The organism is Lutimonas halocynthiae (assembly GCF_030409835.1).
Lineage (GTDB): Bacteria > Bacteroidota > Bacteroidia > Flavobacteriales > Flavobacteriaceae > Lutimonas > Lutimonas halocynthiae.
In genome coordinates, this window is record NZ_JAUFQO010000001.1 from 1 (window position 1) to 57,671 (window position 57,671).

The following is a 57,671-nucleotide window of genomic DNA, read 5'->3' on the forward strand; positions in this document are numbered from 1 at the left end:
CTTGCTGTTGTAGCACCTGTATTCCATAAATATGTAGATCCCCCTGATGCAGTTAAAGTAATGTTTTCTCCTTCACATATAGAAACATCTGATCCAGCATTAGCATTTACTGGTTCTTGTGAATCTTTTTTAATAACTTTTGAAATTACTATCTGAGTTGGATTACGTGTAAATTTTCCAATTGTTATGATTGCGTCCTTATAATCTAAAGTTGGATCAGTATTATGTTCTATATCTGAAGGATGATTTAGTTCCATATTTGGAGCGGAAAACCACTCATTATTCGATCTTTCAACTGTCAATCTACCATCATAATTTGTAGCTCCTCGCGAGTTAACAGTAAGGTTATTTTCGAAATTCATTGAATAATCAGAATCAATATTAACATTTCTTAAATTCCAAGAATTTCCAAATGAATGAGACACATTTTTTAACAAATTATTAATAATACTGACATTATCAGAATCGTAAATATACAATGTAAAACCTTTTATATTTGTAAAAATATTATTACTAATGGTCGCATTTCTTATCGCATATCCTCCTCGAGCTCCTGACGCACCAAGACCATAGTTAGAATCCGCTATAATATTTCCATCTAAAATAAAGTTACCAACGTTAAAATGCATTGTAATCGCATCACCGTTTGCTCTTAAACCACTATTTGTCTCATCCGCTATTCTATAGCCAGCCATATAATTATTAGATATAATCATAGGATTATCGGGGTTTAGTGACCCTGCTTTGAAATCTAACGCATTCTCAGCATAACAAAAATTACCATTAGGATCATGATTTCCTGAACCATCGGTATAAACTGTAGAATCTATGTAAAAATTATTCGAATCAATTATGGTGCCTTCAAAATTTACTCCAGTCTGATTATTGTTTCCCGTTTTCACCAACTGCAAACCATCATTTAAATTGTAAGTCTCATTTTGAATAAATTTATTTCCAATGCAATTTGCAATATTTAAATCATCATTAGTAATTCCAAAACCTAACATAGTGTCATTAAAAAGAGAGATATCTGTGCGTTCAATATAAGAATTTTGCACTGTATTATAACTTGCTCCAGGATAAATAATTATCCCACCGCTATTGCAGTTTAACGTATAATACCTATTTATTATATTATGAGATCCATGAATTTCAATTTGATCTACGTATGACTCAGTTCTATCCCAGTAGGCCATTCTATCAATAATCCAGTTATCTCCTGTTACCTTAAACCCGATTTTTGCCAGTTGAGCCTGATTCAATTTACCTGGATGTAGGTCATTTCCATTATATAATTGAATTGTTCTTTTGTTAGATGAAGAACCGTTTGCAGTTAATTTCACATAACCATAACGTGACACCCCAGAATAATCTCCTGGTTCAACAAAAAAATGTTTAAATGATTCATTATTTATGTCTATCCAGTCTCCATTATTTTGAATCAATCTATGTGTTGTGTTCCCACTATCATAAATTGGCAAATTAATTGATTCTTCATATATTGATTGAGAGACAACCAATTGTGACATCATTAAAAAAAGAATTCCAATTACACACCTTTTCATTTTTCATTACTTTAAAATCACATTACATTGTGAAAATTAGTGACTTATTTTGCTAACTTACAGGGAAGATAATTTATTAGAATTTATTCTTTAGATTTAAAAATTAGGTGAAATTGTTATTCCTAAAAAACGTAAAAAATAAAAAGATGTTGTGCTAAAACCTAAATAAATTTATATTGTACTCAGCGAATTTAATTCGAGATTCTAAATAGATTCTAAAGTTTCGACGTAATCTTAAAGAAGAATTAGTGTTCACAGAAAGCATAAGACCACTTAAACATAAAAAAACCCAAATTAATAATTTGGGTTTTATCTTTAAACAAAATAAAAGTGATGAAACATATTAATTCAGAAGTCACTTACTAAATAATGAATTCCAAAAACTTTTCTTCTCATTCTTATAACCATAACTATAAGTTCCATGCTGTTTAACTACAGAATTTAACAAGATTGCCATGTTTGGAAGCCGTTTATTCTTATACATTAATTGTGGAATTTTTAATAATTTTTTATCCAAGAATTCTGCTCGAATGACATATATAAAACTGTCGGCCAACGATCCCAATAGTAAAGTGTCGGTAACAACGCTGACCGGGGCTGTATCAATAAAAATAAAATCATAATTTTCTTTCGAGTATTTTACTATTTTTTCAAATCTACCGTTCAATAATAACTCCGAAGGATTTGGGGGAATCTCTCCAGAAGTAATAATATCAATATGAGTTTCTTCATTTTTAAATATAATATCCTGAGGTTCTACATCTTTATCGACTAAAAAATGTGTCAACCCCTTCGGGCGGCTTAATTTAAGATATTTAGCAATTTTCGGCTTTCGAATATCGGCCTCAATTAATAACACTCTTTTTTCAAGAAGACCCATTGACATGGCTAAATTGATTGCAGTAAATGTCTTCCCTTCTGAACCTATAGTTGAAGTTAAAAATATAACTTTAGGTTCATTTTGCGAATTATTTAGCATGAAGTTGATATTAGTTCTTACTAATCTGAATGCCTCCGCTATCCCATCATTTTGCGCATCGTTCATCACAAGTTTTCTCTTTGAAGAAGTCATTGGGATTTCACCTAAAATTGGTGCCTCTACCATTAACTCAACATCTTCGGTTGAGTGAACTTTATTATCCAACAGAGACTTAAATAATATTATTGAAATCGAAAAGACAGCACCAAGAAAAATGCTAACAACATAAATAAGAATAGGAATAGGAGATACCGGTTTATCACTGCCATAAGCCTTATCAACAACTTTAGCATTTGGAACAGGAATTCCTAATGAAATAGCATTTTCTTCTCTTTTCTCCAATAGATATAAGTACAGAGATTCAATTATTACTTGTTTCCTTTTAATATCTTGAAATTCTCTCTCTTGTTGTGGGGCATTCCCTCTTCTAACATTTAATTTATATTCTTGATTTTTAGCCTGGTCAAGAGAGAAATTTAAAGATGACTTTGAACTTGCCAAACTTTGTCTTATACTCTGTCTTAATTTTAAAAGTTGCTCATCCAGAGCAATTACCGTAGGATTCATTCTGCTAGATCCTTTTAATATCCTATTTCTTTCCAAAAGAAGTTTGTTGTAATCCTGAATTATGTTATTACTTGAATCATCATTGACACCTAAATTTGGTGGGATTAATTGATCAGAGTTGTTATTCAAATAATCCGATATATAATCTAACACTTGTATTTGAGAAGACAGCTCTACAATACGTTTACCAACTTCAGAATTTGATTCAAGAACTAAACTAGATTCATATTCTATATTTGTCAATTTATTCTTGGTCTTAAATTCTTCTACTCCTCGATCAACATCATTCAAATCTTCAGAAATATCCATTATTCTGTCATTAATAAAATTATCTGTATTCTCAGAAATTTTGATTTTAAAATTAACTCCTTCGATTACATAATTCGAAACAAGATAGTTTAAAATCGATTTAGCCTTTTCTTTAACCGGATCTGTCAAACTCAAAACTAATATACTAGACAAATCTTGTTGAGGTTCTATTTTCACTTTGTCCATATAATAATTACAAACATCATCTAACTTTTGAGTTTTCAACAAAATAATAGATCCTGGGGAAATTGTATGATTATTTGCTGGAACTATATTAATTTCACCAAAATCAACTTTAATGTTATTCCCAAAAGAATACTTAGTCATTGATTCATCGCCTTCTGTCTGAAATAAAAACTCCGTTTCAGAAGTATGAATTATTTTATACTCTCTATCTGTATTAAATGATACTGAATCCTTAATAAAATAATTAACTTTTATTGGTAAATCTTTTCCATAAATTTCATACTTACCGATTTTGCCTTGCGAGAAATATGATATATTTAGATTTAGTCCCTCAATTACACTTCTCATTAAAGAATAAGATTTCAAAACACCTATTTCGTTGACTATTGACTTATTAGAATTACTACCTGGGATACCCAAATCTTCAAAAGCAGAAAGAGTAGACGCTAAACCTCCATTATCTTCATCATCAATAAAAATTGTAGTTCTTACTCTAAATTGTGGTTCAGAATACCTCAAATAAATAAATGCTATTAAAACACCCAATAGAACACTAGTAAGGATTAATATCCAATTAGATTTCGCTTTTTGAATTATATTAACCAATTTTATTTCACTATCTGAATCTAATTTCTTATTGATATAAGATCTACTATTATCGAATTCCATTCTCATTTATAATTTTAATTAACTTATACAACAAAGCATTTAATTCCTATTCAATATCAACTAGGACATTTATTAGTTCTTAAGATTTTAAGCATCTGATCGGCTAATCTTGCTCTATCATATTCCAAAGCAAGTTGGTTACCACCCATTTTAAACTTGGTCAAAATATCTGAATCATTTTTCATAAAATCTATCTTATTCATAAAATCTTCTTCATTCTCTGGCTCAAAATATAACCCTGCGTTATGTTTTTCTATTATTTCTCTTGCTTCTCCATCTACACCTAATAAAATCGGTATATTCATCGCGGCATTTTCAAAGATTTTAGAAGGTATAACCGTCTTAAATAACGCATCTTTTTTCAAATTTACTAAGGCCACATCTAAAATAGATAAATATTCTTTCAATTCTTTCTTACTCATCATATCTAAAAATGTTACATTATTTATCTTTAGTTCATTAGCTAACTTTATTAAACTATTTTTTTCTGACCCATCGCCAATAAATAGAAAATGAATATCAGGATCATTAATTTTTGAAGCGCAATTTAAAATAAAATCTAATTTATGGGCCATCCCATGAGTTCCTGTAAAACCGATAATAAATTTATCTTTTAAATTTAATTCTTCTAAAAGACTAGTATTTTTATCGAGTGGCTTAAAAAGATTTCTATTCGCTCCGTTAGTTATTACACTAATTTTATTCTCATCTATACCTTTATTAATTATCTCCTCCTTAAAGGAATGTGTGACTGTGATAATTTGACTAGCCTTATGATAACATTTTAACTCCTGCCTTTCAAAATATTTAATTATTAAGCTATCCTTCATTGCCCCAACAGTTTTTATAGATTCAGGCCACAAATCCCTCACCTCCATAACCCATGGAGTCTTTCTCCAATACCCTAATGCACGCCCTGATAATGCCGTAAAAAATTGTGGTGAAGTTGCAATAATCAAATCTGATTTGATAAAAAATCCAGCGATAAAAGAGCTAAACGCAAACGATATATAATCTATTGTTCTTTTATAAACACCGCTGTTTTTTGTTATATAGGTCCATACCCTTATAACTCTTATTCCATCAATATACTCGATTTTATATAACCCATTTTTATATCCTTCATAAACTTTTCCAACTGGAAAATTTGGAGCACATGTAATGACGGTTACATCGACATCTTTCGACACCCAAGATTTGCAGTGTTCGTATGTCCTTGTAGCAGGGGCATTTAATTCCGGTGGGAAATTATCTGTTAAAAATAATATTTTTAATTTTTTTTTCATCAAGGTATAATTTTTTAAATACTTTAAATGTAAATTATTTATCATTAGGTTTTAATCTCATTCAAAAACAAGTTCTGTTACCAATGAATTAGTAAATGACACTTTGATACAACTTGATTTTGTTAAATCATTAAAACCTAATGAAAAATTATATTCCAACTCTTCGAGCTTATTGCAACCTATAAAATTAATTAAGCATTTAAAATCCTCAAGATAAATAGAATCATTTGATATTTTAATTTTCTTAACCAATGGATGCAGGTGAAAAAAAGCTACCGCCTTTATTTTTGTTCCAGAAAGATAATCTGAAATTTTAATCTTATGCTCTTCAAATATAAACTTCCTTTTATGAGTTACTCCTAAAGATCTATATCCATTGTGATGCGCAATTATTTCATCATCCTCGTCATATAGAATTACAGTTTTTGCTCTTTTCCCAAGCCTAAATCCACCCCAAACTTCAGATTGATTTTGATCATTGACAACTACTGTGTTATGATAGGATGTGCTTCTTTCCAATTGTCTAGTTTCATTTTTTTCATACGTTGAAATTCCTGGATCTACAATTAGTGGTTTATTTTTGTGATAGAGAATAAAATTAAAAATATCTGCATGAGAATGACCCGGTATATATTTTGGTCCCATATTTCCAACATCGACAATAATAGAATAATTTTGATTAACGATCTTTCTATATCCACTGTCGGACAACTCAATTTCGGATAAATTTTTATCACTTAATTTTAAATCTAATCTATTATAATAATTTATTAACTCTTGGGTAGATGGAGCAATTTTTACTGAACTATCATTAAGTAAAGGAATATCACCATTTTCAAATGTAACTTTCCTTATCCAATTAAGCATTAACTTTGCTTTCTCTTTCAAAGGAAAGAATAACTCTTTCCCTTTAAAATTGTTATTCTCAACAAGGTTAATGCAGTCCAAAACTCTTAATAACAAAATCTGGTGATACATGGGGCTTAGTTCATAATGCGCTCCATCATTTAAAATTTGTTCATCTAATTCCGTTAGTATAATTTTTTTGGCTGATCTATAAATATTATCATCTTTAAAATAATAGGCAACGAATAATAAAGAAAATGCGTTTTCTATTAAGTGATTTCCTAAAAGGTGATATTCTAAATTTTTTAGTAATCGATTAACTTGATTTAATATGCTATTATCAATTATTTTATTTCGAATATTATTCTGTGAAACAAAAAAAATCCAGTTGCGTAATCTTAATGAAATGGGATATGATTCTAAACCATCTTTTATATTTTGAGAATTTTTTATGAAGTTTAAAATTAAGTGCTCTCCTTCATCTTTAGAAATATTCTTCTGTTGTAAAAAATCAAAATAATTTAAATTATAAACCCATAATTTCCCATATTCAGGAAAATTCCAATCAATTCCATCGCTAAAATCCTTTTTAATATTTAAGAATTTGAAGACCCCACTATTGTATGAAGTAGAGGATGCTATTGAATCAATCAATTTAACCGTGTTCAACGAAGACTCAAATTCATGCAGAATTTCCACCTCCATGTATAACGATGGTCGTTTCAGCCTATATTTAGCTTGATAAAATAATTGTATCAGTTTTAAATATTTTACTGTGTATAAAAACCTCAATATCAATTTAATTCTGTTCCTCATTAACTAACTTTTGATAAGAGTTTCAATATAATTTTAAAAAGACTTTTAGCGATGGAATTAATTTTCAATTATAGTTTTCATAAAATGGTTGTTGTTTGACAATGAACTAATCAAGAATTATTATGAGTTGAACATCTCTTTACACATTAAATAAAAATTTCTCGACCAATCATTAAGGTCGAATTCTTTGGCTGATAAATATGACTTTGTTTTCATGTCCATAAGATAATTACGATCCTGTTGAAGTCTCTGGATACATTTGACTATTCCATTAACATCTTTGGGTTTTAATAAGAATCCGTTTTCATCATTATCAATTAATTCAGAAATACTAATCCAATCAGAAGTCACAATTGCCAGTCCCGCTATTTTTGCTTCAATAATAACTCCTGGATAACCTTCTCCATTATAAAATGTAGGAAATAATAAAATATCATAATCTTGCATAGTATTTATAACGTTTTCTGGATTTATTATTCCTTTATAATTGATTGTAGTATTGCTGAATAAAGACTCATCCAGCGAATCATAAAAAGGTCCATAAATATCTATTTCGACTTTCTTTAGCATTTTGGAGGCCTGAATAATTTCCAAAATTCCTTTTTCAATTCGAATATGACCAACATAAATTATTCTTAATAAATCATTTTTTTTAGCATTAAATTCTCGCAGGTCAATTTCTCTCGATGTTGGAAACCAACGAAGATTTTGATTTTTCGATTCAAATGTTGAAATCAATGACTTTGTTTGAAAAAGAATAAGTTCGGATTTAAAAAACGTATAATCCAATAAATACTTAAAAATAAAATTTAAATTATTATAATAGCGATCAAAAACGCCGCCAAATTTTCTTGTTATTACTTTTTTATCAAATATTACTGCCAGAACAAAAACAATTGGCGAAAGCACTAATGATCCTTTGTTCCCAACATGTAAAGAAACAACATCACACTTTTTAATAGAAACCAATATGCTCCAGAATAAAAATAAAACTCTAGTTGAAGTTACGTTTGTATTGATCACCTCAAGTTCATCATTTTTATTCAATTCTTGTTTCAAAGACTTCACCAAAGAGGAAAATGAAACAGTCGTTCCTCCATACGGAGGGGGTAGGGGCCCGATTAATAAAATTTTCATTTAATTATAAGTTTTTCGATACCAAATCGAAAGATTCAGCAATTTCCATAAAATATATCCATAATCTCTTCTACCATTAACATGATCCACCATCATTTTTTCTACCTCATCACTATAAATATTTGTAGATTTTATTGTGTCAAACATATAATCTTTCATTGATGTTCTCAACCAATACTGAAAGGGCACACTAAAACCTCGTTTAGGTCCGTAAAGAATATTATCCGGCACTATTCCAGCAAACGCCTTCTTTAGCAAATATTTTTTCTCTTTTCCTTGAATTTTATACTTTGATGGCAAAGACATAACGTACGCAGCAAGATCATTATCTAAAAATGGAACTCTCACTTCTAAGCTATTAGCCATAGTGGCTCGATCAACCTTTTCAAGGTATTGATCCGGAAGCATCGTATTCATATCAGTATATAATAACTCCTGTAATAAATCAAAATGCTTAAAATTATTATGCAATTGTCTGTGGCGAATGAAAGGGTCAATTAAATCTAGATTAGATCTTAAGTCATCCTTAAATATCCTAGTTGTGTTTTCATTAATCATTTCCTGTGAATACAATCTCGCAGTAATTAATTCTTTGTCTGATTGACATACTGCGTACATACTTCTAAGTTTTCTATAATATTTGCTTGATTTTGGAATTCCAAAAGCAAATTTAGTACCAATAAAAGAAAACATTTTATAAAGGTTTTCGTTTTTTATACGATAATACTGATTATATCCAGCAAAAAGTTCGTCGCCTCCATCTCCTTGCAGAATAACTTTATGATTACCTTTTAATTCTCTACCCATTAAATAAAGTGGAATATTTGCAGCATCTGAAAAAGGTTGATCAAAAAAGCTGTTAATATTCTCCAAAACCGAAGGGACATCTCCTCCTTTAATGTGCATTTCATGATGATCGGTATCAAATAATTTTGATACTAATTTAGCATTTGGCAGTTCATTTATCCCCTTATCAAAGTCGAACCCGGCAGAAAAAGTCTTCAACCTTCCATTATAATGACGATTAGCCAAAGATGTTATAGCAGTAGAATCAATACCTCCACTTAGAAAAACACCAATAGGAACATCAGCCATCAACTGACGTTTAACACTTTTTTCAAACAAGGTTCTAACATTTTGTACTATCCCATTTGCAGATTGGCTTTTGAAAGGAAGATCATAATTTAATTTAAAAGGTGCTATTTTTACCTTTTTATTCAATAAATCATAATTCAAAATATGTCCTGGTAACAGTTTTTTAATATCCTTATAAAAAGTTGTAATACCTAAAGTTGTGGAAAAGTGTAAATACTCATGTAGACCTTGGAAACTCATTTCCTTTGAAACCCGATTTGAAGCTAGAATTCCCTTTATTTCTGAAGCAAAGATAAGCTCATCATTTAACAATGAATAATATAATGGTTTGATACCAAATCTATCTCTCACAAGTTTTAAAACCTTTCTTTCCTTATCAAATATCGCCATAGCAAACATTCCATTCAGCTTTTCAAAAAAAGAATCGCCCCATTTCTCAAAACCCTCTAATATAACTTCGGTATCACAATTAGATCTAAAAATTACACCTTGAGAAATTAATTCTTTTCTTAATTCTCTAAAGTTATATACTTCACCATTATATACTATAATTACTTTTCCACTTCGACTCAACATTGGTTGGTTTCCGGCTGAAGATAGATCTAGGATAGACAATCTAACATGTCCTAATGAAAGTTTATTTTCTTTATAAGTATCTTGAAAATCAGGCCCTCTATGATGAATAGAATCAACCATTCTTTCAATTTCAATGTCATTCTCAGATATTGCTCCACAAATTCCACACATATTAAAAATATTACTTTATAATTATAATCTATCTGATCGTCAATTGAGGTCTTAAATATCTATTTCATAATTAATAAAAACTGACGAAATATTCCTTAAACCAAATACATTAGATCTAACATTGACATTATTATCAATTTTAAACTGATACCATGTATCCTTTTATTCCCAATTACTACTTAATGACTCCAACACAACATTCTCTTATTTTCCTCTATTACGATTAACCCTTTTTGCCATAAATAAATCATTATTCTATCCATTATTTCAAGAAATACAAGTATATGTATATCTATTTATTAGGTTCAAAAGCATGAAAAATTTTGATAATATTGGAATTCCAAATTTACACTTTGTATTATATATCGATAATTAAGAATGCATAAGACATCATTCTAGTTTTTAACTAATCCCGTAAAGACCTTATCAATAATATCATTTTCAAAATTCATAGTGTTATAATTGACATCTATGATCTTATAATTCAGTATTGCTTCCGCCATTGAAACTTCATCTTCAACTTCAACTAAAATACCGTTCTTACCATCTTTTATTAATTTGGCTATAGATTCCAAACACTTAGTAGCTATAATCGGTTTATTTAAATATAAGTTTTCCAAAACTACATTAGGCATTCCTTCATTTCTAGAGGACAAAACGAACAAGTCAGAATGAAAATAATATTTGAAGGAGTCTTTCTTGAATCCTAAAAAATATATATAATCATTCAATCCTTCAACATTTATGAGATGTTGAAGGCTATTCTGATAACCTTCAAAATCATTTCCTAAAATATATAACCTAAACCTATCATTTTTCTCAATTACACTTTTAAAACTGTGTATTAACACATCAAATCCTTTTTCATAAACTATTCTACCAGCAGCAATGACATTAACAAAACCTTTTTCATATGGATAATGACTTCCTTCAATTTGCTCCTCAATGAGTTTTTTATCAATGGGGTTCATCAAAACTTTAATTTTATTTGAATTCAAATTGAAAACCGAAATCAAATCAATTTTCATTTCATCAGTTTGGGCGATTATCAAGTCAGCTCTTCTAAATGATAGCTTCAAGAATAACTTGAAAATGTAACTAACATTATTATTCTTATAATAAACACTTGGCAAATTTGGACTTCGTAAAACAACTTTTACATTAGATACACCCATTATTAATGTGAGGTAAATTGCGATATTTGTTCTATATAAAGTTGAGTATAAAACATCAGGGTTTAGTTTCAAAATTATCTTTTTAAAACTCATCAAAGTTGTAATAATAGACTTCGAATTGAGTTCGAAAATCTTAATTTCTTTAGGAATCAATTCTAGTAAATCACCGTTTTTTTTTACTAAAATTAAGAATATTTCAAAATTTTTTGAATTTAGCTGTCTCAAATAGTTCACTGAAACTCTTTCTGCTCCTCCACCATTTAAATTGGGTAAAAAAAATACAATTCTAGGTTTCATTTTTCTACATTTTTTTATGATGATTCTAAATATAAATGTTCTTTAACTATTAGAAAAATCATTAGTAAACTTAGTATTTTAAATTTTCCTGTGTATGAAACAATGCTCTGATCAAAAATAAAATATAATAACAGAAATAATATTAGTATTATTCGAAGTTTACCATCTTTTAGAATTACTATTTGAGAGAAAATATGAGCAAAAATACTATAGTACAATAAGAACCCTATTATTCCCAACGCTGATAAAAGTTCAACAACATTATTATGAGAATAATGACCGTATTGAAATTCATAAGCAGCCATTCCATTTCCAATAACTGGACTTAATCCCCACATTTCTAAAGCACTTTTTATCATATTTACCCTATCACTAGTGCTCTTGGACCCTCCTTCTGTTCCTAATTCACGAACAAACTCTACCAATCTTTTTTCCAAATTGACAAATGTGTATTCTAAATCTAGGCTAGAATTTGATCCAACAAATTCAATCAAAGGAGAAAACTTAAAAAGAACAAACACAAAAACAACTGCTAATAAAGTTTTCGTAATATATTTTGGCTTAAAGACTTGAATAAGGAGAATCAAAATTAACACAAAAACACTCAGTAATCCTGCTTTTGACGCTGTCATAACGACCAATAATATTGTTATCAAAAATAGTAGCATTAGTGCTGTATTTAGGAGTATATATTCTCTTTTATTAACAAAAAAATACACCATCATCATCATACCAAACATCAATATATATACAAAATTATTTGCTTGAAGAACACTTCCTTGAAATCTCCATCCTTCAAATGTTAGACCAAGATCAATTAAACCAACGAACCAAAGAAAATTAACAAAAATCGACATCAATACACCATAAATAATAAATCTATAATTCCTAAATTCCTTATTAATATTATAAATAAAAAAAATATTTAAAAAAATTAGAACTAAGTTTAAGGCTCTACGGGCAGTAAAATAAAAATCTTCGGCCCAAAAAGAAGATGCTATTGCAAAAACAACGAATATTAAATAAATATTAAAAAAAGTATTAAAATAAATCTTTACTTTTCCTGATAAAACTAACAAAACAAAGCTACAGCCAATAATCGCATTAATAAGATATATAAACGATATGTAACGAAAATTATCACATAAAACTATCACCAAACCATAAAGAAAAAACAGAGCGTTCAAATAAAATCCGATAAATCCATGTTTTTTCATATTTCAATAACGACTATCTAGGAAAAAAATACGTGTTCAATCTAATCACTTTCAATAATAAACTAATACCAATTGATAAAAAAATTACAAAGACGAATTTCAAAATTAGTACCCAAAGAACTTCAGATTTAGTAAATAACAGTAAGAATTGAATAATTAAAGGGTGAATACAGTAAATACTGATTGAATTTTTCCCAATAAAACTTAAATAAGATATTGATTTACTTATATACAGCAATAGTATAAATGCTGAAATCATAATTAAGTCTCTTAAAACTAAATCTAATAAATCATCATATCCAGGAATAATTGGCGTTGCAAGATTGAAATTCTTTCCAAATGCATAATAACAAGAAATAAATAAAATTGCTGAAACAAATATTATAAGAGGAATTTTAAATTGAACGTTCTTAACAATAATTTTTATCAATATCCCTAATCCAAATAAATAAAATGTTACGTAAAAACTTAGCGGGAAAAACCTTAGAATATCATAGTTAGGCCCTGAATAATGCCCAATGACTAAATGCCCAATTAACATTATAAATAAAAAAACATATCTCATTTTCTCTGATAACGAATTATAAGTCATAATCGTCAATAAAAGAAAAAATAACGCCGGGAAAAACCAGTAAGCTGATATTCCAATACTTTCCCTTAAGAAAAAACTAGTCCCAATAAACCATGAATTGAAGGTTTGACCAACTCCAATATTCATATTATAAACAATTGAATATGAAACTAAAGAAATAATATAAAATATCGAATAAGGGATATAGATCCTTCTAAATATTTTAAAAATATTTTCTAAACTTAACTTATCCTTATTAAACAGAAAGGGAAGGAATAAAAAGGAAGAAACATGAAAACTATATAGAACACTTTGAAAATTGATTGACGTTAATCCCTTAATATGGCCAAAGATTACCAAAACTATTAAAAGTCCTTTAAAATTATCAATAGACTCGAAACTTAAAATATCACTATTCAGATTTACATCCATCGTTCATACCACATTTCAAAAATTATAAAATTCCATATTTTCACGTAATATATTGGGTTAAAAGGTTCTTTAAAATATTGTGTTTTTAGCTTCTCAATTTCATCAATGTCAAATATATTTTCTTTTCTTAAACGAGTATTATTTAAATATAATTTAATCATATTTTCTAACTCATCCTTAAACCAAATCTGCATAGGTGCTGCGAATCCAGTCTTAGGTCTATCCATCAATTCCTTAGGAATGTAATTATGAACGATATCCTTCAAAATCATCTTAGAGTTACCTTTATTTGACTTAAGTGAAGATGGTAATTGCGAACTAAACTCTATTATTCTATAATCAAGCAAAGGCTCTCTTCCTTCTAAACTTACAGACATTGTTGATCTGTCCACTTTAGTCAAAATATCATCAACCAAATATGTCTTATAATCGATAGCAAGCATTTTATTCAAATTATCATTTGAATTTAACAATTCATTTTCGTCGTCAAAAAAAGTTTTCAAATGATTTGGTTTCTTTAAAAAATACTTATTAATTTCTTCCTGATTCATAGTGCACATGAACTTTAAAACTGATTCCGATTCATGCTTTTTTAGAGTTTCCACTATTCTTCCAATCTTATTATTATACTTATCATCTAACATTTTGCTTTTCATAAGCAAGGGCAGAGAATTTTTCAATAAGAATTGTGAAAAACTATTTTTTTTTAAATACTCTAAGTATTTCAAGGATCTTACATACTTATTATACCCAGCAAAGGCTTCATCTCCCCCGTCAGCACTCAAAGCTACAGTTACTTGTTCTCGAGCAATTTTACTAACTAAAATTGTCGGAATTGCCGATAAATCAGCAAAAGGTTCGTCAAAAATTTCAACCAAATTCGGGATAATATCTAGGGCTTCTTTTTGCGTACAATAATATTCAGTATGATCAGTCCCCAAAAAATTAGCAATATTTTTTGCAAATGGTGCTTCGTCAAAACCCTTTTCATCAAAACCAATTGTAAATGTTTTAATCTTTTCAGACCTCTCTTTCTGAAGAATCGAAGCAACTGCAGTACTGTCATAACCTCCACTTAAAAACACACCGACAGGGACATCAGATACCATCCTATATTCAAACGAATTAGTAAGTAATTTTTCTAACTCAATGGTAGCCTCTTTTTTGTCGATATTTAATTTAGGCTTATTATAATAATCAATTACATCCCAATATTTAGTCTCTGTTATTTTCTTAGTGTTTAAATCAACCTCAATAAAATGTCCAGACCTAAGTTTAAAAGTATTCTTGAAAATTGTATGAGGCTGAGGAATATAACCATATTGAAAATATAAGCTTAAGCCTGCCTTATCAATTTCTTTATGGAAATTTGGGAATTGATGAAAACTTTTTATTTCACTAGAAAAAAGAAAGTAATTACCCCTTAAATACCAAAATAATGGCTTAATTCCTGCCCTATCTCGAATTAAAATTATTTTTTCCTGATCCCGATCATAAAGAACAATCACGAACATCCCGTTAAATTTATTAACAGCATCGATTCCCCATTTATGGTAAGCTTTTAAAATTACTTCAGTGTCCGAGTCTGATTCAAAAGTATAATTAAGTTCAATTAATTCTCTTCTAATTTCTTTGAAGTTATATATTTCACCATTATAAACAATTTCAATATTTTGAAATATCATCGGTTGATGTCCATGTTTAGACAGATCTAAAATAGAAAGCCTCCTATGGCCCAATCCAATATTGGCTAACTTACTTTCATTAAAAGAATAACCGCTGTCATCAGGGCCCCTATGGTTCAGGACATCTGTCATTTTGTTAAGAACCTGACTAGATACTGATTTACTAAAATCTACAAAACCTGCTACTCCACACATTTATTTAGTCCAATTATTAAGATCTCTATTTATAATAATACTAAGCCTTTTTATATCCCCAATATAGTTATTAATCATTTCTTGTTTTAATTTTTCATTTAGAGGTTTACGTTTTACTTTTTTAGTATTCAATTCATTTATAGCTGAAGCAATATTTAATTGATCTTTTTTTAGAATAAATTTAATCATATTCTTCAACAAAATCAACCCTTTTGGTTGATTTACAACTAGGGTCTTTAACCAATAGCTTTTTGACGCTGTGTTTTGGTTTATAACTGGGAAATCATCTCTTTCTTCATGCAAAACACCTAAAAAATCTAATACTTCATTATACACTTTCCGAGTATCTTCTTTGAAATCTTCAAACAATATAATCTTAACCTGTTCTTTAGGGAAATATTGATAAAGACGATCTAACTGCTCAGAATATAAAGCTATTTTAGAATAAACAATATTTTGAGGTGCTCTACAATATTTAGGTATTGATTTTCCATTTTCTCTATTTCTATTTAAACCCCATGCTGTTTCAAAATCGTTGATATCCTCATCCGTACTTATCAGATGTTGGGCATGCATTGAAGGCACCATCTCAAGTGGATTACGCAACATTACGATAATTTTAGCCATCGAATTAAACTTGAAAACATTTCTTATAGCCTCCTTAGAATATAAATACCATACAGAAGCATCTCCTATTGCAATTGTTTTATCGGAAATATTCTTAAAATAGTTTAAATATGTTTGTTCATTATCTGTGGTTCTCATTTTTAACATATCACTTGTGAAAAAATGAGTTTCTTTAGGATCCGAAATAACTACATTATCATGTTCCCTCAAGTATTCACTTAAAGCAGTGGTTCCCGATTTCGGCGCTCCAATTATAAAAAAATTAGGTTTTATCTTATTCATTAAATTTTTCATTTAAAAAGGTGTAAAAGGGCAGATACCCTATAAAAAATCCAAATTTTCGTTTGGCATAAAACATAGCAAGAATTTTCCATAAAACTAAACTAAATGCACTTGCAATAGCTGCACCCTCCATTCCGTATATTGGAATAAGAAAATAATTTAAAATTATATTTAAAGCACCTGCAAAAATCACAAATTTATTCAATTCCTTTTGATGTCCGGTCATATTTAGAAAATATCCTATCGAACCTACCATCGATGCAATAAGTTGACCTAAAACAATAATTAATAAAGGAACGTATCCAATATTAAATTCAGTTCCAAATAAATCTAAAATAATAGTTCCAAAAATTACCAATATAAGAACAATAGGCAGACTAGTCAAAAACATAAGTTTTGAAGATTTCTGAGCAACACTTCTTAATTCCTCAATTTGTCCATTATGAAATAACTCTGAAAATTTTGGTGCTATCATCGTGTTAATTGCTCCTAGAACAAAACTTGTTAAAACAGCTAATTTCATAACTATGGCATATACACCAACTTGTTTCAAGTCTGAAAACATACCAAGCATAAGAATATCCGTCTGAGAAATAACTATAAGTAAAGCTGCTGTCAGGAACATTGGAAAAGATAACGATAGGATTGAGAAATAATCTACTTTATATTCTTTTTTAGAGTCGACAATTGAAGATGATTTCAAATTAAAATTCAATATATACCATACAAGTCCAAAGGAAACTAGCAAGAATAAAACATTTCCTGCAAAAATTGCATATACTGGATTATATAAGTTAGCTGACAAAATTGTTAATATAATTAAACTCAAAATTTTTGTTATTGGTCGTACTATTTCCAAAACGGCAAATAATTTAATAGCCTTAAAAGCTCGAATAAAGTTTAAGTTTAATGCACCTAATGCATTTATTACTATAAACATTGCAGCCACTGTTAAAGGGTAACTAATCTCAACTTTATCAAATAAATATTTCGAAATCCACTCAATATTAAAATAACTAATTCCTGTAACTATTAAAGACATAATAATAATCATTACAACTATTTTCACGTACAAACTTATTACTGTATTAAAAAAATATCTGTTTCGATATTCTGGAACAAGCCTTAATATTGCAGTATCAATTCCCATTAAACTCATAATAAGTGCTATAGCAAAAAAAGAATTTATTAATGCGAACAACCCCATTGATTCCGCGCCATAATACCTGGTGATGAAAAGGTTAAGTAGCAAACCCAAAATCATGGCAATCGTTCTACCTCCAAAAGACCAAACACTACCATATAGGATTTCTAAAAAATGCTTATCATTCTGACTACCTATGATCCTATTTTTAATTTTTGTTAACATATTCATTAATCTGGCTTGCTGAACTTAAAAATTAATTTCTGAATAAATAATATTCAACCTTAAAAAGACCATGTGAAAATTGATATGGGTTTTTAAGGTTGAATATTTAAAACACAATTACTTTTTGTGTTGGATTTTAATATTAAATGAAGAATTAAACAAGATGATAAAATTGTAATAACTTCTAATCACAGATTTGTATTTAGTATGAATCTATTTGAACTAAATTTTCTTTCTGAAGTTTCAAATTTCAATGAAGGAGAAGCCAGCCTTTTAAATAAGCATAATATCTAGACAATAAAATTAGAATTTACAGCATGTTCCTATAAAAAAACTTTTTCAAAAGTAATATTATCTTCTTTCTAATTCTAAATTCAAATTTTTGAATAGACCTAGGAAATATTGCCTTAAATCTTTTTCTGTAGCCACTAGCATTTTCATCATAATCTAAAAGCAATAATACTGAAAAGGTTAACAAATATATGCCGATGAAAACGGAAGTTAGACCCCAAGAATTAAGGTAAATATTACATACATACATTATAAGAAAAATAATTCCTCCGCATATTGTTAAAGTAATACTTGCCGTCTTGTGAATTAAACCCCTATCCACCAAAATATGATGCATATGGCATCTGTCTGGAGAAAAAGGACCTCGCTCATTCAATAACCTCATTAGGATCACCCTTATTACATCCACGATGGGGAAAAATGTAATAGATAAGGCAATTAAAAATTTATTGATGGGTTTTATCCATATTTGCTCATAACTAGCATCAGGCATTGCTAAAAACCGAATGGTTAAAATTGCAATTAAAAAACCAACAATGAGAGAACCAGTGTCTCCCATAAAAATTCTTTGATTTTTAGATAAATTATATCTGAGAAAAGCAATTAGAAATCCAACTCCTGTCACGCTCAGTAGAAAATAAAAATTACTGCCTGATAAATAAAATAAAATAGCATATATGCCCAATATTAAAATCCCAAGCATCCCAGCCAAGCCATCAATTCCATCAATTAAATTATAAGCGTTAATGATAAACACCATTATAAAATAACTCATTAATATTGAGAACAAAAGAGGCACTTCGTGAATTCCTAAAAATCCACTAAATCCATTAATCCACAATTCAGGCATAATTAGAACAAATGAAATTGAAATTAGCTGTGCCCAAAGTTTTGTCTGAGCTGAAAGTACCATTAAATCATCTTTTAGACCAACAAAAAACAGGATTAGTATTGCCATTATTATATTTAAAGCTGATCCATCATAGTCAAATGAGTGAATAATAAAAAGAGCGAATACAATACTTATAAAGAAAGTTACACCGCCCAAAGTAGGTGTTTTTTCTTTATGAGAACTGCGTTCATCCGGATGATCCATTAAATTTTTAAAATGAATTATGCCCAACAATTTAGGTATGAGAATGAATGTAGACAAAAAAGAAGCTATAAAAACAAAAATAGCAACTCCTTCTAACTCAACACTTTTTAATATTTCAAATAATTTTTCCAATATTCAAATTTGCATCTATGTTAAATTTTACGGCTTCGCCCCTCTAAGTCACATAAGAATTAATGCTTAGACATAGATAATTACTCTCCTTAACGATTATTTTACCAATATATTCCAGCGCTAAAAAAAAATACTTTCAATCAATTATAAATTATGTTCTAGAACATAAACAAAATTAGCTAGGTGAATAAATAATAACAAAAGAATAAAGTTCAATCACCAAATGAGATGTCTTTAATTTAATACTCAACAGAATCATGATTCAAATCACGCTTAACTAAAATTTAATAATTGAGAAATATCGTTAAAACTGAACAGTTTAACAACAATAAGAAGTAGTCTTTTTTTCATAACGAGGGGTTTTATGATAAAAATTTATTTGATTTTAAATAGAATATCCATTTAAAATAAGCCGCTAATATAATAAAAGGAATCAATAAAGGAAAGATGTAATTTTCATTACTTAATTTTCATATTCTTTATAATTCCATAACAATTTGGTGGCTAATATACAAAATATTTGAATATAACAAATACCGCCGCTAGGGTATACAATCACAACACCCCATTCCTCTTACAAAATTTCAACAATTCTTCAGCTGAATGACAGCCGCTTTTCTTCATGATCTTTTTTCTATGGGTTGCCACGGTATGCTTAGATATCTCAAGGCTTTCTGCAATGTCTTGGCTTGATTTTCCTTTGGCAATTTCTTTGATAATATCAAGTTCTCTATTTGTAAATAAATCTTTGCTGCTATGATAAATTTTATACTTAAAAGCCTCCTGATCCAGGTTCTCCGCTACAAATTTATAGCGTACCACTTCTCCGTCTTCTATAAAAGAAAGGTCACTTACTTTGACAAGGGAGCTAATCATCTGCCCCTCTTGACCTATTTCAAACACAGAAGATTGACTTAAAACCTTTATATATTCATTATTAGATTTTCTAATCCTAAATGAAATGTATAAAACATTGTCCTTATTATTATTAGGATTGCTATGGGTGTGTTCCATAGTTGCGGCACCAATCCTTCCAACCAGATCAATATCATCTGGATGTATCTTTTCCAAATAATTTCCAAGAGACATTTTTTCATCTTTATACCCGACAAATGATTCAAATCCATTGGCAAAGGTCATTTTATTCTTAGAAAAATCGATGACATAGATGCATTCGGTTTGACTTAGATTAAGTGCTTGTAAAGTTTCCAAATAATCATCTCGAAATTCAATATGTTTATATTTCTTGGCAAATTCATCCAGAAACTCTAAAATTTTTAAACCTTCTTCTTGCATTTTCTTTCTTAATTTTCAGTATTTATTTTAATTCCATTTCTTTTGCAAAATAGTTGTAATTGATGACTATCGCTACAATTTGATTTAAATAATATGTTTTTTCTGTGCGTTGCAACAGTATGCCTACTAATACTTAGTTTGGCTGCAATTTCATGATTTGATTCACCTTCAAAAACTCTGGCAATTATTTCTAATTCTCTAGGTGTGAAAATTGTCATACCTTCTCCATACACACCATATTGAATCTTATCTTCATTCATATAAGTGGAATCCACCTTCCATTCAACCGCATCAGACTCATGAATAAAAGAGATATCTGCATATTTGACCAGCACACTAAGGATCCTGTCACTTTCATCTGTTTGGTAAACAATCGTATTACTCAAGACCCTGGCATAGGTTCCATCTGATCTTTTAAACCGATATGAAATGTTTAAAATATTGGAGAATTCAGGAATGGTAATATCAACTAATTGATTGATCAGTTCTTTTATAATACTTTGAATCAATGGCGCATCTTCTGAATGGTACTTGTCAAAAATAAAGTCCATATCAAATTGCTTCTCCTCGTAACCAAATGCAGTATCAAATCCTTTATGGTGTAAAATCGAATTTTTAGTGAAATCAAAGAGATAATAACATTCCAGATTATTTAATGGAATTGTCTCCAAAGATGCAAGGTCAAGGCCATTACCTTTTCGATTCCTTACCTTCCCCTCAATTTCCTTAAAAAACGATTTCATAAATGACTATTACATTGTATCATATAGCCAAGATGAACTCATTTCAATTCACTGAGATCATGGCTCCAAATACATCTTGTAAATTAAGTAGAATAACCTAATATAGATATACCCTTGTCAGGGTATATTTGGTTTTTAAAAAATATGTTTCTATAAAGTAATTGTAAGGATTTTTGTTGGCACGATTATTTGCTTCTTTATTTTTAAAAGAGAAATCTGGTTTTTTGCTCTGGTTAGAGTGCGGATAGCGAGGTTTAACAATCATTTTTAAAATTAAAGAACACCATTTCGTTGACAAAATAAAATCAACTCCTCCGCTGAATGGGATTCGCTCTTTTTCATAATTTTCTTACGATGGGTCTCTACTGTAAACTTTGAAATTCGAAGATTTTCTGCAATTTGAAAATTTGACATGCCTTTTTGTATTTCTTTGATTATTTCTAACTCGCGAGGTGTGAAAATCGATTTATTCTTATCATAAACCAAATCATGAAACAACTCATCATCAAGGCTGTTGGCTAAGAACTTATACTGAACAGCATCTGTTGTGTCAACAAAACTGATATCGCTTAGTTTTACTAAAAAGCTAGAGATTAACCCCTGGTTGTCAATACTATGTGGTGAAGATTGTGCCATTATTTTGATATAATCTCCATTAGATTTTTTTATTCTATGCGACACATACAGGCAGAAGTCCGAATTTAATTCAGGGTGCTTTATAGAATGACGTATAGCCGCCTGCCCTAATCGATAAATGTATTCTTGGTCTTCAGGATGAAACAATGCTCCAAATTTTTCGAGATTGACATCTTCATTCTGAAAACCCAAAAGGTTTATAAAACCTCTTTTAAAGACCATTTCACCCAATCGCAGATCCCAGACAAATAAACATTCATTCTTGTTAAACTTTATTTTCTCCAGGTCATTAATACTTCCTTCCACTTTTGTGTGTGGAGGATAATGTTTTGCAATATCATCAATAAACTGTTCTATAGTTTTTGTTTTCATTCAGGGGCATTAGAATCAAGTGCACAATATAGTGCAAATAACAAACCAATGCATACCCTTATGAGGGTATGTTGAAGCCGAAATATAATTAAGAATTAATTGAAGAAGTTTTGAGTTCAATAAAATAGCCCATAATTTTGGCTTAAATCATGGGCTAAAGCAAATAGCTAGAAATTTAATCATTTCTATGCTCGAGGGGAAAAATTATTAATTCAAAATAAAGTAGAGACCTCCGAAGAGGTCTCCCTAAAGATCCTTACACTGTAAAGACGCTCAAAGAACATCTTTAGTTCGGGAAAATTGTTACTGTAAAAGTAAATACTAAAGTGTCACTTGTCAATACCCTCTAGAAGGTATATTTCATTCTTATAGAAATCATTGGAATTTACAGTTCAATCTCTTCGTGGGGCTCGAGCTTAAATCTTGCTCTAAACCAGTAAACAAAAACGTAAAGAATTGGGGTGTCTAATAGTGCTACCAGCAATTTAAATAAAAACCCATTGAGTAGTAAAATACCAAAGAGATCCCATTCAATTACGCCAAAAGAACATAATAAAAAGAGTACTGAAAACGTATCCAGAAACTGTGAAGCAATAGTCGAAAAGTTATTTCTCAACCACAAATGCCTTCCTTTGGTTTTGACTTTCCAGAAGTGATAAATCCTGATATCAACAAATTGCGCTACCAAATAAGCCATCGCTGAAGCGAAAACTGCCAAAGCCGATAGCCCAAATACGCTGTGAAAAACTTCATTTCCAATAGGCGACCATTCTGTGGCTGTTGCTGCATCAGATAACATAATGATCAACAATGAAAAAGCTGAAGCAAAAATCCCGGTTATGACAACCTGATTTGCTTTCTTTTTACCATAGATCTCAGAGATCAGATCTGTTACTAAAAAAGTGATAGGATATGGTAAAATACCAACCGATATTTCAAAATTATACCAACCCAAAAAATTCCAGGAAAAGAATTTTTGAAAGATGAGATTGGAAACCACCAAAGAGGAAATAAAAATCGCCGCTAGAATTAAAAAGATATTAAAAGCAAGAGGCTTGTCCTTTTCTGAGAGAGGTTTTGAGTTCATGGAGCTAAAATAAGGATTTATACTTTCCAATCATTTTTTTGCTTCTCCAAAAAAAAACGATCCAAACCCGCCTGCCGGTGAGGCAGGAAAAGGAGCCTTTTACGAAGGTGTTTTTTAATCTTTTCTGTCGAACGCTTAAAAACCGTTTTTCAAGCGCTAAATTTCCTGCAGGGCTTCAAAAATTCTTAACGCGCTTATCAAACTACACTACCGTAAAAGATTCGATTTAATTAACGCTCTTTGGAATAAGATTATTCTTAGGATTGTTTTCGACCTATTTGAATTCTCGTTTTAGCTTCCGAATTATTTTAGGAAGGTAAAGAGCAGCAGCCAAAAAGTGAAACGGTTCAGGCTGCGGTGGAGAAAATAATGAGGAGAAGCTACAGAGAAATCGAAGATTCAGCGGAGCTAATTGAAATGAGTCTTGAAATCGAAGATTCATGAATCCTTTGAAAGCAAATAGATTCCTGAGTAATTTTTCGTTCTTTTGCATCAAGGCAAAAGGACAGAAGAATTCATTAATCTAAATCTTTCCTATTCTTAAACCTACTAAACATCAAATAAGCTATAACAACAAGAATGACAAAAGGCAAATAGGTGCCAATGGTGACTCCGATTTCATAGCCTTTATCTGGTGCATTTTTCATTTTTTCTTCGATGTCAACCTGAAGTAATGTTAAGAGAATTAAATACTTCATAAACCTAAGATCTAAATTTAGCTAATGCTTTTTTTGTAAAATCAGAGAGAACTAGTTTGCCACTTATTTCTGCTCTTTGTAGTAATAATTCATCCCAGTGTTCGGTTCCTTCCCAAAAAACCTTTTTCATTTCAAACAGTGCTTCGGGGTTGTATTGAGAAAGTTGAAGGCTAAGAAAATCTATACCTTCATCCATATCTCGAATGGTTTCAAAGACCCTGTTAAATAGACCCTTCTTTTGTGCCCAATAGGCTGTTTTCCAGTTTTTGGCGTCAAGGCTTAATTCACTGAATGCAGAAACGCCCATTTTTCTTTCCAGAGCTGGAGCAATGACAAAGGGGCCAATACCGATGCTTAATTCAGAGAGTTTGATATCAGCTGCTTCAGTAGCAAAAACATAGTCACAAGAAGCCAGAATTCCAACACCTCCACCAACTGATTTACCCTGAACGCGCCCAATGATGATTTTGGAACACTTCCTCATAGCATTAATCAGGTTTGCAAAACCAGAGAAAAAGGATTTACCACTTTCGAGATCATTAATGGCCATCAGTTCATCAAACGAAGCCCCGGCACAGAAAGTTTTTTCTCCTTCGCTCTGAAGCACAATGACCCGAACTTTATCATCTGTGGATAATCGATCAAAGGTCTCTACCAATTTTTGAAGTAAGTCTCCAGGAAAAGAATTGCTTTGCGGATGCGAAAAAGTTACTGTTGCGATATAATGATCAATATGGGTAAAAATAGAACCAGCCATAGTTAATGATGTAATGAATTAATATTAGGATGGAGATCTTTTTATTCTGAAATCAAAAATCTCCAATCTTCAATACCTGCCTGCCGGCAGGCAGGTCCAATCTTCGATCAAATTTTAGCTCATCCCGCTAGTCGTAACACTTCTATCAATTTTTCTCATCAAGCCTTGTAATACTTTACCAGGACCTAATTCGATAAATTCAGTACCCCCATCGGCAATCATTTGCTGAATGGTTTGTGTCCATTTCACAGGAGCAGTTAATTGCGCCATGAGGTTCTTTTTTATTTCAGTAGGGTCGATAACAGCACTTGCTGTAACGTTTTGATATATCGGGCAAGATGGTTTTTCGAAACTTGTATTTTCTATAGCAGCAGCCAATTGTTCTCTGGCTGGTTCCATTAACGGAGAATGAAAAGCTCCACCTACAGGAAGAACCATTGCCATTCTAGCACCTTTTTCTTTAGCAGTTTCACAAGCTAGATTGATCGCTTCGATTTCACCAGAAATTACTAATTGGCCTGGACAGTTGTAATTCGCTGCCACAACAATTCCGGGAGTATTCTCACAGATTTCTTCCACAAGACTATCCTCTAGACTAAGTATCGCCGCCATGGTCGAAGGCTGCAATTCGCAAGCTTTTTGCATGGCTTGAGCTCGTTGAGAAACCAACTCAAGCGCTGCATCAAAAGACAAAGCACCGTTTGCAACAAGCGCAGAAAACTCACCTAGTGAATGACCTGCTACCATTTCAGGTTTAAAATCATCTCCTAAAGTTTTCGCCAATATCACCGAGTGTAAAAAGATGGCAGGCTGTGTTACTTTGGTTTGCTTAAGATCATCTACAGAGCCTTCGAACATAATATCGGTAATGGAAAAACCTAAAATATTATTAGCTTGGTTAAAAAGATCTTTAGCCAATGGAGAACTTTCAAAAAGATTCAATCCCATTCCTGAAAATTGAGCTCCCTGACCAGGGAATATGTATGCTTTCATTTTTAAATGTTTTTGTTGTTTAACAAAAGTACAGAAATCAATTTAGATTGATGATGTTAGATTAGAGATTGATGATACCAGCCTCTTCGGCAGGCGAGTTGAATTTCGAATTCCGAACAAGGAATTTCGAATTATATGTCTTATACTGAAATAGATTTGATTTGACCCATCTGCCTCTGCAGCAGGGATTGTTGATTGAAGATTGTTGATTTTGGATTTATAATCATGTGGTCCTCCCCTCTTGAGAGGGGAAGCTCGCGTGGCTAAAAAGAACAATGCATCATTACCTGAATTAATTCATGATTCATAATAGATTTAATTTATAATTTTGATGGGAAGTCCTCCCCTCTTGAGAGGGGAAATCCGACGCAGGAGGATAGGGGTGTGTTAAAGGTAATCGGAATCAACCTTCCTCCTCAAACTTCAAAATATAAGTCTCGATTTCCCATAAAACATTATCCATATCATTAAAAACTTGATCGTCAGAGAATCTTAAAATAGTTATCCCCAGATTCTTCAATCTTAAAGTCTTCACAGAATCCTTTTCGATTACCTCAATGAATTCATGTGAATATCCATCTAGTTCGATTCCTAAATTCAATTCAGAACAATAGAAATCTAGAATATAATTGTCGATAGGTTTTTGCCGGTTAAAATCATACCCATACATTTGTTTTCTTTTTAATTTCATCCATAAAAAGATCTCCGATTTTGTTGAATTATTCCTGAGAATTCTGGTAAATTTTGTTAAATGAGATTGGTATGGGATTATTTTTCTTTTTTTCATTGTTACGTTTTAAGAGTTAGTGAATTTGTTAATACAGGTTAACATTTGATGTATTCAAGTTCATTATTTATGTACCCCTAGCCTGTCTGTTCTTCCTCTTTCAAAACACACCCCTGAACCTATGGGTTCTTCCCCTCTCTAGAGGGGAGAATCCATCCATTAAAAACTCGTAAAAAAACTAATGGGTTTTTAAACCATTAATATTAAACATCTTCAGCCTTGCGGCTAACTCCTCTCAATACAGATCCTTTAGCCTATCGGTTCGCTCTCTTTCAAAACACACCCCTGAACCTAGCGGTTCTTCCCTTCTCAAGAGGGGAGAAGTCCATGCAAGAAAAACTCGTAAAAAAAACTAATGGATTTTTAAACCATTAATATTAAACATCTTCAGCCTTGCGGCTAACTCCTCTCAATACAGATCCTTTAGCCTATCGGTTCGCCCCCTCTCAAAACACACCCCTGAACCTAGCGGTTCTTCCCCTCTCAAGAGGGGAGGAGTCCATCCATGAAAAACTCGCAAAAAAACTAATGGGTTTTTAAACCATTAATATTATATACCCTTAGCCTTCCGGCTACCTCCTCTTAATACACACCCTCTGCCCTGTCGGTTCTTGCTCTCAGAATTCAAACCCATCACCTTTCTGCTATCCGACTTTAAAACACACCCCTGGCCTGTCGGCCATCCCCTCTCAAGAGGGGAAACTAACCTGGCTAAAGAAGAACATTACATCATTACCTGAATTAATTCATGATTCGAAATAGATTTAATCCTTGATTATGGTGGGGAGTCCTCCCCTCTTAAGAGGGGAAATCCGACGTAGGAGGATAGGGGTGTGTTTTTCAAAAAAAAACAAAAACCGGTTTTTTCAGAAAAAATCGTAATTTGTCCTAAACAAAACCAAACCTATGTCCATATACCTCGCTGAATTCCTAGGAACCTTTTTTTTAATCCTGATTGGTGGAGGCGTAGTGGCCGGAGTTGTTTTAAAAGACTCGAAATCCTTTGGGTCTGGTTGGAATACTATTGTTGTAAGTTGGGGATTGGCGGTAACTTTTGCCATCTATGGCGTGGGTAGTATTAGTGGAGCACATATTAATCCTGCAGTGACACTGGGGTTCGCTTTTGTTGGAGAATTTCCTTGGGGCAAAGTTCCTGGTTATATTTTATCTCAAGTAGCTGGAGCATTTTGTGGCGCTTTTATTGTCTGGATATTTTATATTCCTTTATGGTCTAGAACAGATGATCCGGCAGCTAAATTAGGCAGCTTTGCTACCATTCCTGCTGTGAGATCCTATGTGCACAACATGATTTCTGAGATTATCGGAACAGCTGTATTGATTTTTAGTTTGCTATTTATGGGTACAACTACTTTTACAGAAGGTCTAAATCCGCTAGTAGTTGGCGCCTTGATCATGGTCATTGGATTTGCCTTAGGAGGTACAACAGGATTTGCCATAAATCCGGCAAGAGATTTCGGGCCGCGACTGGCACATTTTTTACTTCCTATACACGGAAAAGGAAATTCAGATTGGAAATACGCCTTTGTTCCAATAATCGGACCTATTCTGGGAAGCTTCTTAGGCGCGTCCTGCTATCAATTGCTTTATAAAAATGATTTTCAAATTCGATATGGAATTGTTTTAGCCATCGTAGCGGCTATTTTTATCTCCGTAGTGGTCAACAACATACAATCTCAAAAAAATAAGGATCATGTCTAAAAAATATATTCTTGCCTTAGATCAGGGCACAACCAGTTCACGTACCGTTTTGTTCGACGATACAGGTAAAATCTACGGTATCTCTCAAAAGGAAACGGAACAGATCTATCCCAAGCATGGATGGGTTGAACAAAATGCGGTTGAAATTTATCAATCTCAGCTAGAGACCATGCACAACGTAATGCGTGATCAAAATATTGACTTTAAAGATGTACTGTCAATTGGCATCACCAATCAAAGGGAAACTACTATTGTTTGGAACAAGAAAACAGGAGAACCCATTTACAACGCTATTGTCTGGCAAGATGTCAGAACCAGTAAGTATTGTAAAGAACTTAAAGCTGATGTAAATCTGAACCAATATGTTCATTTCAATACCGGTCTGGTCATAGACTCCTATTTTTCAGCTACAAAAATAAAATGGATACTTGACAATGTACCCAAGGCAAGAGAGATGAGCAAAAATGATCAGCTTTTATTTGGAACCGTTGACACCTGGCTACTTTGGAACCTTACAAAGGGGAAAGTTCACGCTACCGATTATTCCAACGCTTCCCGAACCATGCTTTATAATATCAAAGACCTGGAATGGGATCAACAGATGTTAGAGAGGCTCGACATTCCAGCATCAATGCTTCCTCAAGTGAGACCTTCGAGTTTCCATTTTGGAGATTTCTCGTTCGATGAGCACGTTATCCCAATCAATGGCATCGCAGGTGATCAGCAGGCTGCCTTGTTTGGTCAGGCTTGTTTTAAAAAAGGAGAGACAAAAAACACCTATGGAACAGGTTGTTTCTTGCTGATGAATACCGGGAAAAAACCAAAATTTTCTTCTAATGGTTTGTTGACAACTATTGCCTGGGGAATTGATGGAAAAGTACAATATGCCCTTGAAGGAAGTGTATTTATTGCTGGAGCTGCCATACAATGGTTAAGAGACGGCTTACAACTCATTGATCATGCAAAAGATTCAGAATATTTTGCCAATCAGGTTGATGGAGACAGCAGCGTATATGTAGTGCCTGCCTTTGCAGGATTAGGAGCTCCTTATTGGGATATGGATGCCAGAGGCTCGATCTTTGGGCTGACTCGAGATACAGGCAAAAACCATCTGATAAAGGCCACACTGGAATCACTGGCCTATCGCAGTAAAGACCTGATTCTTGCCATGGAAGAAGATTCCGGAGTACCGCTGACTTCACTAAAAGTGGATGGAGGTGCCTGTGCCAATAATTATTTAATGCAGTTTCAGGCAGATATGCTGAATACCAAAGTAGAAAGAGCGGAAATTATAGAATCAACCGCACTTGGTGCAGCTTATTTGGCCGGTATTGGTGTAGGGCTATGGAAAAAAGAGGATATTTTAAAGAATAGAAAAATTGAAAAAGAGTTTCATCCGGCAATGGAAGAAGAGAAAAGAGTAAAAATGTATGCCACCTGGAAAAAGGCCGTCTCAAGGTCTATGGATTGGGAGACTGACTAGCAAAGAAATATGAAAAAAGACATAAACATCCCGAAAGTTGAAAATGTAAGCCTTGCTATCAGCCAGGAATATAATGAAGCCTTCAAATCAAATGATCATTATGCCTACCTTATCAACCATAAAGAAGTAGCCCTTGAAATGGTACTCATTGTAACTCAGGGAAGCGATGGCGAACGGAGCACTTCAACCATGAGGCATAAAATAGAAACCTTACCTCCTAATTCATTTGCTAAGGTTGAGCTCATGCAGGAAGCGTTAATGGCGCTTAACAACCATTTTAAAGTTACTTTTTTCGAAAACAATAAAATGTTCGAAAAAGAATTTACTCTAAAGAAAAACAGTTTTAAAGAAGGGGCTTTACGACATATAGACATCCTTAACAAAAGAGGCATTATCCTTAAATAACAAATTATGGCCAAACAATACGACCACATTAACCAACGAATTCAAAAATTCATTGCGGCACAAAAAATATTCTTTGTAGCCACTGCAACTGATCAAAGCAGGATCAATTTGTCTCCAAAGGGAATGGACAGTTTTAGAGTCATCGATAAAAACAAGGTGCTGTGGCTCAACTTAACAGGTAGCGGAAACGAAACGGCCGCACACATCAGTACAGACGGGCGTATTACAATTATGTTCTGTGCCTTTGAAGGAGCCCCCATGATCTTAAGACTCTATGGAAAAGGAAAGGTGATCAATCCTAATGATGAGCAATGGTCGTCGGTTGTTGAGTTGTTTCCAAAACAGGCCGGTACACGTCAGATTATTGAGATAGATATTGAAATGGTGCAAACATCATGTGGTATGTCTATTCCTTATTTTGATTTTAAAGAAGAAAGACTTCAATTAGATGACTGGGCACAGAATAAAGGTGAAGAAGGTATCAAAGAATATTGGAAGGAAAAGAATGAACTAAGCATTGATGGTATTCCTACCAAGATTCAGGAAGGATATTAGTATGGATTCATTCTCAAACCTGCATCGCGACAAAGCTATAAGCCGTTTAGAAAATGAAGACTTTGACCTACTTGTTATTGGAGGAGGGATTACCGGTGCCGGTATTGCATTAGATGCCATAAGCAGGGGATTAAAAGTTGCTTTGGTTGAGCAAAATGACTTCGCCTCAGGAACCAGTTCCAAATCTACCAAGTTGATTCACGGTGGCCTGCGCTATCTAAAACAATTCGATTTCTGGCTGGTAAAAGAAGTAGGCTCCGAACGAGCCATCATACATCAATTGGCACCTCATTTGGTGGTTCCTGATAAAATGATTCTTCCAATTATTGAAAATGGCACCTACGGTTCGTGGCTTACTTCAATAGGCTTGAAAATATATGATATCCTGGCTAATGTTGAAGGAGATGATAGAAGGCTTATGCTCGATAAAAAAACGACACTTGAAAAAGAACCGCTTTTGCCTGAAGACATATTAGAGGGCTCAGGGTTTTATGCAGAATATAGAACTGATGATGCCCGTTTAACCATCGAAGTATTAAAGACCGCTGTTAGACTAGGGACCTTGGCATTGAATTATTGTGAGATCTCTCAATTAAGCTATACTGATGGTCTGGTTGATGGCGCTTTGGCAACTGATCGATTCACTTCAAACAAAATTCCAATCAAAGCGAGGTATGTGGTCAATGCGACCGGGCCATGGGTGGATACCTTGAGAGAAGATATGGATCCACAGGCCAATAGGTCAAAAAGTTTACAACTCACCAAGGGAGTGCACATTGTATTTCCATATGAAAAGTTACCAGTCAAACAATCTGTTTATTTTGATGTTCCCGATGGGAGGATGATCTTTGCTATTCCGAGAGGTAAAGTAACTTATGTAGGTACAACCGATACAAAATTTGAGGCTGCTCCTGAAACAGTTGAAGTTGAATTAGTAGATGCCCTTTATCTCGTAAAAGCCGTAAACAATATGTTTCCTGAGATCGAATTACAACTGGAAGATATCATATCAAGTTGGGCCGGTTTAAGGCCTTTGATATACGAAGAGGGAAAATCGGCTGGAGAGCTATCGCGAAAAGATGAAATTTTTGAGTCTGACTCTGGGCTAATTTCCATAGCCGGGGGTAAACTGACAGGTTATAGAAAAATGGCTGAACGAGTTGTAGACGTTGTTTCTAAAAGAGCATCCAAACAATATGAGATGGATCTCAAAGAAGTGCAAACTGAAAAAATTGATTTGATTCAAGATCCATTTAAAAACTACAAAGCAGTCAAAGTATATACCAATAAAGTTTATCAGGAATGGAAAGCCTTTGGATTTGACAAATCAACCATCGAAGGGCTCGTGCACCGTTATGGAAGACAGACAGATACCATTCTTGATCGTTTCAAAGAAATTCCTGAACAAGACATTGAAATTAGGCTGGCCAAGGCTGAACTATGGTTCGGAATACATCATGAAATGATAAGCAAACCCTTGGATTTTTTCGAGAGAAGAAGTGGTCGGTTATTCTTTGATCCAGACACCTTACAAATGCTTAAAGACCCGATATTAAAAGAGTTCTCCAATTATTTCAGTTGGGATAAAGATACTTTTAGAAGAGAAAAAGAAATTTTAGACAAGACCTTTAAAAAGATTACTGAATTCAAATAATCTTTCTGCTTTGTTTTAAGAATTCGTGATGGTGTCTTATTCTTATATAGTTAATCATTCTATAATGGAATACACCCCTATCCTCCTACGTCGGATTTCCCCTCTCAAGAGGGGAGGATTCCACATCATATTTGAGCAATAAACAATAGTATGATTATGAATTCATTTGAATATCATCACATTGCATTATTAACTACTGGTTACATGTTTTATAGTGAAGAGATCCCCTCTCAAGAGGGGAGGATTCCACATCATAATTAAGAAATAAAAACCCTACGAATATGAAATCATCTGAATACCATCGTAATGCAATATTAACTACTTTTTACATATTTTATACTGAAGAGATCCCTTCTCACGGGGGGAGGATTCCACATCATAATTAAGAAACAAACAATGCTAAGAATATGGATTCATCTGAATACCATCGCATTGCATTTTTAACTACTGTTTACAAAATATCTACTGAATGGATCCCCTCTTGAGAGGGGAGGACCGACAGGTCAGGGGTGTGTAATGGCTTAATTCCCAATCTCCTAGTTAATAATATCAGTAAGCTTTTTAAACTCTTCCTTCGCATCCTTATTCTCATAAAGGATTCGATAAACCGAATTAATGATAGGCGTATCCGCACCGTTCTTCTGGTTGATATTATAGGCACTTTTTGTGGCATAATAACCTTCTGCCACCATACTCATTTCAAGCATAGCAGATTTAACGGTATATCCTTTCCCTATCATGTTTCCGAACATTCTATTCCTACTAAAAACAGAATAACCCGTAACCAATAAATCCCCTAAATAGGCCGAATTATTGATGTTTCGTTTCATCTTATGGATCTTTTTGATGAAGCGCTTCATTTCTCTGATCGCATTAGACATCAAAACCGCCTGAAAATTATCTCCATAACCTAAACCATGTGCCATTCCAGCAGCAATCGCGAAAATGTTTTTTAACATGGCCGCATATTCTGTACCGATGATGTCATCAGAAATTTTTGTCTTGATATACCTCCCTGATAATTTATCCGCAAGAATTTCAGCCTTACGCTCATCCTGGCAAGCTATGGTAAGGTAAGATAGTCGTTCCATAGCCACTTCTTCTGCATGACAAGGGCCTGTAATAACACCTATATTTTCAAAGGGAACCTTTAGTATTTCATTAAAATGCTCGCCTACAATCAGACCAGACTCGGGAACAATACCCTTTATGGCTGAAAAAATAACTTTCCCCTCGAGGGATGTCGTGATTTTTTCTAATTCTGCCTGTACAAAGGCAGATGGAACGGCGAATATCAGGTAATCTGCATACTCGATCATCTCATTGATGTCTTCAGAAAAATAAAGTTTATTGGGGTCAAAATAGGCAGAACTCAAATAATGAGGATTATGCTTGTTTAATTTAATGTGTTCAATGATATAATGACTGCGCATATACCAGCCAACCTCATTCAAATTTTCACATAACATCTTAACTATAGCTGTTGCCCAGCTTCCTCCTCCTATTACTGCTACTTTATGTTTCGATTGCATATATTGATCAATATGTACCAAAAGTAGTAAAATTTAAAGAACTAAGAAGGATAGGTTTTGATTATTAAATTCTATAAATTTGTTAGTGATTCATCCAAAATAGCTGTGTTATGAGTGATACTGATAAAAATGAAAATGCTAAGAAGGATCTGAAGAATGATCTGAAAGAAGGAGCCCAGAAACTAAAGGACAAAGCCAAAGAAATTGCCAAGGATATTGATGAAAATACCCAGGAATTTCAGGAAGAAGCCAAATCGACTGCCTCCGATTTTACGGAAGGCGCCAAGGAAGTATACGAACAGTTTACTTCCGATCATCAAAGCAAAAGGATTGTGGCAGGCATAATTGCCATTATTTTTGGTTCTTTGGGGATTCATAAATTCATCCTCGGTTATCAAAAAGAAGGTATCATTATGTTAGTTGTCAGCTTATTAAGTTTTGGTTTTTTAGCCGGACTTGTTGCTTTGGTAGGATTAATTGAAGGAATTATTTATTTAACAAAGTCTGATGAAGAGTTTTATCAAACCTATCAGATCGGAAGAAAACCTTGGTTTTAAATGGAAATAGTTGACGAATTAGGCAATAAATTGCCAGCTCCTCAGGAGAATAAAAGAATACTTGCCGGAGTTCTCGGGATTTTATTAGGAGTTTTTGGCGTTCATAAATTTGTTTTAGGATATCAAAATGAAGGGCTGACCATGTTATTAATTTCAGTGCTAACCTGTGGCATAGGAGCAATTTTTATTTCCCTTATCGGCTTGATCGAAGGTATTGTTTACCTCACTAAGTCTGACGAAGAGTTTTATCAGATGTATCAGGAAAATAAAAAAGGTTGGTTTTAGCTTGTTGAATTCTCGTGGTTTAATTTCCTTTCGAGTTCCTTCTGGAATTCTTCCATAACCGGTTTTACAGTACTTTCAGGAAGATCTGCTATACGAATATACATTAGCCCGTCAACAGCATTATTGAATTTAGGATCCACATTAAAGCCTACAAGCCTGGCATTTTGTTTGACATATTTTTTCATTAAGACCGGGAGTCTCAAATCACCAGGTTCGATCTCATCTATTATTTTATCAAACTTGTTCATATCAGCCTTAGTGGTGTCAAAAACAAAGTCTTTATCGGCAACATTCAATTTGACCTTATACTCTTTTTTTGGAGAAACATATTGGGCAATAAACGGGTCGTAATAATGAGATTTCATGAATTCGATCATCAGGGATTTCGAAAAATTAGAAAATTTATTACTGATACTAACGCCTCCCATAAGGTATTTATATTCGGGATACCTCAACGTGACATGAACGATACCCTTCCAAAGTAAAAACAAGGGCATGGGCCGCTGCTGGTAACTTTTTATGATAAATGCCCTTCCCATTTCTATGGTACTTTCCATCATGTCATACAACTCCGGTTCTATCTTAAAAAGGTCATTGACATAAAAACCTTCAATGCCTTGCTTCTTAAAAATGTCTTTTCCCAGACCCATTCTATAGGCTCCCACTAATTGCTTACCCACATCATCCCAAAGAAATAAATGCTTGTAAATTTTGTCAAATTCGTCTAGGTCTAAAGGCTTATTAGTTCCTTCCCCTACCGCTCTAAAAGTTAACTCTCTTAAGCGCCCTATTTCATTTAATATGTTCGGAATATCTTTGCTATCTGCCAAATAAATTCTGTAGGTCTTACTCGTAAAAAGTAAGGAATCGTTTTCATCCAACACCTTTAATTCTTTACTGATCAAGTCTGCATCCACTGGCTCAATAATCTTTTTGGGAGATTTTGGTAATTTGAAATTATTGGGATTGATATAAGAGCTGTTTTTTTCGAAAGGATTTGCCAGCATATAGGTCTTCTTCCTTAAATATTGATGGAAATCCTCCAGGCTTGTAAATGCATCTTGGTCTTTTACGGATATGGGCTTCCCAATTCTAACTTTGATCAGTCTGTGCTTTTGAGTGAGTAATTCAGAGGGTAGTTTTGCTGTACGCAGCGTATCGCTCATATTTGACAAGAAATAGAACAACTTGCTGTTTTTGGCATGAAAATAAATTGGTATAACCGGTACTTTAGCCTTTTTAATAATCTTGATGGCTCCTTCTTCCCAGGGTTTATCAACGACTAACTTTCCGTCCTTATAAGTTGAAACTTCACCTGCAGGAAAGATCCCTAATGGGTAGCCTTTGCTTAAATGAACCAAGGCATTTTTAACACCCGTTATACTTGATTTAGCGTCTTTGTGTTCCTCAAAAGGATTCACAGGCATCACATATTTTTTTAAAGGCAAGATTCTGTGCAACAGGAAGTTTGCAATAATCTTATAGTCAGGTCTTTTTTCAAGTAACAATTTTAACAACAATATCCCATCGATTCCACCCAATGGATGATTAGACACCGTAATAAAGGCGCCATCTTTTGGAATTCTTGCTAAATCTTCTTCCGGTATTTCAAAATCGATCTGAAAATCTCCCAAAACGCCGTCCAGGAATTCGATGTCTTCTTTGTGCATATGCCGCTCATATACCCTGTTTAACTCTGAAATTCTCAAGACCTTTAATAACATCCATCCAAAAAAAGTGCCCATCCATCCCATTTTATCGAGTTGAATAACCTTGGCTATTTCCTTTGAACTTACGAGACCCATATGTGGCTTAACCTTTTACAATTAGTTGGACAGTTTCTCTGCTTCTTTGTTTCAATAGCACTTCTTTGCTATCTTCTATGGTTGACACCACTTCCTCATTAAAATGCCTGATGGTATACAAACTGACATTTTCATTGTATTTCACTTTATACTTTGGTTTCAGTTTGGCCATCAACTCCTTAAAATTATTAAAATTATCCTCAATACACAGCGAAAAACTTATCGCCGAGTTTTGAATCATATTGGCTTTGACTTTGAACTCATGAAGTAATTTAAAGATTTCACTAATATCCTGTTCCATAACAAAATGGAATTCTTTGTCAGCTACTGAAATCAAGATCTGATTTTTCTTGACTATAAAACAAGGGATTTCCGGCACAATATCGAGTTCACTTCCTACATAGGTTCCTTTTTTTTCGGGAGCCAGAAATGACCTTACCCTTAGCGGTATTCCTTTGCGCTGTAATGGTTGTAATGTCTTAGGATGAATCACTGAAGCACCATAAAAGGCCATTTCTATGGCTTCTCTATAGGATATTTCTTCAATCAAAGTTGTCTGCTCAAATTCCCTGGGATCCGCATTGAGCACCCCTTGAACATCCTTGAAAATAGACACCTCTTTAGCATCCAGACAAAAAGCAAAAATTCCTGCAGTATAATCAGAACCTTCTCTACCGAGAGTAGTAGTTCTTCCCTTGTTATCTTTCCCAATAAATCCCTGGGTTATTGTTATTGACGATGTGTCGACATGCTTTAAGATTCCCTCGGATGTTTTATCCCAGTTAACCTTTGCCCGCCTAAAATCGCTATTCGTTTTAATGCACTCTCTAACATCAAGCCAGGTATTTATAAGGCCTACATCATTCAAATAGGCGCTACAAATTCTTGTGGAAAGAAATTCGGCCCTACTAACAACCTGATCGTAAATATAATCGTAATCTGTTTCCTGATTCTGATTAAAAAACTGTGTGATTTCAAAAAATACAGCCTCAACTTGCTCGGCAACAAAGTCATTCTCTTTAAAATCTAACCGATCAATGATATCAAAATGAAAGCTTTTGATTGCTCCAAAAACCTGTTGAAGCTTATCCGTTTTTAAAAAATAAGCATTGACAAGGTCTTCAAATGCATTGGTCATTTTCCCCATTGCTGAAATCACAATGAGTACTTCCTTTTTATCCAATTTATGCAGTGTTGATACAAGATTTCTGACGCCATTGGCGTCTTTTACTGAAGCTCCCCCGAATTTAAATACCTCCATTGATTCTATTTAAACAATCCAAATAAATTATTCTTGTGCTATAAAGTTCTGTAAAGAATGCTCATTCATATGCACTACCTGCCATCCATCAAGAATTTTGGCCCCTGTAGATACATAAAAATCAACAGCAACCTTATTCCAGTCAAGTACTTCCCAAGATACCCTTTTCAACTCTTTCTGATGGGCAAAAGACAATACCTTGGTGTAAAGTGCCTTGCCTATACCTTCACCTCTGAAGGCTTTTTTGACGATTAGGTCTTCTAAATGAATCGACCTGCCTTTCCAGGTAGAATATCTTTCATAAAAAAGAGCCATCCCTACTATTTCACCCTTCTTTTCAGCGATAAACACCTTAAACAATGGATACGTTCCAAAACCATCTCTTTCCAAATCTTCAGCAGTAATCTCAACCGCATTGGCCTCTTTCTCAAAACTAGCCAACTCTTTGATTAGCATTAGAACAGCAGGCATATCAGATTTTTGCCCTTCTCTCAATATTATCTCCATATTTGCGTTTTAAAGTATACAAAAATAACCATATTTGTATACGAATCCTCTAAACTCAAATAAAATGCACAAACCTAAAACCCTCGGAGAGTATATCATTGAGAATCAGAATGATTTTCAATATTCTTCCGGAGAATTGTCTCGCCTTTTGAGCTCAATCAAGTTGGCAAGTAAAGTAGTAAATCACGAAGTAAACAAAGCTGGATTGGTTGATATTGTTGGAGCAGCCGGCGAAACCAATATTCAAGGTGAAGATCAACAAAAATTGGATGTTTACGCCAATGATATCTTTATGAAAACTTTGGTAAACAGAGAAATCGTCTGTGGTATCGCCAGTGAAGAAGAAGATGATTATGTGGTAATTGAAGGGAAAAACAAGTCACATGACAATAAATATATCGTGCTCATTGATCCTTTGGATGGTTCTTCAAATATTGATGTAAATGTTTCTGTCGGAACTATTTTTTCAATTTATAGAAGGGTTACCCCTATTGGCACTCCAGTAACTAAAGAAGACTTTTTACAACCTGGAAACCTTCAGGTAGCCGCTGGTTATGTTGTCTACGGAACTTCTACAATGATTGTCTATACCACGGGGCACGGTGTTAACGGATTTACACTAAACCCGGCTATGGGAACTTATTATTTGTCTCATCCAAATATGATGTTTCCTGATGATGGAAATATATATTCGATTAATGAGGGCTATTATGTTCATTTTCCGCAGGGGGTAAAAGATTATTTAAAGTATTGTCAGGAAGAGGAAGGTAACCGACCTTATTCTGCTCGTTATATAGGGTCATTGGTGTCAGATTTTCACAGGAATATGATAAAGGGAGGTATATACATGTACCCAACAAGTTCAAAGTCGCCGCAAGGGAAACTGAGATTGTTATACGAATGTAATCCAATCGCTTTTCTAGCCGAACAGGCTGGTGCCAAAGCCACAGATGGCTACAAAAGAATTATGGAAATCAAACCGACTGAATTACATCAGCGCGTACCCATTTTTTGTGGAAGTAAGGTGATGGTTGATAAACTGGAAGAATTTATGGCGAAGTATCCGGAGAGTGCTGATTATTAAGTGTTAAGTGTTAAGTGTTAAGTGTTAAGTGTTAAGTGTTAAGTGTTAAGTGTTAAGTGTTAAGTGTTAAGTGAAAAATATTTTTTTCTACATCAAACGGAAATACTTAATCCTTAAAACTTAGTCCTTAATCCTTAGTCCTTATTTGATTTTGGAATAAGTATATTTGCACAAATTCTTCGAGTCTTGGGAACAATTAAAATAAGTAATATTCGAGTCTATGCCTACCATGGTTGTTTAGTGGAGGAAGGTAAAATAGGCTCAGATTATAGAATCGATCTTAAGGTAAAAGCAAATCTTAAGCCTTCGGCAAAATCAGACAACCTTGCTGATACGGTTGATTATGTTCATTTGAACAGAATCGTTAAAGAAGAGATGGCCATTCGAACAAAGTTACTTGAAACAGTCGCTAAGCTTATACTTGACAGAATTTTACTTGAAATTCCTATAGTGAATGAGGCTAAAATTAAAGTCTCTAAGTTAAATCCTCCTATCGGTGGAAATGTTGAAATGGTTTCTATAATAATGAATCAAAAGAGATAAATAGGGCAATAAAAGAATAAGCATTGTTTTTTGTCGATATCAATAAATTTTTTTATAAATTTGCATCCGTTTTTGGCGTCATGGCCGAGTGGCTAGGCAGGGCTCTGCAAAAGCTCGTACAGCAGTTCGAATCTGCTTGACGCCTCTTAAAAACCTCATTTTCCGCTAATATTGGAGATGAGGTTTTTTGTTTTAATTAACAGTATTTTACGCGAATTTTTGCATCTTTGCATGTCTTATAAATTGCTCATGCAAGTTTACCCAATTGAAACAGGGAATTTTAAATTAGATGGTGGCGCTATGTTTGGGGTTGTACCCAAAGTTATATGGCAAAAGACCAATCCTGCCGATGTCAATAATCTTATTGACATGAGTATGAGATGTATGCTCATAGAAGATGGAGATCGTTTAATTCTTATTGATAACGGTACCGGCGACAAGCAAAGCGAAAAGTTTTTTGGTTACTATTTCCCTTTCGGGGATGCAGATCTAGATAGCTCTCTTCATAAATATGGTTTTCACCGAGACGACATTACTGATGTTTTTTTGACACATTTACATTTTGACCATTGTGGCGGCAGCATTCAATGGAATAAATCGAGAACCGGGTATGAACCAGCTTTTAAAAACGCAAAATTCTGGTCAAATGAAAATCATTGGGCATGGGCCACAAAACCTAATCCAAGAGAAAAAGCTTCCTTCTTAAAAGAAAATATCAACCCTATTGAAGCAAGTGGTCAGCTTAATTTTATAAGCCTTCCTGAAAAGGATATGTTGAAAGACGGGCCTTTAGGATTTGACATTCTTTTTGCTGATGGTCACACAGAAAAACAAATGATACCCCATCTTACATATCAGGATAAGACTTTGGTATTTATGGCTGATCTGCTTCCAACAGTGGGCCACATCCCTTTGCCCTATGTAATGAGTTATGATGCAAGACCTCTTATCACAATGGACGAAAAACAACGCTTTTTAAATAAGGCTGCTAACGAAGGTTATTATTTGTTCCTTGAACATGATGCCAAAAATGAAATATGTACCGTAAAACACACCGAAAAGGGAGTTCGATTAGATCAGACTTTCCGTTTCGATGAACTATTTAAATAATAAAAAACAAATTTTTAGTGATGAACAAGAGATTAATATTAGGCTTAGGTTTAGCCATCGTTCTTTCCGGATGTAGTACGACAAAAAACCTTCATAGTGTAGTTGTTCCTGAAGGATCAACGATAGCTGTTGATATGGTTGCGAAAAAAGGCAGCATGAGTGAGGAAGAAATCAGAGCCTGGCCGCATGCTGATATCATGAAGGATTCAATTCCTGGAATGAGTCTTGATCAGGCCTATGCATTTTTAGCTGATAAAAAAGGAACAACTGTTATCCTTGGAGTTATAGATTCAGGTATTGACAATGAACATGAAGATTTAAAAGATAATGTTTGGACCAATACAGATGAAATTGCTGGAAATGGAAAAGACGACGATGAGAATGGATACATTGATGACATTCACGGCTGGAATTTCTTAGGTGGTGAAGGTGAAGCAACACCTGAGCAACTTGAAGTAACCAGAATTTATAAGATGCTAGACCCAAAGTATAGCGGAACATCAGCCAAAGATTTTAATCCTTCTGAAAAAGATGGGTATAACTATTACCAAAAGGTAAAGAAAGATTATGAAAAGAGAATCAACGGTGTTAATGAAAAAGTAGATGAGGCCTCAAAAAATTATGATTATCTGCAAAAGCTAACCGTGTACATTACTGATGCGGATAAGACAGCCACTACAAAATTAGGTAAAAAAGACTATACGATAACTGAATTAAAATCTATAGATGAATTCGAAGGAACTCAGGTATTGATAAAAATTTTGGAAGAAGGCGGTAATGCTGATGAAGTTTTAGCACAAGTTAAAACTGAGATGGACTATGAAAAGAGAAAGCTTGATTATTATGCACCTCAGGCAGAAACGATGTATAACCTTAATTTTAACGGTAGAACGACAAATGATGATGCCTATGACATAAAAGACGTTCCTTATGGCAATGCCTTTACTATTGGATCGCTTGACGATGAAATGCACGGGACTCATGTTACTGGAATTGCAATGGCTACCAGAAATAATGGAAAAGGAATGAATGGTGTAGCTCAAAATGTAAAGCTATTATCTGTGAGAGCCGTTCCTGATGGGGATGAATACGATAAAGATGTAGCATTAGCCATCAGATATGCTGTTGACAACGGCGCCAAGGTGATCAATATGAGTTTTGGGAAAAGCTATTCACCAAATGCTGAATGGGTTTATGATGCGATTAAATATGCAGCAAGTAAAGACGTGCTTTTAGTGCATGCAGCAGGCAATGACCACAAGGATATTGATAAAAGTGACAACTTTCCTACTGATTCACCTGATAAAGTAAAAGAGATCGCTGACAATGTAATTACAATCGGTTCAATGACCAGAAATTACAATGAAGATCTTGTTTCTACATTTTCTAATTATGGTAAACTAAACGTTGATCTTTTTGCTCCTGGATCTGAGATTTATTCAACAGTTCCAAAAAATGAATACAAATCTATACAAGGTACATCAATGGCAGCTCCTGAGGTTGCAGGTGTAGCGTCTTTGATTCGTTCTTATTATCCTGAACTTTCTGCAAGTCAGGTAAAACATATTTTAATGAATTCAGGTATTAAGGTTGACCTTGAAGTTAAATTACCAGGAGGAGATGGCAAAACCGTTCCTTTTAGTGATCTATCTGTTTCTGGACGCGTTTTAAATGCATATAATGCATTGAAAATGGCAGACAGCATGGTGAATTAACTGATAATTAAATACATAACAAAAGCTACAAAGGAGTCATTCCTTTGTAGCTTTCTTTTAAACAACTGTTTACAATGAAAAGAAATTTTACACTTATTGCTTTTACTATCCTATGTCTACATGCCTTTGGTCAACAAAAAACCTATTGGCAGCAACACGTAGATTATACAATGGATATTGACGTGGATGCTGAAAAGTATCAATACAAAGGCAAGCAAAAACTTGTTTACACAAACAATTCTCCTGACGAATTAAACGAGGTTTTTTACCTTCTGCAATTCAATGCTTTTCAACCAGGAAGTGAAATGGACATTAGATTACAGCACATTGCTGATCCAGATGGTAGGATGTCAATTAATAAAGGGACTAAAGAAAATCCTGACTATGAAAGTCGCATTGCAAGCTTAAAACCTGATGAAATCGGTTATCAAAAAATTCTATCCTTAAAACAGGATGGTAAAGCAGTGCCTTTTGAGGTTTTCGGGACGGTGATGAAAGTGAATTTGAATTCGGCAATTGCTTCGGGTAAAAAAGCTACTTTTGAAATGGAATTTGAGGCTCAGGTTCCGGTTCAAATTCGCAGATCAGGACGTAATAACAGTGATGGTGTTGCACTATCCATGGCTCAGTGGTATCCAAAATTAGCCGAATATGATTTTGAAGGATGGCATGCCAATGCTTATATTGGAAGAGAATTTCATGGTGTCTGGGGTGACTTCGATGTAACGATACATATTGATAAAGACTATACTATTGGTGGTTCTGGATATTTACAAAATCCTCAGGAAATAGGCCACGGATATGAGAATCCGGATAAAAAACTAAACCTTCCTAAAGGTGAGAAGTTGAGCTGGCACTTTAAAGCACCAAATGTTCATGATTTTACATGGGCAGCTGACGCGGAGTATATTCATGAAAAAGTTATAGGTGAAAATGATGTTGAACTTCACTTTTTTTACAAGAATGACAATGAGGAAGTAATCGCGAATTGGAAGCAATTACCTGAAAAAACCCAAAAGATTCTTGCCTACTTCAATAAACATATTGGCCAATATCCCTACAAACAATACTCTGTCATCCAAGGCGGAGATGGAGGTATGGAATATGCCATGTGCACTTTGATTGCGGGAGGTGAAAACTTAGGTTCTCTTATCGGCACAACAGCTCATGAATTTGCACATTCTTGGTTCCAATTTATATTGGCTACCAATGAGACCAAACACGAATGGATGGATGAAGGCTTTACTTCCTATATTTCAAATGCAGCCATGAATGAAATCATGGACCAAAAGAAGGAGTTACCCAATTCAAGATCCTATAATGGTTATTTCTATCTGGTTCAAAGTGGCAAACAAGAGCCGCTTACAACCTTTGCTGATCGGTATGAATCTAACCGCGTACATGGTATTTCTGCCTATAGTAAAGGAAGTATATTTTTGTCTCAATTAGGCTATATCATCGGTAAGGATAACCTAGATAAAACCATCTTAAAGTACTATGATGAATTTAAGTTTACTCATCCAACTCCTAATGACATCAAAAGGACTGCCGAAAAAGTCTCAGGGCTTCAATTAGAATGGTATCTAAACTATTGGATCAGCACCACACGAGTAATAGACTATGCTGTTGTATCTATTGATGAACAAAATATTGTACTGGAACGAAAGGGATCTATGCCTATGCCTGTTGACATAAGCGTAACATATGAAGACGGAAGTACTGAAGACTTTAATATACCCTTACAAATGATGTATGGACATAAACCGACGCAAGCGAAGGTTCTAGATAGCTGGTCATGGGTAAGCCCGAGTTATACCGTAAAAACGGACAAGAAAATTAAATCTGTTCAGATTGATCCAAAGAATTTAATGGCAGATATTGACAGAGAAAATAATACAATGGCTACATCAGTTATTGAAAAATAAAGCTTGTTAAATTCCTGTTCTAGAATCACAAATTCTTAGTATTGAAACAAAAAAAAATCCCGATCAAATGATCGGGATTTTTTTATTATAATAAATCTTATTTCAGTGTCTTCTTAACCTCCACTTCCTGGAAAGCTTCGATTATATCATCCACCATTACATCATTGTAATTCTTAAGCTGAATACCACAATCGTAACCTTTAGCTACCTCTTTGGCGTCATCTTTGAATCGTTTTAACGAAGTTAATTCTCCTGTCCAGATCACTACATTATCTCTAATCAATCTGATTTTAGAATTTCTAAATATCTTTCCATCAAGAACCATACAACCTGCAATAGTTCCTACTTTAGAAATTTTATAGGTTTCTCTGATTTCAGCATTACCTGAGATCTCTTCAACAATATCAGGAGATAACATTCCTTCCATCGCATCCTTAACCTCATCTATAACTTTATAAATGATCGAGTAGTTTCTAATATCAATTTCTTCCTTCTCTGCAATTTGTCTAGCACTTGCTGAAGGTCTTACATTAAATCCTATAATAATCGCTTCAGAAGCTGATGCTAATAACACATCTGATTCAGTAATGGCTCCAACTCCTTTGTGAATAATATTCACTTGAATCTCTTCAGTTGATAATTTCTGTAAAGAATCAGTCAGTGCTTCAACAGAACCATCCACATCCCCTTTAAGGATAATGTTCAATTCTTTAAAGCCACCTAAAGCAATTCTTCTTCCAATTTCATCAAGCGTAATGTGTCGTTGCGTTCTTACAGATTGCTCACGACTCAATTGAGAGCGTTTTGCAGCAATTTGTTTCGCTTCTCGCTCATCTTCATACACCTTGAATTTATCACCTGCTTGAGGCGCTCCATCAAGCCCTAAAATTGACACCGGTCTCGAAGGACCTGCTTCTTGTACATTATTACCCCTTTCATCCTGTAAAGCTTTTACTTTACCTGAATGATGACCTGCAAGAATATAATCTCCAACCTTAAGTGTTCCTCCATCTACAAGAACAGTAGCCACATATCCTTTCCCTTTATCAAGGAAGGCTTCAACAACTGAACCATTTGCCATCTTATTTGGATTGGCTTTCAATTCTAACAATTCAGCCTCCAAAAGGATTTTCTCAAGTAATTCCTTGATGCCAAGTCCTTTTAATGCCGAAACGTCATGAGATTGGATTTTTCCACCCCAGTCTTCAACCAGAAGATTCATCTGAGCCAATTCTTCTTTTACCTTTTCAGGATTAGCATCTGGCTTATCAATTTTATTAATCGCAAATACAATTGGGACACCTGCTGCCTGAGCGTGACTTATAGCCTCTTTTGTTTGAGGCATTATCGCATCATCTGCAGAGATAACAATCACCGCAATATCTGTTACTTGAGTACCACGTGCACGCATCGCCGTAAAGGCTTCGTGACCAGGTGTATCCAAGAAAGTGATTTTCTGACCATCTTCAAGTTCAACAGCATAAGCTCCAATATGTTGTGTAATTCCACCTGATTCTCCGGCGATTACATTGGCTTTTCTAATATAATCCAGTAATGAAGTTTTACCGTGATCTACGTGACCCATTACCGTTACAATTGGCGATCTTGGTTCAAGATCCTCAGGGTTATCTACTTCTTCCTCAACAGTTTCTTCTGCCTCAGCACCAACAAAATCAACCTTATATCCAAATTCTTCAGCAACAATTGTAATTGTTTCAGCATCCAAACGTTGATTCATTGAAATCATCATTCCTAATGACATACAAGCTGAAATAACTTCAGTCACTGATACATTCATCATCGTAGCAATCTCGTTCGCAGTAACAAATTCAGTTACCTTTACAACTTTGCTTTCTGCTTCTTGTTGTTCAATATCTTTTTCAACCTGTTGACGGTGAAGGTCTCGTTTCTCTCTTCTGTATTTGGCTCCTTTTCCTTTTTTAGATTTACCTTGAAGTTTTTCAAGGGTCTCTCTAACCTGTTTTTGTACTTCTTCTGGAGATGGCTCCTCTTTTACAATTGGTTTTCTTCCAGTTTGAGGACCTCTTTGACCTCCTCTATTTCCACCTTTATTAGCTCCAAAATCTGTACGTTGTACATGAATTCTCTTACGCTTCTTTTTGGTCTTATTTGCGTCGGCACTGGTTTCTTTTTTCGTCTCAACCGGCTTCTTCTTTGGTCTGACAAATTTTGAAAGATCAATGGTTTCACCTGTTTTCTTAGGCCCAGATAATTTTTGATATTCTGTCTTCAAGGTTTGAGTCTCCTCCGGAGTAGGTTCTGCTTCGGGAACCGTATTTTCTACAACTGGTTCTTTAGGGGCAGGTGCCTCTTCTTTAGCAGGCTCAACTGGTTTGACAGCTTCTTTTTTCTTAGCAGCAGGCTTTTCTTTCGGTTCTACATCAATCTTGCCAACTTGCTTCAGGCCTTTTAATTTTTTCGATCCTTTGATCACCTCATCAACTACTTCCTTCTTCTCAGGTTCAGGAGTAACAGCTTCAACAGGCGCTTCTTCTTTCACTTCAGGTTTAGGGTCGATATCAATTTTCCCAACCATTTTTGGGCCACTGATTTTTTCAGATTCAGTTTTAAAGATTTCGGCTTTTCTTGCTTCATCTTCCAGACGTTTCTTTTCTACTTCTTTCTCTAAAGCCAAACGAATTTCTTCCTTCTCTTTTCTTTTCTCTTCTCCAATTTCCTTCGAGGCTACCTTTTTACTCTTATCCGTCTGGAATTCATTAGACAAGATTGTATAAACATCCTGAGAAATCTTAGCCGTTGGCCTATGATCAATGTCTATGCCTTTATTAGCAAGAAACTCAACAGCCCTGTCCAGAGAAATATTCAATTCTCTCAGAACTTTGTTAAATCGTTGTGGCTTATAGTCTGTCATATATTAATTTAAAATGAACCTCTAATTTCCTATTGCAAAATAAAAAATATTATGATTCGAATTCTTCTTTTAAAATTCTTTGTACTTCAAGAATCGTTTCTTCTTCCAGATCTGTTCTTTTTACTAATTCACTTAGCTCAAGATCCAAAACGCTTCTTGCTGTATCAAGACCAATATTTTTAAATTCATTGATCACCCATGCTTCAATTTCATCAGAGAATTCTAACAATTCTACATCGTCCTCTACTCCTTCTCTCTGAACATCGATCTCATAACCGGTCAGCTGACTAGCCAATCGGATATTTACACCGCCTTTACCAATCGCTTTTGAAACTTCTTCGGGTTTTAGAAATACGTCAACTCTTGGTTTATCATCACCTACAGCCTCGTGTATCTTTAACGATACCACTTTAGCCGGGCTTAATGCTCTTTTTATAAATTGCTCGTCAATTTTTGTAAAATTAACAACATCAATATTCTCATTACCTAGTTCTCTAACAATTCCATGAATTCTCGATCCTTTCATACCTACACAGGCACCAACCGGGTCAATCCTGTCGTCATAAGAATCTACGGCAATTTTTGCTTTCTCTCCAGGAATTCTTGCAACGCGTTCAATCGTAATTAAACCATCAAAAACTTCAGGAATTTCTTGTTCAAAAAGCTTCACCAAAAATTCAGGAGCTGTTCTTGACAATACAATAGAAGGCTTATTACCCCTCAGTTCCACATGCTTGATGATTCCTCTAACTGACTCTCCCTTGCGGAAAAAGTCTGAACGAATCTGCTCACTTTTAGGCAAAACAAGCTCATTTCCATTGTCATCCAACAAAATTATTGCATTGTGCCTTACATGATGAACTTCGGCAGAATATAACTCTCCTTCAAGTTCTTTATAATGCTTGAAGATATTTGTATTATCGTGTTCGTGAATCTTTGAAATCAAATTCTGGCGTAAAGCCAATATGGCTCTTCTTCCAAGATCAATTAATTTCACCTCTTCAGATACTTCCTCTCCTACTTCAAAATCAGGCTCGATCTTTTGTGCCTCATCCAAAGAGATTTCTTCATTGTCATCTTCAACTGCATCATTTTCAACAACAATACGGTTCCTCCAGATTTCAAGGTCACCTTTGTCCGGGTTGATGATAATATCAAAATTTTCATCCGATCCGAACTTTCTCTTTAAAGCAGACCTAAATACTTCTTCAAGTATAGCCATCAAAGTTACCCTGTCAATACTCTTTTCGTCTTTGAATTCCGAAAATGATTCAATTAATGCGATATTTTCCATTGTGCTCTTATTAAAAAATAATCTTAACTTTAGCTTCTTTTATTTCACTTAGCGGAATTGTCTGTTGTTTTTCCACTGTTACTTTTCCTTTTCCAATTGGTTTCGGCTCCCGGGCTTTCCAAAATAATGTAATCCCTTCATCCGTTATCTCAATCAATTTACCTTCAAAACGATCCTCTGCAGTTTTTACTTGAAGTGTTCTGTCAATATTTTTGTTGTATTGCCTTCGATCGATTATTGGGTCTGTGACGTTTGGGGTAGTAACCTCAAGTGAAAAATCTTCAATTTCACGATCTAGATTGTGCTCTACGCCCCTGCTGATTCTTATACATTCACTAAGTGGAACACCTGAATCTCCATCGACAATTACTTTTATACTACCCTCTGCTCCAAAAGTCAAATCAATAAGAAAAAGTGTTTCATTTTCGGAAAGGGCATCGTCCACCAACTGCTTTACTTTATTCTGATCCATGTGGCTTGTATAAAAAGAGGGGACTATCTGTCCCCTCCAACTCAAATTCATTATAAAATTCGCTGCAAATATACTAATTCCTTTGATACTAACAAAAATCATAGGGCTAATACATGAAATTTTATTAACTTTAGCTTATGAATCAAAAACCGTATGTTATGAAACGAATATTAGTACCCGTAGATTTTTCACCTGAAGCCGAAAGTGCAGCTAAAATTGCAGCAAGTATTGCCCGTAAAACAGGTAGCGAAATTTTTCTTGTTCACATGCTTGAATTACCTGTTACTACAATAGATCCGGCAGAAATGAACACTATTAGCTCAGAGCCTCAAATCATTTATTTTATGAAACTGGCACATGAGAAATTTGATAAATTTAAAAAGCTTCCATTTTTAAAAGGTTTAAGAGTAATTGAAACCATTCAGTTTCAACACGCATTTTCAGGAATTATAGCCGAAAGTGAAAAAAATAAGATTGACTTAATTGTCATGGGATCTCAAGGCGCCTCAGGATTACAGGAAATGTTTATTGGATCAAATACAGAAAAGGTTGTTAGACGATCTCATGTTCCGGTATTAGTCATAAAACAAGGCACCGAAGAATTCACAGTGAAGGATATGATTTTTGCCTCTGATTTTAATAAAGAAAGTAAATCTACTTTTCACCGTGTTATAAATTTTGCAAAATTATTTGATGCAAAAATCCATCTTTTATACATCAATACGATTCACAACTTCAATACCACTAAAAATATTGAATCAAGAATGGCTCTTTTTATGGATGATTTTGACTTTATAAATTATACGACAAATATTTATAATGACATTTCTATTGAAAAGGGAATATTGAGTTATGCCAGAGATATTGATGCTGATTTAATTGCTTTAAATACGCATGGAAGAAGCGGACTATCTCAGTTATTTAATGGCAGTATTGGTCAGGAACTAGCCAATCACGCATTAAGACCTGTTATTACTTTTAAACTCTAAGTAGGATTACCATTTGAATGGTCTAAAACCAACACCAAATTCTACCCAGTCAGCTCTCGAAGTTTCTTTAGTTTTGAGACCAAGTTGGGCGAACATCCATTTGGTAATATCATACCTAAATGCTGTTCTTAAGTAAGTAGGTGTTTTGCCTTTGTCGTCGCCTAAATAAGCCCCAGCCTGGAGGCGAACGGCCATTCTGCCAAACATGAAATCATAACCAAGGTGTGCCCCTAAAAGGGTTTGATCCTTGGTTTCAGGATAATCGACCTCTAAACTCCCATCATAAAAATAATCAAAGCCTGCAGTAAGCGCATGCATTGTATTAAATTTAAATCGATAGTCTATTACACCTGAAAAAACCCCATAGCGCTTATCGGTGCCTTTATCTTCTTCATTTTGGACAGTACCTCCTGCCAGATAAACTTCAATAGAACTTTCTCTCAATTTTATGTTCTTGGAAGTTTTAGGTCTGTCAAATCTTGCCGGAAGCACCTTTTCTGTATATATGTCTTTATCAACATATTTTTGATCGGCATTATAATGATAACGAAGGCCTAAATTTAAACCATACATATTAAACCCATAATTTGGCGTCGTTATTCTGCCATTTGAAAAGTGTGTGAAATCAAGCCCGTAAAGCAAATCCAGCTCCCTTGTTAATTTAAAAGCAGCACCAAAATTTAAGTTGAAATAAATAGCAAAAGGTGACCCTATGGCATCGTTTTCCGGATTTGACTCCTCATCATATGGCTCAAGATTATAAGTCAGTCCTGTTGCCAGGCTCATTTCAAATACATTTCTCTTTCTTCCATTGCTTAAAGGAAAAGTAACAAAACCAAACACTGCATTAGGCTTGCCTAAAACCTCAGGATTTCCAACAAAGCCAGAGTAATATCCAATTCCATAGGTCGCATAGCCATATCTACTTGTCCAATGGTCAGGATCTTTCTTTTGCCATCCAAACCTTATCTCCAATGAACCGTATCCATCTTCGATTGCCTCGTTTAAAAGCTCCCCAGTATAGAGATGATAACCTGTATGACCCTTTACTTCTATATATCTAAACCGACCGTAATTTTTCTCCTCCTTAACTTCATCATAAGAAATTGTATTTTTCTGACCATAAGCATGGTAAACATTGATTGAAGAAATCAATGCCAGCAAGAAAAGATTAATAGAAATATTTTTTTTAAAATTCAACAAAACTGAATCCATATATAGGCCTAAGGGCGGGTAAAGTAAACATTATATTCAGAAAATAAAAAATCCATTATAGCTTAACTTATAATGGATTTCTCTATTTATGTTGACCCACAAGGATTCGAACCTTGACTGGCGGTACCAAAAACCGAAGTGCTACCGTTACACCATGGGTCAGAAAACCTAAAAAAATATCCATTATAAATTCAAGCAGGTCCAACATACGTCAAGATTTATTTCAAAATAAACCGATTTGCTCATTGGGACCTCTGTAACAGATTTTACTTTTACAGGCTGGCAAAAGTAGATTATAAAATTAGAAGTACAAAACAATTAAATATATCTGTTTTTGCACACTTAAATATGAATACAAGCTTCTTTTAGCTATATAGATAATCAAAGGAGCTTGACGGCTCATGATTAAATAATAATTGAAATGTTTAATTGGGCTAAAGATTATAAATACCCTTGGTTGCCTCAACTAAAATTCACTTACCTTGTTCTGAAGCTTCCCTGAAAAATGAGAAATTAAAATCGTATCTAATAAAAAATCTGTAAATTTATCTGGAGACTTTATAACATATGAATAAACGACTAACAGGCATAGTTCTTATCCTTTCTTTTGCTTTTTGCGCTCTGGGACAGGCCCAGAATACTGTGGATTCAATAAAAACCGGAAAAGTAACCAAGCTTTTTATCCAAGAAAGCATTCTTCCCATAAAACTGAGTTATTCCAACAAAGACATAAAGAAAAAAACGAACGACAGTACTTTTATCCAGACTGTTCTATCTTATCAGGAAGAAGATTTGTCATGGAAAGACCTGCAAGTTAAGATAAGGCGACGTGGAGATTTCAGACTGAACAACTGTTATTTTGCTCCTATCAAAATGAAAATTAAAAAATCGGCTAGTAAAGGCAGCTTGTTTGAAAAGAATAAAAAATTAAAATTAGCTGTTAAATGTTCAGATAAAAAAGGCACCGAAGATTATATTGTCAAGGAATATATGGCATACAAAATATATGAAGTGGTCTCCAACTATCACTATAAAGTAAGGTTGGCTGACATTTTGCTTACGGAACCAGCAAACGAAAAGGATAAAACTTTTGAATTTAAAGGCTACTTTATAGAAGACATTAAATTGGTCGCAAAAAGACATGGAGGACAACCCATAGACAGAAATATGCATCCTCAGGCCCAAGATCCGGTTTCTTCAGTTCAAAACGCATTTTTTCAATTCATGATTGGGAATATTGATTTCTCAACTTATGTACAACACAATGAAAAATTAATATTTGTTGATGAAAAAGTGGTGCCGATTCCATTTGACTTTGATATGTCTGGCCTTGTAAATACCAGCTATGCAACCGTATCCGAATCGAATAATGAGTCGTTACCTATTACATCGGTGACCGACAGATTATACCGAGGTTTTAAGAGAGATCCTGAAGTAATTGCACAGGTTAGAAAAGAATACCTCGACAAGAAGCAGCTTGTGATTGAGGTAATCGATAGTTTACAAGTTTATTTTGCAAACCCAAAACAGTTTGAAGAAGCCAAGAATTACGTACTAGGATTTTATAATATCCTAGAAGATGACAACCTGTATTCCAAAGAAATCATCAATAAACTCAGAACCCGATAGGGGCCAAGTCAAGCCAAAGTCCTTAGCGGTGATTCGATTTTTTAACAAAGAGAAAACAGGTCCAAACAAAAAAACTCTCCACTTTCTTGGAGAGGTAATTTCTATTTAACAAAAACTGGATGCCAAATTGATAACTCCGTGACCGCATGGTTCATCGCCATAGAATCTACCTCAGTTTCTAAAATTAAATTATCCTCAATGGCAAGCGACATTATATGTTCACCCTTTTCACTAAAAGAAACTCCAAAAAAATATGATCCATTTCCGGTTGTATCTTTATAAATAAGATGATTTCTCTTAGCAATTTCTTTCGTTCCACCTTCTACAAAATCTTTGGTTACATATAGAAAAGTAAATCTGTCTTGCAACTTCTCGGACAAAGAATCATTAAGGTGCAAATCATATTGTAATGTGCCTCTGGCTTCCGTCCCTAATTCCACTGTATCGGGAAATACAAATTTCAACAACCCATTGTCATCATCAACGAAAATCGACTCAGCGGTTGTTGAGTGATTGGGCTGTTGCTTAGATTCTAATTGCTTTTCTTTAGTTTGAGTACAACTAATTATTACCAGTAAAATGAGAATAAATATAAACCTCATGAATAAAGTTGGCTTAGGTTAAAGCTATTAATTATTAGGTTCAAATATAAGAATTCAAGTATAATCAGGCGAATCATTTCTCAAAGATAAAAAGGTCCAAACAAAAAAACTCTCCAAGAAATTGGAGAGTTTATCTGACTTTAATGTTGACCCACAAGGATTCGAACCTTGACTGGCGGTACCAAAAACCGAAGTGCTACCGTTACACCATGGGTCAATTTTTCACTGCAAAATCTCATTTGATTAAGCAGGCGCAAATTTAAGACAAAGTTTTTGTTTGGCAAAAGAGTTTTTTTGATTTTTTTCTCAGGTCCATTATTTCCAAGCAGTTTCCATTTAATTTACTAAATTCGCCTCAGTTTTAAAACGTGTCTATGCTTTCTTTTGATTATAAAAAATTCAACACCATTCTGGGTTGGCTTGCCTTTGGTATTGCGCTATTAACTTATACCTTAACACTTGAACCAACAGTTAGTTATTGGGATTGTGGTGAATATATTGCCACATCCGTTAAACTTGAAGTAGGGCATCCTCCAGGAGCTCCTTTGTTTCAAATGATGGGTGCTTTTTTCGCAATGTTCACAAATGACGTGTCTCAAATAGCCATGGCGGTGAATTTTATGTCTGCTTTAGCTAGTGCATTCACGATACTTTTTCTTTTCTGGACCATTACGGCTCTGGCAAAAAAAGTTGTAGAAAAAAACAGTGGTGAAATGAGTAAAGGTAGCGGTATCGCTATCCTTGGAAGTGGTCTTGTTGGTGCATTGGCCTACACTTTTTCTGATAGTTTCTGGTTTAGCGCAGTAGAAGCAGAGGTTTATGCCATGTCTTCTTTTTTAATGGCGTTGCTCTTTTGGCTGGCCATTCATTGGGAAGCAGAAATGGATAAACCACGAGGTAACAAATGGCTTTTACTCATCAGTTTTATAGTAGGCTTATCATTTGGTGTTCACATATTATCCCTATTGGTGATCCCTTCTATCGTATTCATTTATATTTATAAAAGATACCCTGAACTCAATTTAAAACAATTTATCCTTGCCAATGTAGTGGCTATTCTAGTCTTGGCTTTTGTCTTTAAATTATTGTTTCCTTATACCTTAAGATTCTTTAGTGCCTCTGAGTTATTTTTTATCAATACCCTAGGCTTACCATTTAATTCAGGCAGTATTATTGCCGGAACGCTACTTGTTGCACTCTTTTATTTTGGCCTCAGACATACACGTAAAAAGAAACTGTATACCGCTAATTTATTAATCTTGTCTGTTCTTTTTATTATGATTGGTTTTTCCTCATGGTTAATGTTACCGATTCGAGCCAATGCAGATACCACCATAAATGAAAACAACCCATCAAGTGCCCGAGAATTATTAGCCTATTACAATAGAGAACAATATGGCGATGCCAATGTTTTCTATGGCTCTTATTATTCTCAAACTGCAGATAGAGACAAAGAAAATCCTTATCGTGATGCAAAACCAAAATATGAAAAGGATGAAAAAGCGGGCAAATATATTATAGTCAACAACTATAAAGATGCTTTACCAAATTATAACAGCAAGCACAAGGGAATCATTCCCCGTATGGTAGATCCTACCCCATCGGTTGTCCAAAATTATAAGGCCGTTGCAGGTATTCCTCAAAGATCGAAAAGACGCCCTACTTTTGGTGAGAACATTACTTTTATGGCCAGGTATCAATTTGGCTATATGTACGGTCGATATTTCATGTGGAATTTTGCAGGAAGGCAAGATGATATACAGGGTAATCTGGATAACCATGGTAATTGGCTTAGTGGAATTGATCAAATTGACGAATTGAGACTTGGTTCTCAAAAAAATCTTCCAAGTGAAATAACAGAAAATAAAGGGAGAAATAAATATTATTTCCTCCCGCTTATCTTAGGACTTATCGGGCTAATCTTTCATTTGAAAAGAGACATAAATAATTTTTATATTCTGCTTCTCTTCTTTGCTTTTACAGGACTGGCTATCGTTTTCTATACCAATCCAAAACCCTTTGAACCCAGAGAAAGGGATTATGCAGTAGTTGGTTCGTTTTATGTTTTTGCCGTATGGATAGGCTTCGGAGTTTTAGCCATCTATGAAAAATTTAAGTCCAAAATACAATCGACTGTGATGCCTATAGCATTATCATTTGTTTGCCTGCTGGCCGTTCCGGTGTTAATGGCCAATGAGAATTGGGATGACCATGATCGATCAGGAAAATATACTACCTGGAACAATGCAAAATCATATTTGGATTCGTGTCAGGAAAATGCGATTATGTTTACCATCGGTGATAATGACACCTTTCCGCTTTGGTATATGCAGGAAGTAGAAGATTACAGAACAGATATCAAGCTTATCAACACGAGTTTATTTGCTAAGGACTGGTATATTGACCAGCAAAAAAGAAAGACCTACAAGGCCGATCCTATTCCTTCACAATTGAGCCATAGTGATTATAAAGAAGGCTCTCTCGACGTTGCCTATTATTATCCATACGCATTTCCGCAATTCAAGGATTCTATCATGGATATCAAGTTCTTTATGAAATGGATACAGAGTAAAGACAGCAGAACTATGATTGATTTTGAAGAAAACGGTCATCCTGAAAAAGTATATCCTACAACAAAATTAAGGATCATGGTAGACAAGGAGGCGGTTCTTAGAAATGGTATTGTTGCCGAAAAAGATTCAGCCTTGATAGAGCCTTATATAGATATTCAAATAGCAGAATCTGCATTGATCAAAAACCGGATCCTGATGCTTGATATCTTAGCGAATAACAACTGGGAAAGACCTTTATATTTTACTGGTGGAGCTCAAGCAGCCGAGGAGTATATCTGGCTAAAAGACTACCTACAACTTGATGGTCTTGCTTATAGGTTCGTTCCGATTAAAACTCCCATTTCTCAAAAGAGTTTTATGGACATGGGGAGAATTGATACGGAAACAATGTATGCAAATGTCAAGAAATGGTCTTGGAAAAACTCTAATGGAGATATCTATTTTGATCCTGAAACAAGGAAAAATGGGATCTCGTTTAGAAACAGTTTAGGCAGGTTGGCTGATGAATTTATCAAGGAAAAAGATTTTGTCAGGGCTGAGGAGATTTTAGACATGTCAATGGAAAAAATGCCAATGGAATCTTATGGTTATTTCAGATTGGTCATTGGCCATATTGAATCGTATTATCTTATAGACAGACCTGAAAAAGCAAGAATAATAGTAGATTATTTAATCAAAAACTTCAAAGAAAGAATCTTTTTCTACAGTGGGTTAAGCTCTTATGAGCTGACACAAAATTTTGGCGACCTTGAAGGGACACTGGATCTATATAAATACATTATTGCCACCGCAGTGGAATACGACACTGAAGAATATTCAGGTAAGCTTAAAGATGAGTTCATGACGTCTGTAACACTTTTAGAGGAAGTGCTTGAGGAATAAATCACATTTAGCCTTTTTTTTGTATCTTGGGTTTACCCCCTA

45 protein-coding genes and 3 tRNA genes are annotated in these 57,671 nt (G+C 34.0%); 16 read left to right on the forward strand and 32 right to left on the reverse strand.

The features are described from left to right. The 21 genes from QWY87_RS00005 to QWY87_RS00105 form a co-directional block, all read right to left on the reverse strand. Positions 1-1,565: hypothetical protein (locus QWY87_RS00005; RefSeq protein ID WP_290287151.1), on the reverse strand; the 1,565-nt coding region annotated here is incomplete at its 3' end. Positions 1,566-1,920: 355 nt separating this feature from the next. Beyond that, positions 1,921-4,275: a GumC family protein gene (locus QWY87_RS00010; protein WP_290287152.1), complete on the reverse strand. Its 2,355-nt coding sequence runs from the start codon at positions 4,273-4,275 to the stop codon at positions 1,921-1,923. Between the two features lie 56 nt (positions 4,276-4,331). After that, on the reverse strand, positions 4,332-5,561 hold the full coding sequence (locus tag QWY87_RS00015; protein ID WP_290287154.1) for a glycosyltransferase family 4 protein: 1,230 nt from the start codon (positions 5,559-5,561) through the stop codon (positions 4,332-4,334). Positions 5,562-5,618: 57 nt separating this feature from the next. After that, on the reverse strand, positions 5,619-7,112 hold the full coding sequence (locus QWY87_RS00020) for an alginate lyase family protein (RefSeq protein WP_290287155.1): 1,494 nt from the start codon (positions 7,110-7,112) through the stop codon (positions 5,619-5,621). Between the two features lie 231 nt (positions 7,113-7,343). Continuing rightward, positions 7,344-8,360 (reverse strand): glycosyltransferase, encoded by a 1,017-nt coding sequence (locus tag QWY87_RS00025; RefSeq protein ID WP_290287156.1) that lies wholly within the window; start codon positions 8,358-8,360, stop codon positions 7,344-7,346. Further along, positions 8,361-10,202, reverse strand: a complete 1,842-nt coding sequence (gene asnB, locus QWY87_RS00030; RefSeq protein WP_290287158.1) for an asparagine synthase (glutamine-hydrolyzing) — start codon at positions 10,200-10,202, stop codon at positions 8,361-8,363. It lies immediately after the preceding gene. A gap of 395 nt (positions 10,203-10,597) precedes the next feature. Next, on the reverse strand, positions 10,598-11,674 hold the full coding sequence (locus QWY87_RS00035; RefSeq protein WP_290287160.1) for a glycosyltransferase: 1,077 nt from the start codon (positions 11,672-11,674) through the stop codon (positions 10,598-10,600). A gap of 14 nt (positions 11,675-11,688) precedes the next feature. Next, complete coding sequence (locus tag QWY87_RS00040) at positions 11,689-12,891, reverse strand: O-antigen ligase family protein (RefSeq protein WP_290287161.1); 1,203 nt, start codon at positions 12,889-12,891, stop codon at positions 11,689-11,691. Between the two features lie 13 nt (positions 12,892-12,904). Beyond that, the gene (locus QWY87_RS00045) at positions 12,905-13,894 is read right to left on the reverse strand and encodes an acyltransferase family protein (RefSeq protein ID WP_290287162.1); all 990 of its coding nucleotides are present in this window, start codon (positions 13,892-13,894) and stop codon (positions 12,905-12,907) included. Continuing rightward, a complete protein-coding gene (gene asnB / locus QWY87_RS00050) occupies positions 13,885-15,774 on the reverse strand; it encodes an asparagine synthase (glutamine-hydrolyzing) (RefSeq protein WP_290287164.1) in 1,890 nt (629 codons plus the stop codon). The genes QWY87_RS00045 and asnB (QWY87_RS00050) overlap by 10 nt, the downstream gene beginning before the upstream one ends. Beyond that, positions 15,775-16,683, reverse strand: a complete 909-nt coding sequence (locus tag QWY87_RS00055) for a sulfotransferase family protein (protein ID WP_290287166.1) — start codon at positions 16,681-16,683, stop codon at positions 15,775-15,777. Beyond that, on the reverse strand, positions 16,676-18,052 hold the full coding sequence (locus QWY87_RS00060) for a flippase (RefSeq protein ID WP_290287167.1): 1,377 nt from the start codon (positions 18,050-18,052) through the stop codon (positions 16,676-16,678). Before QWY87_RS00060 ends, QWY87_RS00055 begins: the two co-directional genes overlap by 8 nt. Before the next feature lie 310 nt (positions 18,053-18,362). After that, positions 18,363-19,571 (reverse strand): glycosyltransferase family 4 protein, encoded by a 1,209-nt coding sequence (locus QWY87_RS00065; protein ID WP_290287168.1) that lies wholly within the window; start codon positions 19,569-19,571, stop codon positions 18,363-18,365. A gap of 555 nt (positions 19,572-20,126) precedes the next feature. Next, a complete protein-coding gene (locus QWY87_RS00070) occupies positions 20,127-20,867 on the reverse strand; it encodes a response regulator transcription factor (RefSeq protein ID WP_290287170.1) in 741 nt (246 codons plus the stop codon). 8 nt (positions 20,868-20,875) lie between these two features. After that, positions 20,876-21,610: a response regulator transcription factor gene (locus QWY87_RS00075; RefSeq protein ID WP_290287171.1), complete on the reverse strand. Its 735-nt coding sequence runs from the start codon at positions 21,608-21,610 to the stop codon at positions 20,876-20,878. A gap of 273 nt (positions 21,611-21,883) precedes the next feature. Then, on the reverse strand, positions 21,884-22,618 hold the full coding sequence (locus tag QWY87_RS00080; RefSeq protein WP_290287173.1) for a LuxR C-terminal-related transcriptional regulator: 735 nt from the start codon (positions 22,616-22,618) through the stop codon (positions 21,884-21,886). 385 nt (positions 22,619-23,003) lie between these two features. Further along, positions 23,004-23,705, reverse strand: a complete 702-nt coding sequence (locus QWY87_RS00085; protein WP_290287174.1) for a queuosine precursor transporter — start codon at positions 23,703-23,705, stop codon at positions 23,004-23,006. Between the two features lie 518 nt (positions 23,706-24,223). Beyond that, positions 24,224-24,403, reverse strand: a complete 180-nt coding sequence (locus tag QWY87_RS00090) for a hypothetical protein (RefSeq protein ID WP_290287176.1) — start codon at positions 24,401-24,403, stop codon at positions 24,224-24,226. Between the two features lie 4 nt (positions 24,404-24,407). Further along, positions 24,408-25,160 (reverse strand): enoyl-CoA hydratase/isomerase family protein, encoded by a 753-nt coding sequence (locus QWY87_RS00095; protein WP_290287177.1) that lies wholly within the window; start codon positions 25,158-25,160, stop codon positions 24,408-24,410. A 114-nt stretch (positions 25,161-25,274) separates the two neighbouring features. Continuing rightward, positions 25,275-26,153: an ACP S-malonyltransferase gene (fabD, locus tag QWY87_RS00100; protein WP_290287179.1), complete on the reverse strand. Its 879-nt coding sequence runs from the start codon at positions 26,151-26,153 to the stop codon at positions 25,275-25,277. Positions 26,154-26,556: 403 nt separating this feature from the next. Continuing rightward, the gene (locus QWY87_RS00105) at positions 26,557-26,940 is read right to left on the reverse strand and encodes an endonuclease domain-containing protein (protein WP_290287180.1); all 384 of its coding nucleotides are present in this window, start codon (positions 26,938-26,940) and stop codon (positions 26,557-26,559) included. A 906-nt stretch (positions 26,941-27,846) separates the two neighbouring features. Here QWY87_RS00105 and QWY87_RS00110 point away from each other — a divergent pair. The 5 genes from QWY87_RS00110 to QWY87_RS00130 are packed head-to-tail and all read left to right on the forward strand — an operon-like array spanning position 27,847 to position 32,756. Beyond that, on the forward strand, positions 27,847-28,659 hold the full coding sequence (locus QWY87_RS00110; RefSeq protein WP_290287181.1) for an MIP/aquaporin family protein: 813 nt from the start codon (positions 27,847-27,849) through the stop codon (positions 28,657-28,659). After that, positions 28,652-30,142, forward strand: coding sequence for a glycerol kinase GlpK (gene glpK / locus QWY87_RS00115; RefSeq protein ID WP_290287182.1), 1,491 nt, complete (start codon positions 28,652-28,654; stop codon positions 30,140-30,142). Before QWY87_RS00110 ends, glpK begins: the two co-directional genes overlap by 8 nt. A 9-nt stretch (positions 30,143-30,151) precedes the next feature. After that, a complete protein-coding gene (locus QWY87_RS00120; protein ID WP_290287183.1) occupies positions 30,152-30,547 on the forward strand; it encodes a hypothetical protein in 396 nt (131 codons plus the stop codon). 6 nt (positions 30,548-30,553) lie between these two features. After that, positions 30,554-31,102 (forward strand): pyridoxamine 5'-phosphate oxidase family protein, encoded by a 549-nt coding sequence (locus QWY87_RS00125; RefSeq protein ID WP_290287184.1) that lies wholly within the window; start codon positions 30,554-30,556, stop codon positions 31,100-31,102. Then, positions 31,068-32,756 (forward strand): glycerol-3-phosphate dehydrogenase/oxidase, encoded by a 1,689-nt coding sequence (locus tag QWY87_RS00130; RefSeq protein WP_290287185.1) that lies wholly within the window; start codon positions 31,068-31,070, stop codon positions 32,754-32,756. Before QWY87_RS00125 ends, QWY87_RS00130 begins: the two co-directional genes overlap by 35 nt. A gap of 536 nt (positions 32,757-33,292) precedes the next feature. On the opposite strand, the gene QWY87_RS00135 is transcribed toward QWY87_RS00130, so the two are convergent. Continuing rightward, on the reverse strand, positions 33,293-34,288 hold the full coding sequence (locus QWY87_RS00135; protein ID WP_290287186.1) for an NAD(P)H-dependent glycerol-3-phosphate dehydrogenase: 996 nt from the start codon (positions 34,286-34,288) through the stop codon (positions 33,293-33,295). Positions 34,289-34,398: 110 nt separating this feature from the next. Between QWY87_RS00135 and QWY87_RS00140 the strand changes: the two genes are divergently transcribed. After that, entirely contained in the window at positions 34,399-34,845 is a 447-nt protein-coding gene (locus QWY87_RS00140) for an NINE protein (RefSeq protein ID WP_290287187.1), read from the forward strand. Then, positions 34,846-35,130: a TM2 domain-containing protein gene (locus QWY87_RS00145; RefSeq protein WP_290287189.1), complete on the forward strand. Its 285-nt coding sequence runs from the start codon at positions 34,846-34,848 to the stop codon at positions 35,128-35,130. It abuts the gene before it with no gap. On the opposite strand, the gene QWY87_RS00150 is transcribed toward QWY87_RS00145, so the two are convergent. Genes QWY87_RS00150 through QWY87_RS00160 form a run of 3 tightly spaced genes read right to left on the reverse strand, consistent with a single transcriptional unit; the run spans position 35,127 to position 38,703 of the window. Then, a complete protein-coding gene (locus tag QWY87_RS00150; RefSeq protein WP_290287192.1) occupies positions 35,127-36,935 on the reverse strand; it encodes a GNAT family N-acyltransferase in 1,809 nt (602 codons plus the stop codon). The genes QWY87_RS00145 and QWY87_RS00150 overlap by 4 nt on opposite strands. A 7-nt stretch (positions 36,936-36,942) precedes the next feature. Beyond that, positions 36,943-38,196, reverse strand: a complete 1,254-nt coding sequence (locus tag QWY87_RS00155; protein ID WP_290287194.1) for an aspartate kinase — start codon at positions 38,194-38,196, stop codon at positions 36,943-36,945. A gap of 27 nt (positions 38,197-38,223) precedes the next feature. Further along, entirely contained in the window at positions 38,224-38,703 is a 480-nt protein-coding gene (locus tag QWY87_RS00160) for a GNAT family N-acetyltransferase (protein ID WP_290287196.1), read from the reverse strand. A gap of 64 nt (positions 38,704-38,767) precedes the next feature. Between QWY87_RS00160 and fbp the strand changes: the two genes are divergently transcribed. The 6 genes from fbp to QWY87_RS00190 all read left to right on the forward strand — a co-directional run bounded on the left by fbp (position 38,768) and on the right by QWY87_RS00190 (position 45,080). Further along, a complete protein-coding gene (fbp, locus tag QWY87_RS00165) occupies positions 38,768-39,787 on the forward strand; it encodes a class 1 fructose-bisphosphatase (RefSeq protein WP_290287198.1) in 1,020 nt (339 codons plus the stop codon). 186 nt (positions 39,788-39,973) lie between these two features. After that, entirely contained in the window at positions 39,974-40,330 is a 357-nt protein-coding gene (gene folB / locus QWY87_RS00170) for a dihydroneopterin aldolase (protein WP_290287199.1), read from the forward strand. 74 nt (positions 40,331-40,404) lie between these two features. Next, positions 40,405-40,475: transfer RNA gene (locus tag QWY87_RS00175), tRNA-Cys, on the forward strand. A 104-nt stretch (positions 40,476-40,579) separates the two neighbouring features. Further along, entirely contained in the window at positions 40,580-41,440 is an 861-nt protein-coding gene (locus tag QWY87_RS00180) for an MBL fold metallo-hydrolase (RefSeq protein WP_290287201.1), read from the forward strand. A 20-nt stretch (positions 41,441-41,460) separates the two neighbouring features. Then, positions 41,461-43,155: a S8 family serine peptidase gene (locus tag QWY87_RS00185; RefSeq protein WP_290287203.1), complete on the forward strand. Its 1,695-nt coding sequence runs from the start codon at positions 41,461-41,463 to the stop codon at positions 43,153-43,155. A gap of 74 nt (positions 43,156-43,229) precedes the next feature. Beyond that, positions 43,230-45,080 carry a M1 family metallopeptidase gene (locus QWY87_RS00190; RefSeq protein ID WP_435389470.1) on the forward strand — a complete coding sequence of 617 codons (1,851 nt, stop codon included), beginning with the start codon at positions 43,230-43,232 and terminating at the stop codon, positions 45,078-45,080. Positions 45,081-45,177: 97 nt separating this feature from the next. Here the strand turns inward: QWY87_RS00190 and infB are convergent, their stop codons facing one another. The 3 genes from infB to rimP are packed head-to-tail and all read right to left on the reverse strand — an operon-like array spanning position 45,178 to position 49,739. Beyond that, complete coding sequence (gene infB, locus QWY87_RS00195; protein WP_290287204.1) at positions 45,178-47,973, reverse strand: translation initiation factor IF-2; 2,796 nt, start codon at positions 47,971-47,973, stop codon at positions 45,178-45,180. A 49-nt stretch (positions 47,974-48,022) separates the two neighbouring features. Beyond that, positions 48,023-49,267 carry a transcription termination factor NusA gene (nusA, locus tag QWY87_RS00200; protein ID WP_290287206.1) on the reverse strand — a complete coding sequence of 415 codons (1,245 nt, stop codon included), beginning with the start codon at positions 49,265-49,267 and terminating at the stop codon, positions 48,023-48,025. Between the two features lie 10 nt (positions 49,268-49,277). Next, entirely contained in the window at positions 49,278-49,739 is a 462-nt protein-coding gene (gene rimP, locus QWY87_RS00205) for a ribosome assembly cofactor RimP (protein ID WP_290287207.1), read from the reverse strand. A 158-nt stretch (positions 49,740-49,897) separates the two neighbouring features. On the opposite strand from rimP, the gene QWY87_RS00210 reads away from it, so the two are divergent. After that, positions 49,898-50,728 carry a universal stress protein gene (locus QWY87_RS00210; protein ID WP_290287208.1) on the forward strand — a complete coding sequence of 277 codons (831 nt, stop codon included), beginning with the start codon at positions 49,898-49,900 and terminating at the stop codon, positions 50,726-50,728. A 6-nt stretch (positions 50,729-50,734) separates the two neighbouring features. On the opposite strand, the gene QWY87_RS00215 is transcribed toward QWY87_RS00210, so the two are convergent. Both QWY87_RS00215 and QWY87_RS00220 read right to left on the reverse strand, forming a co-directional pair. After that, positions 50,735-51,943, reverse strand: a complete 1,209-nt coding sequence (locus QWY87_RS00215; RefSeq protein WP_290287209.1) for an acyloxyacyl hydrolase — start codon at positions 51,941-51,943, stop codon at positions 50,735-50,737. Between the two features lie 91 nt (positions 51,944-52,034). Continuing rightward, positions 52,035-52,105, reverse strand: a tRNA-Gln gene (locus QWY87_RS00220). 405 nt (positions 52,106-52,510) lie between these two features. Between QWY87_RS00220 and QWY87_RS00225 the strand changes: the two genes are divergently transcribed. Continuing rightward, entirely contained in the window at positions 52,511-53,572 is a 1,062-nt protein-coding gene (locus tag QWY87_RS00225) for a hypothetical protein (protein ID WP_290287210.1), read from the forward strand. Positions 53,573-53,673: 101 nt separating this feature from the next. On the opposite strand, the gene QWY87_RS00230 is transcribed toward QWY87_RS00225, so the two are convergent. Next, positions 53,674-54,174 (reverse strand): hypothetical protein, encoded by a 501-nt coding sequence (locus tag QWY87_RS00230; protein WP_290287211.1) that lies wholly within the window; start codon positions 54,172-54,174, stop codon positions 53,674-53,676. Between the two features lie 146 nt (positions 54,175-54,320). Next, a tRNA-Gln gene (locus QWY87_RS00235) sits at positions 54,321-54,391 on the reverse strand. A gap of 157 nt (positions 54,392-54,548) precedes the next feature. On the opposite strand from QWY87_RS00235, the gene QWY87_RS00240 reads away from it, so the two are divergent. After that, on the forward strand, positions 54,549-57,629 hold the full coding sequence (locus tag QWY87_RS00240) for a glycosyltransferase family 117 protein (protein ID WP_290287212.1): 3,081 nt from the start codon (positions 54,549-54,551) through the stop codon (positions 57,627-57,629). Positions 57,630-57,671 lie beyond the last annotated feature (42 nt).

Coding starts and splice junctions, on each gene's coding strand:
- QWY87_RS00010 (WP_290287152.1), bottom strand. CDS start 4,275: ATGGAATTCGATAATAGTAGATCTTATATCAATAAGAAATTAGATTCA.
- QWY87_RS00015 (WP_290287154.1), bottom strand. CDS start 5,561: ATGAAAAAAAAATTAAAAATATTATTTTTAACAGATAATTTCCCACCG.
- QWY87_RS00020 (WP_290287155.1), bottom strand. CDS start 7,112: ATGGAGGTGGAAATTCTGCATGAATTTGAGTCTTCGTTGAACACGGTT.
- QWY87_RS00025 (WP_290287156.1), bottom strand. CDS start 8,360: ATGAAAATTTTATTAATCGGGCCCCTACCCCCTCCGTATGGAGGAACG.
- asnB (WP_290287158.1), bottom strand. CDS start 10,202: ATGTGTGGAATTTGTGGAGCAATATCTGAGAATGACATTGAAATTGAA.
- QWY87_RS00035 (WP_290287160.1), bottom strand. CDS start 11,674: ATGAAACCTAGAATTGTATTTTTTTTACCCAATTTAAATGGTGGAGGA.
- QWY87_RS00040 (WP_290287161.1), bottom strand. CDS start 12,891: ATGAAAAAACATGGATTTATCGGATTTTATTTGAACGCTCTGTTTTTT.
- QWY87_RS00045 (WP_290287162.1), bottom strand. CDS start 13,894: ATGGATGTAAATCTGAATAGTGATATTTTAAGTTTCGAGTCTATTGAT.
- asnB (WP_290287164.1), bottom strand. CDS start 15,774: ATGTGTGGAGTAGCAGGTTTTGTAGATTTTAGTAAATCAGTATCTAGT.
- QWY87_RS00055 (WP_290287166.1), bottom strand. CDS start 16,683: ATGAATAAGATAAAACCTAATTTTTTTATAATTGGAGCGCCGAAATCG.
- QWY87_RS00060 (WP_290287167.1), bottom strand. CDS start 18,052: ATGTTAACAAAAATTAAAAATAGGATCATAGGTAGTCAGAATGATAAG.
- QWY87_RS00070 (WP_290287170.1), bottom strand. CDS start 20,867: ATGCAAGAAGAAGGTTTAAAAATTTTAGAGTTTCTGGATGAATTTGCC.
- QWY87_RS00075 (WP_290287171.1), bottom strand. CDS start 21,610: ATGAAATCGTTTTTTAAGGAAATTGAGGGGAAGGTAAGGAATCGAAAA.
- QWY87_RS00080 (WP_290287173.1), bottom strand. CDS start 22,618: ATGAAAACAAAAACTATAGAACAGTTTATTGATGATATTGCAAAACAT.
- QWY87_RS00085 (WP_290287174.1), bottom strand. CDS start 23,705: ATGAACTCAAAACCTCTCTCAGAAAAGGACAAGCCTCTTGCTTTTAAT.
- QWY87_RS00090 (WP_290287176.1), bottom strand. CDS start 24,403: ATGAAGTATTTAATTCTCTTAACATTACTTCAGGTTGACATCGAAGAA.
- QWY87_RS00095 (WP_290287177.1), bottom strand. CDS start 25,160: ATGGCTGGTTCTATTTTTACCCATATTGATCATTATATCGCAACAGTA.
- fabD (WP_290287179.1), bottom strand. CDS start 26,153: ATGAAAGCATACATATTCCCTGGTCAGGGAGCTCAATTTTCAGGAATG.
- QWY87_RS00105 (WP_290287180.1), bottom strand. CDS start 26,940: ATGAAAAAAAGAAAAATAATCCCATACCAATCTCATTTAACAAAATTT.
- QWY87_RS00110 (WP_290287181.1), top strand. CDS start 27,847: ATGTCCATATACCTCGCTGAATTCCTAGGAACCTTTTTTTTAATCCTG.
- glpK (WP_290287182.1), top strand. CDS start 28,652: ATGTCTAAAAAATATATTCTTGCCTTAGATCAGGGCACAACCAGTTCA.
- QWY87_RS00120 (WP_290287183.1), top strand. CDS start 30,152: ATGAAAAAAGACATAAACATCCCGAAAGTTGAAAATGTAAGCCTTGCT.
- QWY87_RS00125 (WP_290287184.1), top strand. CDS start 30,554: ATGGCCAAACAATACGACCACATTAACCAACGAATTCAAAAATTCATT.
- QWY87_RS00130 (WP_290287185.1), top strand. CDS start 31,068: ATGGTATTCCTACCAAGATTCAGGAAGGATATTAGTATGGATTCATTC.
- QWY87_RS00135 (WP_290287186.1), bottom strand. CDS start 34,288: ATGCAATCGAAACATAAAGTAGCAGTAATAGGAGGAGGAAGCTGGGCA.
- QWY87_RS00140 (WP_290287187.1), top strand. CDS start 34,399: ATGAGTGATACTGATAAAAATGAAAATGCTAAGAAGGATCTGAAGAAT.
- QWY87_RS00145 (WP_290287189.1), top strand. CDS start 34,846: ATGGAAATAGTTGACGAATTAGGCAATAAATTGCCAGCTCCTCAGGAG.
- QWY87_RS00150 (WP_290287192.1), bottom strand. CDS start 36,935: ATGGGTCTCGTAAGTTCAAAGGAAATAGCCAAGGTTATTCAACTCGAT.
- QWY87_RS00155 (WP_290287194.1), bottom strand. CDS start 38,196: ATGGAGGTATTTAAATTCGGGGGAGCTTCAGTAAAAGACGCCAATGGC.
- QWY87_RS00160 (WP_290287196.1), bottom strand. CDS start 38,703: ATGGAGATAATATTGAGAGAAGGGCAAAAATCTGATATGCCTGCTGTT.
- fbp (WP_290287198.1), top strand. CDS start 38,768: ATGCACAAACCTAAAACCCTCGGAGAGTATATCATTGAGAATCAGAAT.
- QWY87_RS00180 (WP_290287201.1), top strand. CDS start 40,580: ATGCAAGTTTACCCAATTGAAACAGGGAATTTTAAATTAGATGGTGGC.
- QWY87_RS00185 (WP_290287203.1), top strand. CDS start 41,461: ATGAACAAGAGATTAATATTAGGCTTAGGTTTAGCCATCGTTCTTTCC.
- QWY87_RS00190 (WP_435389470.1), top strand. CDS start 43,230: ATGAAAAGAAATTTTACACTTATTGCTTTTACTATCCTATGTCTACAT.
- infB (WP_290287204.1), bottom strand. CDS start 47,973: ATGACAGACTATAAGCCACAACGATTTAACAAAGTTCTGAGAGAATTG.
- nusA (WP_290287206.1), bottom strand. CDS start 49,267: ATGGAAAATATCGCATTAATTGAATCATTTTCGGAATTCAAAGACGAA.
- rimP (WP_290287207.1), bottom strand. CDS start 49,739: ATGGATCAGAATAAAGTAAAGCAGTTGGTGGACGATGCCCTTTCCGAA.
- QWY87_RS00210 (WP_290287208.1), top strand. CDS start 49,898: ATGAAACGAATATTAGTACCCGTAGATTTTTCACCTGAAGCCGAAAGT.
- QWY87_RS00215 (WP_290287209.1), bottom strand. CDS start 51,943: ATGGATTCAGTTTTGTTGAATTTTAAAAAAAATATTTCTATTAATCTT.
- QWY87_RS00225 (WP_290287210.1), top strand. CDS start 52,511: ATGAATAAACGACTAACAGGCATAGTTCTTATCCTTTCTTTTGCTTTT.
- QWY87_RS00230 (WP_290287211.1), bottom strand. CDS start 54,174: ATGAGGTTTATATTTATTCTCATTTTACTGGTAATAATTAGTTGTACT.
- QWY87_RS00240 (WP_290287212.1), top strand. CDS start 54,549: ATGCTTTCTTTTGATTATAAAAAATTCAACACCATTCTGGGTTGGCTT.